Annotated in this window: 51 protein-coding genes (1 of these 51 cut by a window edge); 19 read left to right on the forward strand and 32 right to left on the reverse strand. The window is 53.8% G+C overall.

The window, feature by feature from the left end; genetic code table 11:
- Positions 1–163: 163 nt before the first annotated feature.
- Complete coding sequence (locus HV127_RS04545) at positions 164–2,062, forward strand: ABC transporter ATP-binding protein (protein ID WP_182235111.1); 1,899 nt, start codon at positions 164–166, stop codon at positions 2,060–2,062.
- Between the two features lie 90 nt (positions 2,063–2,152).
- Here HV127_RS04545 and HV127_RS04550 read toward each other — a convergent pair whose 3' ends face one another.
- From HV127_RS04550 to prs, 4 genes are all read right to left on the reverse strand, one after another.
- Entirely contained in the window at positions 2,153–2,272 is a 120-nt protein-coding gene (locus tag HV127_RS04550) for a Hok/Gef family protein (protein ID WP_228727518.1), read from the reverse strand.
- Positions 2,217–2,390, reverse strand: a complete 174-nt coding sequence (locus HV127_RS31660; RefSeq protein ID WP_228727519.1) for a DUF5431 family protein — start codon at positions 2,388–2,390, stop codon at positions 2,217–2,219. The genes HV127_RS04550 and HV127_RS31660 overlap by 56 nt, the downstream gene beginning before the upstream one ends.
- A 159-nt stretch (positions 2,391–2,549) precedes the next feature.
- Entirely contained in the window at positions 2,550–4,040 is a 1,491-nt protein-coding gene (locus HV127_RS04555; protein ID WP_182235112.1) for a nicotinate phosphoribosyltransferase, read from the reverse strand.
- 13 nt (positions 4,041–4,053) lie between these two features.
- On the reverse strand, positions 4,054–4,914 hold the full coding sequence (gene prs, locus HV127_RS04560) for a ribose-phosphate diphosphokinase (RefSeq protein WP_182235113.1): 861 nt from the start codon (positions 4,912–4,914) through the stop codon (positions 4,054–4,056).
- A gap of 191 nt (positions 4,915–5,105) precedes the next feature.
- Between prs and HV127_RS04565 the strand changes: the two genes are divergently transcribed.
- From HV127_RS04565 to HV127_RS04580, 4 genes are all read left to right on the forward strand, one after another.
- Positions 5,106–5,825: an NUDIX domain-containing protein gene (locus HV127_RS04565; protein ID WP_182235114.1), complete on the forward strand. Its 720-nt coding sequence runs from the start codon at positions 5,106–5,108 to the stop codon at positions 5,823–5,825.
- 104 nt (positions 5,826–5,929) lie between these two features.
- Positions 5,930–6,928, forward strand: coding sequence for a hydrolase (locus HV127_RS04570; RefSeq protein WP_182240559.1), 999 nt, complete (start codon positions 5,930–5,932; stop codon positions 6,926–6,928).
- Positions 6,925–7,143 carry a YheU family protein gene (locus HV127_RS04575; RefSeq protein ID WP_110274983.1) on the forward strand — a complete coding sequence of 73 codons (219 nt, stop codon included), beginning with the start codon at positions 6,925–6,927 and terminating at the stop codon, positions 7,141–7,143. Before HV127_RS04570 ends, HV127_RS04575 begins: the two co-directional genes overlap by 4 nt.
- Before the next feature lie 36 nt (positions 7,144–7,179).
- Positions 7,180–8,049, forward strand: a complete 870-nt coding sequence (locus HV127_RS04580) for a phosphoribulokinase (protein WP_110274982.1) — start codon at positions 7,180–7,182, stop codon at positions 8,047–8,049.
- A 55-nt stretch (positions 8,050–8,104) separates the two neighbouring features.
- Here HV127_RS04580 and HV127_RS04585 read toward each other — a convergent pair whose 3' ends face one another.
- A complete protein-coding gene (locus tag HV127_RS04585; protein WP_004106401.1) occupies positions 8,105–8,509 on the reverse strand; it encodes an OsmC family protein in 405 nt (134 codons plus the stop codon).
- Positions 8,510–8,813: 304 nt separating this feature from the next.
- Between HV127_RS04585 and crp the strand changes: the two genes are divergently transcribed.
- A complete protein-coding gene (gene crp / locus HV127_RS04590; RefSeq protein WP_000242758.1) occupies positions 8,814–9,446 on the forward strand; it encodes a cAMP-activated global transcriptional regulator CRP in 633 nt (210 codons plus the stop codon).
- Between the two features lie 51 nt (positions 9,447–9,497).
- A complete protein-coding gene (locus HV127_RS04595; protein WP_182235115.1) occupies positions 9,498–11,576 on the forward strand; it encodes a YccS/YhfK family putative transporter in 2,079 nt (692 codons plus the stop codon).
- On the opposite strand, the gene HV127_RS04600 is transcribed toward HV127_RS04595, so the two are convergent.
- The 3 genes from HV127_RS04600 to ppiA all read right to left on the reverse strand — a co-directional run bounded on the left by HV127_RS04600 (position 11,566) and on the right by ppiA (position 14,125).
- Positions 11,566–12,786 (reverse strand): aspartate aminotransferase family protein, encoded by a 1,221-nt coding sequence (locus tag HV127_RS04600; RefSeq protein WP_182235116.1) that lies wholly within the window; start codon positions 12,784–12,786, stop codon positions 11,566–11,568. The two genes, HV127_RS04595 and HV127_RS04600, sit on opposite strands and share 11 nt — an antisense overlap.
- Before the next feature lie 90 nt (positions 12,787–12,876).
- Positions 12,877–13,440, reverse strand: a complete 564-nt coding sequence (pabA, locus tag HV127_RS04605; RefSeq protein WP_182235117.1) for an aminodeoxychorismate synthase component 2 — start codon at positions 13,438–13,440, stop codon at positions 12,877–12,879.
- Positions 13,441–13,555: 115 nt separating this feature from the next.
- A complete protein-coding gene (ppiA, locus tag HV127_RS04610) occupies positions 13,556–14,125 on the reverse strand; it encodes a peptidylprolyl isomerase A (protein ID WP_110274978.1) in 570 nt (189 codons plus the stop codon).
- A gap of 277 nt (positions 14,126–14,402) precedes the next feature.
- On the opposite strand from ppiA, the gene tsgA reads away from it, so the two are divergent.
- Positions 14,403–15,578 (forward strand): MFS transporter TsgA, encoded by a 1,176-nt coding sequence (tsgA, locus tag HV127_RS04615; protein WP_182235118.1) that lies wholly within the window; start codon positions 14,403–14,405, stop codon positions 15,576–15,578.
- Positions 15,579–15,583: 5 nt separating this feature from the next.
- Here tsgA and HV127_RS04620 read toward each other — a convergent pair whose 3' ends face one another.
- Entirely contained in the window at positions 15,584–16,906 is a 1,323-nt protein-coding gene (locus HV127_RS04620; RefSeq protein WP_182235119.1) for a cytosine deaminase, read from the reverse strand.
- Between the two features lie 241 nt (positions 16,907–17,147).
- On the opposite strand from HV127_RS04620, the gene nirB reads away from it, so the two are divergent.
- From nirB to cysG, 4 genes are all read left to right on the forward strand, one after another.
- Entirely contained in the window at positions 17,148–19,691 is a 2,544-nt protein-coding gene (nirB, locus tag HV127_RS04625) for an NADPH-nitrite reductase large subunit (RefSeq protein WP_182235120.1), read from the forward strand.
- Positions 19,688–20,014: a nitrite reductase small subunit NirD gene (gene nirD / locus HV127_RS04630; RefSeq protein WP_112214756.1), complete on the forward strand. Its 327-nt coding sequence runs from the start codon at positions 19,688–19,690 to the stop codon at positions 20,012–20,014. Before nirB ends, nirD begins: the two co-directional genes overlap by 4 nt.
- A 77-nt stretch (positions 20,015–20,091) precedes the next feature.
- Complete coding sequence (nirC, locus tag HV127_RS04635; protein WP_142513312.1) at positions 20,092–20,901, forward strand: nitrite transporter NirC; 810 nt, start codon at positions 20,092–20,094, stop codon at positions 20,899–20,901.
- An 11-nt stretch (positions 20,902–20,912) separates the two neighbouring features.
- Positions 20,913–22,286, forward strand: coding sequence for a siroheme synthase CysG (gene cysG, locus HV127_RS04640; protein WP_181484660.1), 1,374 nt, complete (start codon positions 20,913–20,915; stop codon positions 22,284–22,286).
- Positions 22,287–22,326: 40 nt separating this feature from the next.
- Here the strand turns inward: cysG and HV127_RS04645 are convergent, their stop codons facing one another.
- The 20 genes from HV127_RS04645 to HV127_RS04740 all read right to left on the reverse strand — a co-directional run bounded on the left by HV127_RS04645 (position 22,327) and on the right by HV127_RS04740 (position 39,877).
- The gene (locus tag HV127_RS04645) at positions 22,327–23,415 is read right to left on the reverse strand and encodes an aminotransferase class I/II-fold pyridoxal phosphate-dependent enzyme (protein WP_182235121.1); all 1,089 of its coding nucleotides are present in this window, start codon (positions 23,413–23,415) and stop codon (positions 22,327–22,329) included.
- A gap of 15 nt (positions 23,416–23,430) precedes the next feature.
- Positions 23,431–24,735 carry a YhfT family protein gene (locus tag HV127_RS04650; RefSeq protein ID WP_182235122.1) on the reverse strand — a complete coding sequence of 435 codons (1,305 nt, stop codon included), beginning with the start codon at positions 24,733–24,735 and terminating at the stop codon, positions 23,431–23,433.
- Positions 24,736–24,747: 12 nt separating this feature from the next.
- On the reverse strand, positions 24,748–25,101 hold the full coding sequence (locus HV127_RS04655; protein WP_110274970.1) for a DUF2620 domain-containing protein: 354 nt from the start codon (positions 25,099–25,101) through the stop codon (positions 24,748–24,750).
- Between the two features lie 10 nt (positions 25,102–25,111).
- Positions 25,112–25,990 (reverse strand): phosphotriesterase-related protein, encoded by an 879-nt coding sequence (locus tag HV127_RS04660; protein WP_182235123.1) that lies wholly within the window; start codon positions 25,988–25,990, stop codon positions 25,112–25,114.
- Positions 25,987–27,213, reverse strand: coding sequence for a phosphopentomutase (locus tag HV127_RS04665; RefSeq protein ID WP_182235124.1), 1,227 nt, complete (start codon positions 27,211–27,213; stop codon positions 25,987–25,989). The genes HV127_RS04660 and HV127_RS04665 overlap by 4 nt, the downstream gene beginning before the upstream one ends.
- The gene (locus tag HV127_RS04670) at positions 27,213–28,376 is read right to left on the reverse strand and encodes a YhfX family PLP-dependent enzyme (RefSeq protein ID WP_182235125.1); all 1,164 of its coding nucleotides are present in this window, start codon (positions 28,374–28,376) and stop codon (positions 27,213–27,215) included. The genes HV127_RS04665 and HV127_RS04670 overlap by 1 nt, the downstream gene beginning before the upstream one ends.
- 83 nt (positions 28,377–28,459) lie before the next feature.
- On the reverse strand, positions 28,460–28,822 hold the full coding sequence (locus tag HV127_RS04675; protein WP_182235126.1) for a PRD domain-containing protein: 363 nt from the start codon (positions 28,820–28,822) through the stop codon (positions 28,460–28,462).
- Positions 28,823–28,838: 16 nt separating this feature from the next.
- Positions 28,839–29,744, reverse strand: coding sequence for a GntR family transcriptional regulator YhfZ (yhfZ, locus tag HV127_RS04680; RefSeq protein ID WP_182235127.1), 906 nt, complete (start codon positions 29,742–29,744; stop codon positions 28,839–28,841).
- A gap of 150 nt (positions 29,745–29,894) precedes the next feature.
- Positions 29,895–30,899, reverse strand: a complete 1,005-nt coding sequence (gene trpS / locus HV127_RS04685; protein WP_112214766.1) for a tryptophan--tRNA ligase — start codon at positions 30,897–30,899, stop codon at positions 29,895–29,897.
- 3 nt (positions 30,900–30,902) lie between these two features.
- Complete coding sequence (gph, locus tag HV127_RS04690) at positions 30,903–31,652, reverse strand: phosphoglycolate phosphatase (RefSeq protein WP_182235128.1); 750 nt, start codon at positions 31,650–31,652, stop codon at positions 30,903–30,905.
- A complete protein-coding gene (gene rpe / locus HV127_RS04695; protein WP_110274962.1) occupies positions 31,645–32,322 on the reverse strand; it encodes a ribulose-phosphate 3-epimerase in 678 nt (225 codons plus the stop codon). The genes gph and rpe overlap by 8 nt, the downstream gene beginning before the upstream one ends.
- Positions 32,323–32,339: 17 nt before the next feature.
- Entirely contained in the window at positions 32,340–33,167 is an 828-nt protein-coding gene (gene dam, locus HV127_RS04700) for an adenine-specific DNA-methyltransferase (protein WP_112214768.1), read from the reverse strand.
- A gap of 78 nt (positions 33,168–33,245) precedes the next feature.
- Positions 33,246–34,556, reverse strand: a complete 1,311-nt coding sequence (gene damX, locus HV127_RS04705) for a cell division protein DamX (RefSeq protein WP_182235129.1) — start codon at positions 34,554–34,556, stop codon at positions 33,246–33,248.
- A gap of 84 nt (positions 34,557–34,640) precedes the next feature.
- Entirely contained in the window at positions 34,641–35,735 is a 1,095-nt protein-coding gene (aroB, locus tag HV127_RS04710; protein WP_182235130.1) for a 3-dehydroquinate synthase, read from the reverse strand.
- 54 nt (positions 35,736–35,789) lie between these two features.
- On the reverse strand, positions 35,790–36,311 hold the full coding sequence (aroK, locus tag HV127_RS04715; RefSeq protein ID WP_004106441.1) for a shikimate kinase AroK: 522 nt from the start codon (positions 36,309–36,311) through the stop codon (positions 35,790–35,792).
- A 270-nt stretch (positions 36,312–36,581) separates the two neighbouring features.
- Positions 36,582–37,823, reverse strand: coding sequence for a DNA uptake porin HofQ (hofQ, locus tag HV127_RS04720; RefSeq protein ID WP_182235131.1), 1,242 nt, complete (start codon positions 37,821–37,823; stop codon positions 36,582–36,584).
- Entirely contained in the window at positions 37,732–38,139 is a 408-nt protein-coding gene (locus tag HV127_RS04725) for a HofP DNA utilization family protein (protein WP_182235132.1), read from the reverse strand. Before HV127_RS04725 ends, hofQ begins: the two co-directional genes overlap by 92 nt.
- On the reverse strand, positions 38,129–38,566 hold the full coding sequence (locus HV127_RS04730) for a hypothetical protein (RefSeq protein ID WP_182235133.1): 438 nt from the start codon (positions 38,564–38,566) through the stop codon (positions 38,129–38,131). The genes HV127_RS04725 and HV127_RS04730 overlap by 11 nt, the downstream gene beginning before the upstream one ends.
- Complete coding sequence (locus tag HV127_RS04735) at positions 38,550–39,089, reverse strand: PilN domain-containing protein (RefSeq protein WP_182235134.1); 540 nt, start codon at positions 39,087–39,089, stop codon at positions 38,550–38,552. The genes HV127_RS04730 and HV127_RS04735 overlap by 17 nt, the downstream gene beginning before the upstream one ends.
- Positions 39,090–39,091: 2 nt before the next feature.
- Positions 39,092–39,877 carry a pilus assembly protein gene (locus HV127_RS04740; protein WP_182235135.1) on the reverse strand — a complete coding sequence of 262 codons (786 nt, stop codon included), beginning with the start codon at positions 39,875–39,877 and terminating at the stop codon, positions 39,092–39,094.
- Positions 39,878–39,994: 117 nt separating this feature from the next.
- On the opposite strand from HV127_RS04740, the gene mrcA reads away from it, so the two are divergent.
- Positions 39,995–42,553, forward strand: a complete 2,559-nt coding sequence (mrcA, locus tag HV127_RS04745) for a peptidoglycan glycosyltransferase/peptidoglycan DD-transpeptidase MrcA (protein ID WP_182235136.1) — start codon at positions 39,995–39,997, stop codon at positions 42,551–42,553.
- A 56-nt stretch (positions 42,554–42,609) separates the two neighbouring features.
- Here mrcA and nudE read toward each other — a convergent pair whose 3' ends face one another.
- Positions 42,610–43,170, reverse strand: coding sequence for an ADP compounds hydrolase NudE (nudE, locus tag HV127_RS04750; RefSeq protein ID WP_181484642.1), 561 nt, complete (start codon positions 43,168–43,170; stop codon positions 42,610–42,612).
- A gap of 330 nt (positions 43,171–43,500) precedes the next feature.
- Here nudE and HV127_RS04755 point away from each other — a divergent pair, with 330 nt between their 5' ends.
- From HV127_RS04755 to pckA, 5 genes are all read left to right on the forward strand, one after another.
- Entirely contained in the window at positions 43,501–45,630 is a 2,130-nt protein-coding gene (locus tag HV127_RS04755; protein ID WP_182235137.1) for an intracellular growth attenuator family protein, read from the forward strand.
- A gap of 61 nt (positions 45,631–45,691) precedes the next feature.
- Positions 45,692–46,375 (forward strand): GMP/IMP nucleotidase, encoded by a 684-nt coding sequence (gene yrfG / locus HV127_RS04760; RefSeq protein WP_181484640.1) that lies wholly within the window; start codon positions 45,692–45,694, stop codon positions 46,373–46,375.
- Positions 46,372–46,773, forward strand: coding sequence for a ribosome-associated heat shock protein Hsp15 (hslR, locus tag HV127_RS04765; protein ID WP_112214779.1), 402 nt, complete (start codon positions 46,372–46,374; stop codon positions 46,771–46,773). The genes yrfG and hslR overlap by 4 nt, the downstream gene beginning before the upstream one ends.
- An 18-nt stretch (positions 46,774–46,791) precedes the next feature.
- Positions 46,792–47,676 carry an Hsp33 family molecular chaperone HslO gene (gene hslO / locus HV127_RS04770; protein ID WP_181486320.1) on the forward strand — a complete coding sequence of 295 codons (885 nt, stop codon included), beginning with the start codon at positions 46,792–46,794 and terminating at the stop codon, positions 47,674–47,676.
- 359 nt (positions 47,677–48,035) lie between these two features.
- A complete protein-coding gene (gene pckA, locus HV127_RS04775; RefSeq protein WP_181484639.1) occupies positions 48,036–49,658 on the forward strand; it encodes a phosphoenolpyruvate carboxykinase (ATP) in 1,623 nt (540 codons plus the stop codon).
- 250 nt (positions 49,659–49,908) lie between these two features.
- Here pckA and malQ read toward each other — a convergent pair whose 3' ends face one another.
- Together malQ and malP are read right to left on the reverse strand one after the other, a co-directional pair.
- Positions 49,909–52,002 carry a 4-alpha-glucanotransferase gene (gene malQ, locus HV127_RS04780; RefSeq protein ID WP_182235138.1) on the reverse strand — a complete coding sequence of 698 codons (2,094 nt, stop codon included), beginning with the start codon at positions 52,000–52,002 and terminating at the stop codon, positions 49,909–49,911.
- Between the two features lie 10 nt (positions 52,003–52,012).
- Positions 52,013–54,403, reverse strand: coding sequence for a maltodextrin phosphorylase (gene malP, locus HV127_RS04785; RefSeq protein ID WP_182235139.1), 2,391 nt, complete (start codon positions 54,401–54,403; stop codon positions 52,013–52,015).
- Between the two features lie 621 nt (positions 54,404–55,024).
- Between malP and malT the strand changes: the two genes are divergently transcribed.
- Positions 55,025–57,671 carry the 5' portion of an HTH-type transcriptional regulator MalT gene (gene malT / locus HV127_RS04790; RefSeq protein ID WP_182235140.1) on the forward strand. The gene runs 59 nt beyond the window's last position, so 2,647 of the gene's 2,706 nt are visible here — the first part of the coding sequence; its start codon is at positions 55,025–55,027; its stop codon lies beyond the right edge, outside the window.

Consider the following 57,671-nt stretch of genomic DNA (forward strand, 5'->3'; position numbering starts at 1 on the left):
GAACGTCTTCTGGCGGCCTGTGCAGCGGCTGCGTCCCGACGCAACCAGAATGACTTTGTGTATCGTCTTCATTTTGGGCTACCATTGCGGCCCGGTTGAGCGATTCGCTCCACACTACATTATCATAATGACAAATTAACATAATCAGAACATACGGCGCCTTATGATTGTTTTCTCCTCGTTACAAATTCGTCGCGGCGTACGCGTCCTGCTGGATAACGCAACCGCCACCATCAACCCTGGGCAAAAAGTCGGTCTGGTGGGCAAAAACGGCTGCGGTAAATCCACCCTGCTTTCGCTTTTGAAAAACGAGATTAGCGCCGATGGTGGCACTATGACTTTTCCTGGCAACTGGCAGCTGGCGTGGGTTAACCAGGAAACCCCGGCGTTACCGCAACCAGCCATTGATTATGTCATTGATGGCGACCGCGAATTCCGCCAGCTTGAGGCCGATTTAAACCTGGCCAATGAACGCAATGACGGTCACGCCATCGCGACGGTGCACGGTAAACTCGACGCTGTCGACGCCTGGACCATACGTTCGCGCGCGGCCAGTCTGTTGCATGGTCTGGGTTTCAGTAATGAGCAGTTGGAGCAGCCGGTAAGCGACTTTTCCGGCGGCTGGCGTATGCGCCTTAATCTGGCACAGGCGCTAATTTGTCGCTCTGACCTGCTGCTACTTGATGAACCGACCAACCACCTTGACCTCGATGCGGTCATCTGGCTGGAAAAGTGGCTCAAAGGCTATGCCGGCACCCTGATTTTGATCTCTCACGATCGCGATTTCCTTGACCCCATCATCGACAAGATTATTCATATCGAGCAGCAGTCAATGTTCGAGTATACGGGCAACTACAGCTCATTTGAGATACAGCGCGCCACCCGCTTGGCACAGCAACAGGCAACATACGAAAGCCAGCAATTGCGCGTCGCTCATTTACAAAGCTATATCGATCGCTTCCGTGCGCAGGCTACCAAAGCTAAGCAGGCGCAGAGTCGTATCAAGATGCTTGAGCGTATGGAGCTTATCGCACCGGCCCACGTCGATAACCCGTTCCATTTTAGCTTCCGCGCACCGGAAAGCCTGCCGAACCCGCTACTGAAGATGGAAAAGGTCAGCGCCGGTTATGGCGAGCGAGTGATTCTCGACTCGATCAAGCTGAACCTGGTTCCGGGTTCACGCATCGGTCTGCTGGGGCGCAACGGTGCCGGTAAATCGACGCTGATAAAACTGCTGGCCGGTGAGTTACAGCCGCTACGCGGTGAGATTGGCCTGGCGAAGGGAATCAAACTTGGCTACTTCGCTCAGCATCAGCTTGAGTTCCTGCGCGCTGACGAATCCCCGCTGCAGCATCTGGCCCGTCTGGCTCCGCAGGTGCTGGAACAGAAGCTGCGCGACTATCTCGGCGGCTTTGGTTTTCAAAGCGACAAGGTCAATGAAGAGACACAGCGCTTCTCCGGCGGTGAAAAGGCGCGCCTGGTGCTGGCGTTAATCGTCTGGCAGCGGCCAAACCTGCTGCTGCTTGATGAACCGACTAACCACCTCGATCTCGATATGCGCCAGGCCTTAACCGAAGCGCTGATTGATTTTGAAGGCGCACTGGTGGTGGTCTCGCACGACCGCCATCTGATTCGTTCCACCACTGACGACCTCTATCTGGTGCACGACAGTAAAGTCGAGCCTTTTGACGGCGATCTGGAAGATTATCAGCAATGGCTAAGCGACTCGCAAAAGCAGGAAAGCCAGGCGTCAGAAGAATCAAAAGAGAGCGCCAACAGCGCTCAAGCGCGTAAAGATCAAAAACGCCGGGAAGCCGAGCTGCGCACGCAAACCCAACCGCTGCGTAAAGAGATTGCTCGCCTGGAAAAAGAGATGGAGAAACTGAACGCCAGTCTAACGCAGGCGGAAGAGAAGCTGGGCGACAGCGGCTTATACGACCAAAACCGCAAAGCAGAACTTACCGAATGTTTACAGCAACAAGCCAATGCAAAGTCCGGGCTTGAAGAGTGTGAAATGGCCTGGCTGGACGCACAAGAACAACTGGAACAGATGCTGCAGTAGAGTAGAGGCTGCTCGCGATTTCAAGCAGCCTCTAAAGGCGCCGGAGTGATGTGAGACACCCAGTCAAGGCGGGTTTCCCCGCCTTGCCAGCTACTTACCAGATTCGTAAGCCAGAGTCGCAGCGAATTCCGTTTCCAGCGTGTGATATCGCAGTTCACACAAGGTTTGTCGAGTGAGCCAGGTAAACGCTAAAAGCGTTATACAAACGATTAATACACACCATATCAGCGAATTTCGCGGCATTTTCATGGCTTCCTTCTCCTTGCCTTTCGACAGGTAAGAGGCTAGTCTGATGTTGTCTGGCATCAGGATGGCCTCGTAGGTTAATTTAGAGTTAACTTGCGGGGCTTTCTTCTTTCTGCCAGATGCCATTTGTAGCAAGAGGCCGAAAGCCTCAAGCGCCGCAACAACTTTACCACCACCACCCCGACGATAGCCTACGCCATCTGAAAATCAGAATCAGGATTGCCGGAACAGGTATTAGCCCTTAACGCTGCGCTGCCAACCGGGCGCGTATCTGTTCAAGATGTTCGCGGCGGAACACTTTGCCATCGAGGAAGCGAGTTTTTAGCTCTCCCTGCAGCTCCTGCTCCAGAGTTTGTTCATCATGCAGCTGCAGCTCTCCCAGAGCATCGCGCTCAACCCGTAAAAGACCGCGGGCCGAACGTTTCAGGCCATTGTCCGTTTTTGGCTCTTTGAAAATCATTCGCCCTTCGCCACTGACTTCCCCCCAGGTTGCTTTCATCGCAAAACCAAAGGTATCGCGCGTATTATACTGGTAGGTAAAGGAGCCCACGCCGAACACCACATTAGAACTGGCGAAACCCTTCGCTTCCAGACGACGCATGATCTCATCGGCTCTGGCGAGAGTAATGGAATCACCGTAAATCAGGCCCACATGGGGATCCAATACCTTGTAGCCTTTATCATTTATTGTGCCGCCAAAAATCTCCCACAGCACCTCGACAGAGCCTTTCTCTTCTACACTTCGTTCAGTACGTACATCATCGGTAGCAGCAGTACCGCACAGAATCTCAACCGGATCACCACTGTCCGGGCGGAACACAACCCGTCCCTGGCGCTGCATAATGATCTCCTTCAGTTCGCGGGTAAATTCACTCAGTACCCGCCAGTAATCCCAGGTATCGGAGACGATAGAAACAAATCCCTGCGGATAAATATCGGCAATCAGACGACGGAAGGTTTCTATCTCATGCTCACGCTCCCCCATACACATCACACTATGCTCAGTCGCCGGAATGCTGGCGCCGATAAAATAGTCTTCACTTTCGGTATAGTAATCGCGGGCATAGAGCAGTGCCGGAATGCTATCTGTCCCCTTGAAGCTTAACAAATGCCCACACCCCGCCTGGGCGGCATCCTGCAATCCGGCCATACCGCGAAATGAAAAATCGTGACACTGAAAATCGAGATGGGTCAGATCGCTACAGGTCTTTTCCGCCCAGCGTTCGCAGATTTTGCGATAGTGATGGGCAATAGTGGCATTGGTGGATGCCTTCCAAAGCTCTGCCGAAAGCACCGTTTCCAGGTAATTCACCAGCCAGAAAAATTCTTCTTTCGTATTAATGATGGTCAATACCGGCACCTTCATCGGCACTTTTGTACCTTCATCCAACGATTTAATGTGCAGCGGCAGATAGCCCAGACGATGTAGGTCGCGAATATGATCCACCGGGACCGCATCGCGACCAAGATAACCATCCATGACCTGCTTATATTCGTTCACCACTTCATCTTCCGGACGAGCAAAAAATGCCTCGTTGAACTGCTCGACAAGGAACCACTGCAAAAATCCCTGCAGACCGAAAAACACTAGCTTGCCATCTGCCAACGGCGACTGAAAAAAACGATCGCTACGCGGAGTGAAGTTAGAATAGACCCGCGTCGTACCCTGGGGATATTGCGCACGGTGAGAAACTTTGTAGCCATCAATAGCCAGAATAGGGTTAATTTTCATGATGATTTCTCCCTTAAGCGCCGTAGATCGCGTCAATGTCGATAAGTTCAAGCTGCGGATGTGCCAGCGTCGGAGCAGCCAAAGAAGTGGTGGTATAGATGGCATCAACGCCGTTGTTCAGCAGATGTTCAACGCCTTTTGAAAAAATGCCGTGTGTCACATACAAGCTGACGCTGCGGGCACCAGCATCGCGCAACACCTGCGCCGAACCGATAAAGGTGCCGCCGGCGTCGCATAAATCGTCAACAATCAGCAGATCCCTGCCCCTGACATCACCCGCAACCAGCGCAAAGCCTGTCAGGTTGCCGCTTGCCACATCACGTTTTTTGCTCAGAATGGCGTACTCCGAGACGCCTGTTGCTCTGGCTACGGCATCAATTTTTTTCAGCGCCCCCGCATCTGGCGCCACCAGCATTAGCGCCTTTTGCTGAAACCGATGGCATAGAGTCGTACTCAGCAACAGGCACCTCTCCTGTGGAATCGCCACAAAGTTATCTATTGCCGCCGCAGCAGCGTCGCTGTGAGGATCAAGCACTTTCACCTTATCGAACTTCAGCGTGTTGAGTTGAGTAGCAAAGACTCTCAACGCAAAACTGTCACCAGCAACCATATGTCGGTCCTGACGCGCCCACGGTAGCCAGGGTAGTTCGAGGTGGCTGACCAGCACATCGGTCTGGTGACGGACCGCGTCCACCAGTTGCGCAAGCAACATAAAGTCGTTCATATCCCGCATCGCAGCAGCGCGAATGCACATCAGGCGGGCAGAGGATGGCAACGGATTAGTCACCTTCAGCCAGACAGCGCCATCAGGAAAAACACCGTTGGCGATAGTGTAAGTCTGGTTATCCAGGGTTAACGTCAATTTCATACTCATCACTCTCCCCTCACAATTATGTCCCTTCGACACAATTAATAATGTCCTTAAGACACATACTAAGCAAGCATAAAAATGTATTATTTCACTGAGAAGGTAATCTACTGATAAATAATAATAAAAAACGCAGCCTTGCTGCTTAGTGTCGGGCTGGTACACTGATGGGCGTTCCAAATCATCGCGAGTAGCCTATGAACACCGAAGCCGACTATTTGAATCAATATGATGCCAGCCGCTTTCCCTCCCCTCTGGTGACGGTGGATAGCGTGTTATTCACGCTTCATCAACAAGCGCTGTGCGTCCTGCTGGTAGAGCGGGCAAACCACCCGCAGAAAGGGTATTGGGGATTGCCCGGCGGCTTTATTGATATGGCGCGCGATGACTCCACCCGCACCACCGCGATGCGTAAGCTCACTGAGAAAACCGGGGTTTCCCCTTCATGGTTGGAACAGCTGGACACTTTTTCCGGGCCCGATCGCGACCCACGCGGCTGGAGCCTGACCGTCACCTGGTTTGCACTAATTGCCTGGGCAGACTGCGAACCGCATATCGCCAGCGTCAACGATGCCCGTTGGGTGCCAATTGCCAGGCTTGCCGACTATTCCCTGGCGTTTGATCACCAGAAAATCATCGCCGCCGCCCTGCATCGCTTAAGGCAAAAAACCATGTATTCTTTACTGCCCGTTTACTGCTTGCCGGAGACCTTCACCCATGGCCAGCTACAGGAAGCGACGGAGATAATCCTCGGTCAGTCCATACAGCGTAAAAGCCTGATTCGCCGTTTTGAAGCGTCAGGGATGTTTGAAGAGACAGGTGAGAGCATGGCGACAGGAACAAGAAAGGCCCGCCTGTGGCGGCGTAAGCCTGGAGTGGATATTCATCTTTTCTCACGCAATCTGCTTACCGATTAGCCACAAGACCACATATTGGCTAACCTGCGCACTTCATGCGCGGTATAGTATGTATAAAGATTATTAATTGCTCTGGTGCTATGGTTGATATCACTCCCACAGAAATGACGCCCCCCGAAGACGACTCGCAGCAGTTTCACCCGATGCGCGGCGTTGGCAATCGTCATTTGCAAACCATGTTGCCGCGGCTAATCCGTCGCAAGCTACGTTTCACTCCACACTGGCAGCGTCTTGAATTACCGGATGGCGACTTTGTCGATCTGGCGTGGAGCGAAGAACCATCTCAGGCTCGTCATAAACCGCGATTGGTGGTGTTTCATGGTCTTGAGGGCAGCCTGCACAGCCCTTATGCTCACGGACTCGTCCACGCGGCCATGCAGCGCGGCTGGCTGGGCGTGGTGATGCATTTTCGCGGCTGTAGCGGCGAACCCAACCGAAATAACCGCATCTATCATTCAGGCGAAACGGAAGACGGCTCCTGGTTTTTACGTTGGCTTCAGCGCGAATACGGCGACGTGCCAACTGCAGCGGTGGGTTACTCGCTCGGGGGCAATATGCTGGGCTGCCTGTTGGCGAAAGAAGGTGACGATATTCCTGTCGATGCTGCCGTTATCGTCTCCGCGCCGTTTATGCTGGAAGCCTGTAGTTCTCATATGGATAAGGGGTTTTCCCGCGTTTATCAGCGTTATCTACTCAATCTGCTGAAGGCGAATGCCGCGCGTAAGCTGAAAGCTTATCCGGGCTCTTTGCCGGTTGATTTACGCCAGCTAAAAGGTATGCGCCGCATCCGCGAATTTGACGATAGCATCACCGCCAGGATCCACGGTTTTGCCGATGCGCTAGACTACTATCGCCAGTGTAGTGCGATGCCGCGCTTAAGCGACATCACTAAACCAACGCTGATTATTCATGCGAAGGACGATCCTTTTATGGATCACCACTCCATCCCGCCGCAAGAACAGCTACCGGCAAATGTCGAGTATCAACTTACAGAGCATGGCGGCCATGTTGGTTTTGTCGGTGGTACACTGCGCAAGCCGGAAATGTGGTTAGAACAGCGAATCCCGGATTGGCTAACTCGCTGGTTAGGAGGGCAAATATGATTATTCCCTGGCAGGATCTCGATCCCGAAACGCTGGATAACCTGATTGAAAGTTTTGTATTACGCGAAGGCACCGATTATGGTGAGCATGAACGTTCGCTGGCGGATAAAGTCGCCGATGTCAAACAACAGCTGAAAAGCGGAGAAGCCGCGCTGGTGTGGTCAGAGCTGCACGAGACGGTCAATATTATGCCCCGCAAGCAGTTTCACGGCTAAGGCGGCATCACACTATCGTTTACCCTGGGAGTTGTTATGTCTGCCAAACATCCGGTGATTGCCGTCACGGGCTCTAGCGGCGCGGGAACCACGACCACCAGCCTCGCCTTTCGCAAAATATTCGCCCAACTAAACCTCCACGCCGCCGAAGTGGAAGGCGATAGCTTTCACCGCTACACCCGCCCGGAAATGGACATGGCGATCCGCAAAGCGCGAGATCAGGGCAAACACATCAGCTACTTCGGTCCCGAGGCTAACGATTTCGGCCTGCTGGAGCAGACTTTCAGAGAATACGGGCTGAACGGTACAGGTCAGTCACGCAAGTATTTACACACCTATGATGAAGCCGTGCCGTGGAATCAGGTTCCTGGCACCTTCACTCCCTGGCAGTCGCTGCCTGAACCCACTGACGTGCTGTTTTATGAAGGCCTGCACGGCGGAGTTGTCACGCCCCAGCACAACGTCGCTGACCATGTTGATCTGTTGGTTGGGGTTGTGCCGATCGTTAACCTGGAGTGGATCCAGAAGCTTATCCGCGATACCAGCGAACGCGGCCACTCTCGTGAAGCGGTGATGGATTCCGTCGTTCGCTCGATGGAAGATTACATCAACTTCATCACCCCGCAGTTTTCACGCACTCACCTCAACTTCCAGCGCGTACCTACGGTGGATACGTCCAATCCATTTGCAGCCAAAGCAATCCCATCGCTGGATGAAAGCTTTGTCGTTATCCATTTCCGCAACTTACAGAATATCGATTTCCCCTGGCTACTGGCGATGCTTCAGGGCTCGTTTATCTCGCATATGAACACGCTAGTGGTACCGGGAGGGAAAATGGGGCTGGCTATGGAGCTTATCATGGCGCCATTGGTCGAGCGGCTAATGGAAGGCAGGAAAATCAACTAACAAAAAACCCCGGTAGCGCAGCGCATGCCGGGGCGACGAGTTCGCGCCGTTCGGCTTATCCCTCGATCACTTCATAAGAGTGAGTTATGTTTACTGCTTTCTCCAGCATCAGCGCCACCGAGCAATATTTTTCCGCCGATAGGTCAACTGCGCGAGAAACGGCAGCATCTTTCAGCTCTTTACCGGTCACGATAAAATGCAGATTGATATGGGTAAACAGACGTGGTGCTTCCTCGCGACGCTCAGAAGTCAGCTTAACTTCGCAGTTAGTGACGTTATGGCGTCCCTTCTGCAGGATAGAAACCACGTCAATTGCGCTACATCCGCCCGCCGCCATCAACACCATTTCCATCGGGCTGGGCGCTTTATCCCCGGAATTACCGTCCATCAGAATCTGGTGACCAGAAGCCGATTCACCAATGAAGGTTAACCCTTCAACCCATTTCACTCGCGCTTGCATAAATTTAACTCCAGGGCTGTAATTTTCCTGACAGATTACGCGCACATAACAATTCTCGCAACGGAAGGCGACCTAGGTCATGCTGAAGCGAGACACCAGGAGACACGCGGCGAAAGCTATGCTAAAACAATCGGGATGCTACAGTAATACATTGATGCACTGCATGTATGCTGAGGAGTTCACATTACAGGCTGCAGGAAATTTTCAGCCAGATTCCCAGGTATAGGGATTTAATACGATTGCATGCCCGGATGCCGTGTAGTGTCGGCATCTGGAGATAGCTTATAACAGAGGATAACCGCGCATGGTGCTTGGCAAACCGCAAACAGACCCTACCCTTGAATGGTTCTTGTCTCATTGCCACATTCATAAGTACCCCTCAAAGAGCACGCTGATCCACCAGGGTGAGAAAGCAGAAACGTTGTACTACATCGTTAAAGGCTCCGTGGCTGTACTCATCAAGGATGAAGAAGGTAAAGAGATGATCCTCTCTTACCTCAACCAGGGCGATTTCATCGGTGAATTAGGCCTGTTTGAAGAAGGTCAGGAACGTAGTGCATGGGTACGTGCGAAAACCGCATGTGAAGTGGCCGAAATCTCCTACAAAAAATTCCGTCAGTTGATCCAGGTTAACCCGGACATCCTGATGCGTCTCTCTTCGCAAATGGCACGTCGCCTGCAGGTTACGTCAGAGAAAGTCGGTAACCTCGCCTTCCTCGACGTGACGGGTCGTATCGCCCAGACGCTGCTGAACCTGGCAAAACAGCCTGATGCGATGACCCACCCGGACGGTATGCAAATTAAAATTACCCGTCAGGAAATCGGTCAGATCGTTGGATGCTCCCGCGAAACCGTTGGTCGTATCCTGAAAATGCTGGAAGATCAAAACCTGATCTCCGCGCATGGTAAAACTATCGTCGTCTACGGTACCCGTTAAGTCGGCAAAACGGCGTATTGCATAGCAATACGCCGTTTTTGTTTCCCCCTCATGTGGCGCAGGCTGATTTACCACCCGGAAGTCAACTACGCACTGCGGCAAACGCTGGTGTTGTGTCTGCCGGTCGCAATCGGACTTCTTCTCGGACATTTACAGCAGGGCTTACTGTTTTCCCTGGTACCAGCCTGTTGCAACATTGCCGGTCTGGACACACCACATAAGCGCTTCTTTAAACGCCTGATTATTGGCGGTTGCCTGTTTGCTGGCTGTAGCCTGATTGTCCAGCTCCTGCTGCAACGCGAGATCCCTCTACCGCTGATTCTCACTGGTCTGGCGCTAATCCTTGGGGTGACTGCCGAAATCAGTTCACTGCACGCGCGACTACTGCCTGCTTCACTTATTGCCGCCATTTTTACCCTCAGCCTTGCGGGCAACATGCCGGTGTGGGAGCCACTGCTAATCTACGCGCTCGGCACCTTATGGTATGGCGTCTTTAACTGGTTCTGGTTTTGGCTATGGCGCGAACAACCGCTGCGCGAGTCGCTGAGCCTGCTCTACCGCGAACTGGCTAACTATTGCGAGGCCAAATACAGCCTGCTGACCCAGCATACGGACCCGGCCACCTCGCTGCCGCCGCTACTTAACCGCCAGCAGAAAGTGGTTGATCTGATTACCCAGTGTTACCAGCAGATGCATATGCTGGCGGCCAATCAACGCAACGACCACAAACGTCTGTTGCGCGCTTTTCAGGTGGGGTTGGATTTACAGGAACATATCTCCGTTAGCCTGCATCAGCCGGAAGAAGTGCAGAAACTGGTGGAACGCAGTCACGCAGAAGCAGTGATTCGCTGGAATGCGCAAACCGTTGCCGCCCGCCTGCGTGAGTTGGCGGACGATCTTCTCTACCATCGTTACCCACAGCGCTTTCAGATGGATAAACAGATCGGCGCGCTGGAAAAAATTGCCTGGCAACATCCGGATAACCCGGTCGGCCAGTTCTGCGCCTGGCACTTCAGCCGTATCGCCCGGGTTTTGCGTACCCAGCGTCCTCTGTACACGCGCAACTTGATGGCGGATAAAACTCGACGTTTACCCCTGCTGCCAGCGCTGAAAAGCTACCTGTCGTTTAAATCTCCGGCGTTACGCAACGCCGCGCGCATCAGCGTAATGCTGAGCGCCGCCAGCCTGATGGGCAGCGCACTGCATCTGCCGAAACCCTACTGGATCCTGATGACTGTGCTGTTCGTGACGCAAAACGGCTACGGCGCGACGCGGGTGCGCATTGTTCACCGGGCGGCTGGAACGATTGCCGGGCTGGTGATCGCCGGACTGACGCTACACTTCCACGTGCCTGAAGGCTATACGCTGACCGCCATGCTCTTCATCACGCTGCTAAGCTACCTGATTATTCGTAAGAACTACGGCTGGGCAATGGTTGGTTTTACCGTCACGGCGGTTTATACCCTGCAATTACTCACGCTAAACGGTGAGCAGTTTATCATCGCCAGATTAATCGACACGCTTATTGGCTGTCTGATCGCTTTTGGTGGGATGGTTTGGCTATGGCCGCAGTGGCAAAGCGGTCTGCTACGCAAAAATGCCCACGACGCGCTGGAAGCCGATCAGGAAGCGATCCGGCTCATTCTTAGCGACGATCATCAGGCTCCGGCGCTGGCCTATCAGCGAATGCGCGTTAATCAGGCGCACAATGCGCTGTTTAACTCACTCAATCAGGCGATGCAGGAACCGGGCTTTAATTCGCACTATCTGGAAGATATGAAGCTGTGGGTAACCCATAGCCAGTTCATTGTTGAGCACATCAATGCGATGACCACCCTGGCGCGCGAGCACAATATGCTGACGCCGGATCTAGCTCAGCGTTATCTGGAGTCCTGTGAGATTGCGCTACAGCGCTGTCAGCAACGGCTGGATTCAGATGGACCGGGGAGCGCTGGAGATGTGAATATTATGGAGGCCCAGGATGCGGAAGTCCCTCGCGGCCCGCTCAGTACCATGGAACAGCATCTGCAGCGCATTCTGGGTCACCTGAACACCATGCACACCATTTCGTCGGTGGCATGGCGTCAGCGTCCGCATCATGGCATCTGGCTACGTACCACTAAGCGCTAAGCACACGCTCAACTGCCTGGGCAAAGCGCGCCATTCCTTCGGCAATATCGCTATCGTCAATCACCAGCGACGGCACAAAGCGCATGACGTCAGGCCCGGCGTTGAGCACCATCACGCCAGCGTCTGCGGCAGCATAAAGGAAGTCGCGGGCCCGGCCCTGATGCTGCGGCTTAAGCTCAGCACCGATTAGCAACCCCATTCCGCGGATATCGCTAAACAAATCGAACTGCGCGTCAATCTGCTGGAGATGTTTAACAAACAGCTCGCGCTTCGCACTCACACCATCCAATACTTCTGGCGTGTTAATCAGATCGAACGCCGCACCGCCCACTGCGCAGGCCAGCGGATTCCCGCCGTAGGTTGAACCATGAGATCCGGCATGGAAAGCACTGGCGATTTCATGAGTGGTTAGCATCGCGCTAATCGGGAAGCCACCGCCAAGCGCCTTAGCGCTGGTCAGAATATCCGGCGTCACGCCGTAGTGCATATAAGCGAACAGCGAGCCCGTACGCCCCATACCGCACTGCACTTCATCAAACACTAACAGTGCCTGGTGCTGATCGCACAGTTCACGCAACCCTTGCAGGAATTCAGGCGTCGCCGCAGTCACACCCCCCTCGCCCTGAATCGGTTCTACCACTACCGCGCAGGTATGATCGTCCATGACGGCTTTTACCGCGTGTAAATCGTTAAACGGCACGTGAACGATATCAGCCGGTTTCGGGCCAAAGCCATCGGAGTATTTCGGCTGACCGCCTACGGAGACGGTGAACAGCGAACGACCATGGAACGCATTGTGGAAGGCGATGATTTTGGTTTTATACGGGCTATGGCGAGTCACGGTGTAATGACGCGCCAGCTTGAACGCGGTTTCGTTAGCTTCCGTCCCGGAATTCATAAACACCACGCGATCGGCAAAAGTCGCATCGACCAGCTTACGTCCCAGGCGCAGGGCCGGTTCGTTGGTAAACACGTTACTGGTATGCCACAGAGTTTCGCCCTGCTCATGCAGTGCCGCCACCAGCGCCGGATGGCAATGACCGAGCGCGGTCACGGCAATACCGCCTGCGAAATCAACGTACTCTTTGCCCTGCTGATCCCATACGCGGCTGCCCTTGCCCTTCACCGGAATAAATTCTGCCGGTGCATAAATCGGCAAAATGACCTCATCGAATGTGGCGCGGGTGATTGCCGGTTGTTCAGTTGCCATGTCATGCCCATCCTTCTTCGTTATGCAGCAATGATTATGATAATCTAATCACAAAATATGCATAAAAAATCAATCAATGGCAACTACAAATCAACGATTGAGGAAGTTTGCCAGCAGTTGATGCCCCTGCTCGCTAAGAATGCTCTCCGGGTGAAACTGCACGCCTTCGAGATCAAACTCGCGATGGCGAATCCCCATGATCTCGCCCTCTTCGCTGCGGGCGGTGATCTCAAAGCATTCCCGTAGCGTTGGGGGATCGATCAATAAGGAGTGGTAGCGAGTAACGATGAGTGGATTATTCAACCCAGCAAACACCCCTTGCCCATTGTGAATGACAGGAGACGTTTTACCATGCATCACTTTGGCAGCCCGCACGATGGTCGCGCCGAAAACCTGCGCGATAGCCTGATGACCAAGGCAGACGCCCAGGAGCGGAGTCTTGCCGGAAAAGTGGCGAATCACCGCCAGCGAAATCCCTGATTCATCAGGGGTACAGGGGCCCGGCGAAATAACGATTTTCTCCGGCGCCAGCGCGATAATCTCCTCCAACGTCAACTCATCATTACGCCTGACAAGGACTTCGGCTCCCAGCTCGCAGAAGTACTGATATAAATTCCAGGTGAAAGAATCGTAGTTGTCGATAAGCAGGATCATGGCGGCTCCGGAAGTTACAAACCGGGGTATTCTACGCAGATTCTCGGGTTTCGCTTATCACTTTATCTGGCGGGAGAAAGCAGCGCGGGCTTGGTACCCGCGCAGGAGACATATTTTACGGCAGCACTTTCGCCGACAGAATAACAATCGGTTTAGACGGAACATTTTGATAAGGCCCAACGTTATGGGTCTGTACCTGAGAAATCTTATCCGCAACGTCCATTCCTTTCACGACCTTGCCGAAGACCGCATAGCCAAAATCACGCTGGCCGTGGTCGAGGAAAGCGTTATCTGCAATGTTGATAAAGAACTGGCTGGTCGCGCTGTCCTGATCGGCAGTACGCGCCATGGAGATGGTTCCACGGGTATTACGCAGGCCGTTGTCCGCTTCGTTTTTAATCGGCGGGTTAGGTTGCTTTTGCTGCATCTGCTCGTTAAAGCCGCCGCCCTGCACCATAAAGCCCGGGATCACACGGTGAAAGGTGGTGTTGTTATAGAAACCACTGTTGACGTACTTCAGGAAGTTATCTACCGAAATGGGTGCCTTCTGGCTATTCAGCTCAAGCTCAATATTGCCCGCAGAGGTGGTCAGCAACACATGAGGGTCGCCCTTCGCCGCCATGGCCGGGGAAAATGCTGAAAAGGCGAAAACGGCAGCCACCGCCACGAGAGTTGATTTGAGCATGGAAATTCCTTAACGGAGCAGAATAAAAAGCGAGTGCCTTGATTCTAAAGAGCCTTTGCATCCTGGGCCAGCCTTTTACCTAATTTTACTTAGCTGAAACACTTGTTACGACGCAATCATTAATCCATCAAATAATTAAATGTGATTTCAATCACATTTATTCGTGCAAAAAGATCTACATTTCAGAATAAACATTTAATTACATCACGCAAACGAATAAAATCTGTCCGCCCGGCGCAGAGTCAACGCGCTATACATTTCTATTCACAGGCCAGTCATGACTAACAGCAACCGTATCAAGCTCACATGGATCAGCTTCTTCTCCTACGCCCTGACCGGCGCGTTGGTGATCGTCACCGGGATGGTGATGGGAAACATCGCAGATTATTTCCATCTGCCCGTTTCCAGTATGAGCAACACCTTTACCTTCCTCAACGCCGGTATCCTGATTTCTATCTTCCTGAATGCCTGGCTGATGGAAATCGTTCCGCTGAAAACCCAACTGCGCTTTGGCTTTATCTTGATGGTACTCGCCGTCGCAGGTTTGATGTTTAGCCATAGCCTGGCGCTGTTCTCTGCCTCAATGTTCGTACTTGGGCTGGTCAGCGGGATCACCATGTCGATTGGTACCTTCCTGATCACCCATATGTATGAAGGTCGTCAGCGCGGCGCGCGCCTGCTGTTCACCGACTCCTTCTTCAGCATGGCGGGCATGATTTTCCCGATGCTTGCCGCATACCTGCTGGCACGAAGCATCGAGTGGTACTGGGTCTATGCCTGCATCGGTCTGGTTTATGTGGCTATTTTCGTACTGACTTTCGGCTGTGAATTCCCGGTATTAGGTAAAAAAGCGCCGCTGGACAGCCAGCCGGTAGCAAAAGAGAAATGGGGTATCGGTGTGCTGTTTCTTTCCATTGCCGCACTCTGTTACATCCTCGGCCAGTTGGGCTTTATCTCCTGGGTGCCGGAATACGCCAAAAGTCTGGGCATGAGCCTGGGTGATGGGGGCAAACTGGTGAGTGATTTCTGGATGTCGTACATGATTGGCATGTGGTCATTCAGCTTTATCCTGCGCTTCTTTGACCTGCAACGTATTCTGACCGTGCTGGCAGGCGCAGCGACGGTCCTGATGTATCTGTTTATTAACGGTTCGCCGGAGCATATGCCGTGGTTTATCCTGACCCTCGGCTTCTTCTCAAGCGCAATCTACACCTCTATTATTACGCTGGGCTCGCAGCAGACCAGAGTATCGTCGCCAAAGCTGGTGAACTTCATTCTCACCTGCGGTACCGTCGGCACCATGTTGACCTTTGTGGTTACCGGCCCGATCGTCGCCGCCAGCGGTCCGCTGGCAGCGCTGCATACCGCTAACGGTCTCTATGCCGTGGTATTTGTGATGTGCGTGATCCTCGGCTTTGTTTCCCGCCACCGCCAGAACAACGCAGCGGCGTAATCTCACTAAGCCTCAGACCCCTTTGTTCCGGCAAAGGGGTTGTTTTTGGTAAAGAATAGCTCTTCCCCGCCCTTGTCCGTCTGCACCCAGGTCTGCGCTAATTGCGTCGTGGCAATGACTCTCCCCTGACGAATTGACCAACGTACTGGCACCTGGCAGCGCACGGCTTCAAAACCATTCTCCGCAGGAAGAATCACCAGATTCGCCGGATTTCCGGGCACAATGCCGTAATCGCTCAGGCCAAACGTCCGTGCGCTATTTTCCGTCACCAGTTTCAGCCCGTCGTTAATCTGTTGATAACCCATCATCTGGCAAATGTGCAGCCCCATATGCAGCACCTGCAACATGTTGCCGGTACCCAGCGGATACCACGGGTCAAAGACATCATCATGACCAAAGCAGACGTTAATTCCCGCCGCCATCAACTCCTTCACGCGGGTAATACCACGGCGCTTCGGATAGTCATCAAAACGTCCCTGGAGGTGGATATTAACCAGCGGATTAGCCACGAAGTTAATGCCGGAAAGTTTCAGCAGGCGAAATAGCCGCGAGGTGTAAGCGCCATTATAGGAGTGCATAGCGGTGGTATGGCTGGCGGTCACCTGCGGCCCCATCCCCTCTTTTAACGCCAGGGCCGCCACGGTTTCAACGAATCTAGACTGTTCATCGTCGATTTCATCGCAGTGGATATCCAGAGGCCGTTGGTATTTTTTCGCCAGGCGGAAAGCAATATGCAGAGATTCCACTCCATATTCACGCGTAAATTCAAAATGAGGAATCGCGCCCACCACATCGGCCCCCAGACGCAGCGCCTCTTCCAGCAGAGCCTCTCCATTGGGATAAGAGAGAATCCCCTCTTGTGGGAAGGCAACGATCTGCAAATCTACCCATGGCGCGACCTCCTGTTTTACCTCCAGCATGGCTTTGAGTGCGGTGAGCGTAGGGTCGGAAACGTCGACGTGGGTACGCACAAACTGGATGCCGTTAGCAATTTGCCATTTCAGCGTCTTCCATGCGCGAGCTTTAACATCTTCATGGCTCAGTAAAGCCTTACGCTCTGCCCAGCGCTCAATACCTTCAAACAGAGTCCCGGACTGATTCCAGTTAGGCTCTCCGGCTGTTTGGGTGGTATCGAGGTGGATATGCGGTTCAATAAAAGGGGGAATAGCCAATCCGCCGCGCGCATTCAGCACCTCATAACTCTCATTGCGCGCCTCGTCCATAGGGGTTATATCCCCAAAGCGCCCCTTGTCTATCGCTATCTGCCAAAGACCTTCGCGATCGGGCAGGCGAACGTTCTCAATCAACCAAAGCGACGCTGCTGTCATACCGATGACCCTCGTTAAACATTGCTAAAAATTCACTCAGCCTTATGCCGGTTTCTTCTGCTGATTTTGTACACAAAAAAAGCAAAAAGGAAAAGTTAGTGTTTTCCAAGACTTATAAAAATGCTGACAAATCAAAAATATACCACTTAAGTAGTAGGTAAAGGTGTAATTGATTTGCATCAATAAGTGTCTTGGCTGAATCGTTAAGGTAGGCGGTAATATAAAAGAAATCGAGGCAAATATGAGCAAAGTCAGACTCGCTATTATTGGTAATGGTATGGTCGGCCATCGCTTTATTGAGGATCTTCTTGATAAATCCGACGCTGCCAATTTTGATATTACCGTCTTCTGTGAAGAACCCCGTATCGCCTACGACCGCGTACACCTCTCCTCCTACTTCTCTCACCATACCGCTGAAGAGCTCTCTTTGGTACGAGAAGGTTTTTACGAGAAGCACGGCGTTAAGGTGCTGATTGGCGAACGCGCTATCACCATCAATCGCCAGGAGAAGGTTATCCACTCCAGCGCGGGTCGTACCGTATTTTATGACAAGCTGATCATGGCGACCGGCTCCTATCCGTGGATCCCACCGATTAAAGGTTCCGAAACCCAGGACTGTTTTGTCTATCGCACTATTGAAGATCTCAACGCCATTGAGTCCTGTGCCCGTCGCAGCAAACGCGGCGCGGTAGTCGGCGGCGGCCTGTTAGGTCTGGAAGCTGCGGGCGCGCTGAAAAACCTCGGCGTTGAAACCCACGTGATTGAATTCGCTCCTATGCTGATGGCTGAACAGCTCGATCAGATGGGCGGCGAGCAGTTACGTCGCAAAATTGAAAGCATGGGCGTGCGCGTGCACACCAGCAAAAACACCAAAGAGATCGTCCAGGAAGGCACCGAAGCGCGTAAAACCATGCGTTTTGCTGACGGTAGCGAACTGGAAGTCGATTTTATCGTTTTCTCAACCGGTATTCGCCCGCGCGACAAGCTAGCCACCCAATGCGGTCTGGAAGTCGCCCAGCGCGGCGGTATCGTAATTAACGACCGTTGCCAGACGTCCGATCCGGATATCTACGCCATCGGCGAATGTGCCAGCTGGAACAATCGCGTTTATGGTCTGGTTGCTCCTGGCTATAAAATGGCACAGGTGACCGCTGATCATATCCTCGAAACGGAAAACGCCTTTGAAGGTGCGGACCTGAGCGCCAAGCTGAAGCTGCTGGGCGTTGACGTTGGCGGTATCGGCGATGCCCATGGTCGTACGCCGGGCGCACGTAGCTACGTTTATCTTGATGAAAGCAAAGAAGTCTACAAACGTCTGATCGTCAGCCCGGATAACAAAACGCTGCTCGGTGCGGTACTGGTGGGCGACACCAGCGATTACGGCAACCTGCTGCAGTTGGTTCTCAACGCGATTGAACTGCCGGAAAACCCGGACTCACTGATCCTGCCAGCCCACGCGGGCAGCGGTAAGCCGTCCATCGGCGTGGATAAACTGCCGGACAGCGCGCAGATCTGCTCCTGCTTCGACGTCACTAAAGGCATGCTGATCTCCGCCATCAATAAAGGCTGCCACACCGTGGCGGCGCTGAAAGCGGAAACCAAAGCGGGTACCGGCTGCGGCGGTTGTATTCCGCTGGTAACCCAGGTGCTCAACGCCGAGCTGGCGAAACAAGGCATCGAAGTGAACAACAACCTGTGTGAGCACTTCGCGTACTCTCGCCAGGAACTGTTCCACCTCATCCGCGTGGAAGGCATCAAAACCTTTGAAGAACTGTTGGCGAAACACGGCAAAGGCTACGGCTGCGAAGTGTGTAAGCCAACCGTTGGCTCCCTGCTGGCCTCCTGCTGGAACGAATATATTCTCAAACCGCAGCATACCCCGCTGCAGGATACCAACGACAACTTCCTGGCGAACATCCAGAAAGACGGTACCTACTCTGTTATCCCTCGCTCTGCCGGTGGCGAAATCACGCCAGAAGGCCTGGTGGCCGTCGGTCGTATCGCCCGTGAATTTAATCTGTACACCAAGATCACCGGTTCTCAACGTATTGGCCTGTTCGGTGTGCAAAAAGACGATCTACCGGAAATCTGGCGTCAACTGATCGACGCAGGCTTCGAAACGGGTCACGCGTATGCCAAAGCGCTGCGTATGGCGAAAACCTGCGTAGGCAGCACCTGGTGCCGCTACGGCGTGGGCGATAGCGTCGGCTTCGGCGTCGAGCTGGAAAACCTCTATAAAGGCATCCGCACCCCGCACAAAATGAAGTTTGGCGTTTCCGGATGTACCCGTGAATGTGCGGAAGCCCAGGGTAAAGACGTCGGCATCATCGCGACAGAAAAAGGCTGGAACCTGTACGTCTGCGGTAATGGCGGGATGAAGCCGCGCCATGCAGATCTGCTGGCGGCGGATCTGGACCGTGAAACGCTGATGAAATACCTCGACCGCTTCATGATGTTCTACATCCGTACGGCCGATAAACTGACCCGTACCGCGCCGTGGTTAGATAACATGGAAGGCGGCATTGAATACCTGAAATCGGTCATCATCGACGACAAGCTGGGTCTGAACGAGCATCTGGAAGAAGAGATGGCCCGCCTGCGCGAAGCGGTGATATGCGAGTGGACGGAAACCGTCAACACACCAGCCGCCCAGGTTCGCTTCAAGCACTTCATCAACAGCGACAAGCGCGATCCGAACGTCCAGGTGGTTCCTGAACGTGAACAGCATCGCCCGGCTACGCCGTACGAACGCATCCCGGTAACTCTGGTGGAGGAAAACGCATGAGCCAGTGGAAAAATATCTGCAAACTCGATGACATCGTGCCGGAAACCGGCGTCTGCGCGCTGTTAGGTGATAAACAAGTGGCAATTTTCCGCCCTTATCACGGCGACCAGGTTTTTGCGATCAGCAACATCGACCCGTTCTTTGAGTCCAGCGTCCTGTCCCGTGGACTGATTGCCGAGCATCAGGGCGAGCTGTGGGTTGCCAGTCCGCTGAAAAAGCAGCGTTTCCGCCTGCGCGATGGCCTGTGTCTGGAAGATGAAAGCCATTCGGTGGCGCACTATGAAGCCCGAGTGAAAGACGGCGTCGTGCAGCTACGCGGTTAATAGATTAACGGGAGGCGCAACGCCTCCCTTTTTTTGAATTTCTTTTTTATTTTTATATCTCAAGGGTAATCAATCATATGTTTACGGACACAATAAACAAGTGCGCGGCTAACGCTGCGCGCATTGCACGCCTCTCGGCCAATAATCCATTCAGTTTCTGGGTCAGCTCCATGATGGCAGGCGCTTATGTCGGCTTGGGCATCATCCTTATTTTCACCCTCGGCAATCTGCTCGACCCATCCGTTCGTCCTCTGGTGATGGGCGCCACTTTTGGTATCGCCTTAACCCTGGTGATTATCGCCGGTTCTGAATTGTTTACCGGCCACACCATGTTCCTGACGCTGGGCGTGAAAGCGGGCACCATCAGCCAGGGGCAGATGTGGGCCATTTTGCCGCAAACCTGGATGGGCAACCTGCTCGGTTCTATTTTCGTGGCGCTGCTGTATAGCTGGGGTAGCGGCAGTCTGCTGCCGGTCGATACCAGCCTCGTTCACACCGTCGCGCTGGCTAAAACCAGCCAATCTGCGATGGCGCTGTTTTTCAAAGGCGCGCTGTGTAACTGGCTGGTATGTCTGGCAATCTGGATGGCGATCCGTACTGAAGGCTCAGCAAAATTTATCGCTATCTGGTGGTGCCTGCTGGCGTTTATCGCTTCCGGCTATGAGCACTCCGTTGCCAACATGACGCTGTTTGCCCTCTCCTGGTTCGGTCATCACAGCGATGCCTACACCCTTGCGGGAATTGGTCACAATCTGTTATGGGTAACACTCGGCAATACTTTGTCCGGTGTCGTATTTATGGGATTGGGTTATTGGTATGCTACGCCGAAATCGGAGCGCCCAGCTCCGGAAAAAATTAAACAATCAGAGGCTGCTGCCAATAATTAAGAGGTAATGTCGTGGACCATTTGCCTATATTTTGCCAATTACGCGATCGCGACTGTTTGTTAGTCGGCGGCGGCGATGTTGCCGAACGTAAAGCTCGCCTGTTACTCGACGCGGGAGCCAGATTAACGGTCAACGCACTGGATTTTGTGCCCCAGTTCCAGGTGTGGGCCGATTCGAACATGCTCACCCTGGTAAAAGGCGAGTTTAACCCTGCTCTGCTGGATAACTGTTGGCTGGCGATTGCTGCTACCGACAACGAAAAGGTGAATCAGCAGGTCAGTGAGTCATCAGAAGCAAGGCGAATATTTTGCAACGTGGTCGACGCCCCTCAGCAGGCCAGCTTTATCATGCCGTCGATTATCGACCGCTCACCATTGATGGTTGCCGTCTCTTCAGGCGGTACCTCACCGGTGTTGGCGCGCCTGCTGCGTGAAAAGCTGGAGTCAGTTCTGCCGCTCCATTTAGGTCAGTTGGCTCAGTACGCCGGGCAATTGCGTTCACGTGTGAAGAAACAGTTTGCGACCGTGAGCGAGCGTCGCCGTTTCTGGGAGAAGCTGTTTGTTAGCGACAGGCTGGCACAATCTCTGGCGAATGAAGATCGTCAGGCAGTTGCAGATACCACGGAACAGCTACTGACCGAGCCGCTGGATCATCGCGGTGAAGTGGTGCTGGTTGGCGCGGGCCCTGGCGATGCGGGGCTGCTGACCCTCAAAGGGTTGCAGCAAATCCAGCAGGCCGATGTGGTGGTTTATGATCGACTGGTTTCCGACGATATTATGAACCTGGTGCGCCGCGATGCCGATCGGGTCTTCGTCGGCAAACGCTCAGGCTACCATTGCGTGCCGCAGGAAGAGATTAATCAGATTCTATTGCGCGAAGCCCAGGGCGGAAAACGCGTCGTGCGCCTGAAAGGCGGCGACCCGTTTATCTTTGGCCGCGGCGGTGAAGAACTGGAAACCTTGTGCAGCGCCGGTATTCCTTTCTCAGTCGTCCCGGGTATCACCGCAGCCTCCGGCTGTTCCGCCTATTCTGGTATCCCCCTGACCCATCGCGATTTTGCCCAGGGCGTGCGTCTGGTCACCGGCCACCTTAAGACCGGCGGCGAATTGGACTGGGAAAATCTGGCGGTAGAAAAGCAAACTCTGGTGTTCTATATGGGCCTGAATCAGGCACCGGCCATCAGGGAAAAACTGATTGCTCACGGTATGGCGGCGGATATGCCTGCGGCTATCGTTGAGAACGGCACGGCGGTAACCCAAAAGGTCGTTACCGGCACGTTAGAACAGTTGGATTTGCTGGCTCAGCAGATGGCCAGCCCGGCACTGATCATTGTGGGTCGCGTGGTCGGTCTGCGCGATAAGTTAAACTGGTTCTCCAACCATTAATGGCTTCGCATCCCGGCGACTCATTTCACCGGGATGCGAGTTACTTCACGCCCTCACAGCTTTCCTGCAATATTCTCAACACCGTTTCCTCACCGCTACGATTAGGGTTAATACGAATCGCATAGCGTTCAATACCCGGATTTGCCTCACGGAAGGTTCCGGATAGGCGATAGAACAACGGCGGTATTTCATATTTTGACTCGGCGCCAACCGGATACGGCAGCGCCCCAAGCCGCTGCGCATTAGCCAGTACCTGCTCCGCAATCGGCTGATGAAACTCAACCAGCAGGACCCGGGACTGCGCGTTGGCGATAATCGCCTGTTTAACTTGCGGAATCGCACCCTGATTCAACTGCAGCAGAAGCCGCTCCGTCACCCCCGCCTGCACTGCGTGCATCACTGGAGCGAACACCAGCCCTCGCAGTACTTCCAGCGCCTGCGCCCCCTGAATCTGGCTGCCGCCGGAATACATGCTGGCGCGGATGCGGGCAACGGCATCAGCACGACCCACCACTGCACCAACGCCTTCCGGACCAAACAGCTTAAAGCAGGAAAATGTCGCCAGCGTCGCACCGCATTCGCAACCGATATTCGCCACCTTCATCACTGCGTAGTTATCGTCGGTCAGCGTCGGAACATGCTGCTCATTAAGCACAGAGAGCACCTCTGCCAACTGATAGCTATCTTCAGGGCGCTGGCGCGTATGCTGCACCAGCGCCGCATCGGGTCGATGCTGAGCCACCGTCTCTGAGAGCGCCGCCAGATCGTTAAAGTCCACGCGAATTGGCTTTAGTCCCATCTGCTCAATAATCACCGAGGTCGTCGGATAGACCGGCGCATCGTGGGTTAACAGCGTACCGCCGGGCTTCACTAATGCCGCTATCGCCGCACGAATCGCCCCGGTCCCTGCCCCCTGCACCAGCACTGCGGCCTCGGCATGGAATGCATCAGCCAGCACTGCTTCGACGCGCTGCGTGACGCGGGGCTGATTCAGCCCCGGCGCCAGACCAAAGTCACCACCGCGCAGGAAATCGACCCCAGGAAAATGGCGACAGATAGCATCCACTAGCGCGAACTGCTTATGTTGGGCTTCAACCAGCGACAAACTTTCCAGCGGAAAGGTTCTCATGACCCACGCTCCTTGTTATGCCGGAATAAATAATCCGAGCCAGAACAGAATATTCAGCACGATACCGGTAATCATGACTGCCACAACCGGCGCGGCCATTTTTTGAACCGGACGTCCCAACGACTCATTGAGGAAGTAGATCGCAGCGGTAATTGAGAAACCGGTATACCCAGCCATTTTGATGGAGGCAAAAATAGAGCCAACCAGCAGCGCCATCTCCATCAGCATGTTCATCGCATTACGGATGTTATCTGACGCATTGCGCACTGATGGATAGCGTCCCAACCACTTACCGATTGAGCGCAGCAGCAGCACTTCCGCCGAAATCACCAGAGCGCCAAGCAGCGCGGCAATCCACGGATTCGGCGCCAGATAACCCACCGCATAAACGAAGGTAAAACCGGCAACCGCATAAACCCCGGTAGCCAGGGCGGTAGTGGCGATCATCGGCACGAAGCCCAGACCACGCATAAATTCCGCCAGTGCCGCCTGATGAATCAGCGTTTGCGATTGCTCCGGCGTCACGCCTGCCGAATACGCTTTTTCCAGAGTAAAGATGGACACCTCGCTACCGGCAAAAATTTTCATGCTGGCTACCGCCGCAATCAGCGCGCCCACAATAGCGATATACGGCAGATTTTTAATGATCCGCGACGTGCGCTCTTCAAACACCGACATCCCGCTGGCGTCGTGATCCTCGCTACCGCGATTGCGCAGATCCTGGGTAATCGCAATCCCCAACAGCATCACCATACCAACGAAAATCTCAATCGACTCAGGGTTGAGATGTGGGAAGTAGCGGACGACCAGTACGCGTGTAATCAGTACAACAACCGCCGCCAGCAGGCTGCTTTTCCAACCGAACTGGTAGAAAATGGCCACCAATGGGAACAGTGCAAAAGCGGATACTACCGGCGAACTCAATTCGCCCAACGATCCCAATACATCGACCGGTAGCGCCGTCAGCAGATGGTTAACCGGCAGCAGGCAGGTAAGGATCAGAATCCCCCAAACCGCCCCCAGGCCGAAAGCCAAAAGACTATTCGCTGCCAGTACACCGAGGATATCGGTAGGCAAAAACAGCAGCCAGGCATTCAGCAGCCCAGTTTTCAACGTGAACGAAATCCCGACTGAGGCGACAAAACCAATACTTAAACCAAATGCGATACTGCCCGCTTCCCGACGATGCATGTTGCCTTCTATCAACTGCGGGAGGATCGGGCGAATACCATCATGAAAAACCGCAGCTGACCGGTGCGCCAGTAACGACGTCATCCCTGTCAGACAAGCCACCACAATGAGTTGAATATAAAGCGCCATAACAGTGCCTTTTTATTTTAAATGGTTGATCAGTAATGGGATCGCATGCTCAATATGTTCAACAGAAAGGCCAAACGCGACTCTTCCTTCCGCCACCATTTTGGCAATCTGATCCTCTTTCGCCTTAATACCCGGCTTAGCAATCGTGCAACTTTTGTTAAACCCGATAATGGCGATCGCAATGGAAAGCGCCGCGCCAGCACCTGTGTTACACGCGCCAATGTAGTAATCCAGCTGGCCGTTTTTCACCTTCATAGCCGCTTCCATGTCGTTGTAGATGAACACCTCGAAACACCCCGGCGCCGTATTTTCAATCGTTTTTTTAATCAGCTCGCGCTGTAAGCCAGCAACACCAATCTTTTTCATCTCTATGTCCTTACAGGAAAAATTGAGTAGGGTTAGTACGTAACATCAGATCCACATCGGCCTGGCTGAAACCGGCCTGGTAAAGCTGAGGGACAAAGGTAGTCAACAGATAGTCGTAACCGTTGCCGCCATTGGCCTTTAAGTGAGAACGGCGGGTGATATCCATCGACAGCATGACGTGATCCAGGCAGCCCCTTTCACGCAGGGCGAGCAGCATAGCGATGCGTTTTGCGTCGGGGTAATAATTGTTTTTGCCAATTGTGTCGAACTGAACGTAAGCGCCGAGATCGATCATGCGCAAAATATCATCGAGGTTATCTTTCAGATCGCAGTGGCCAATGACCACGCGGGAAAGATCGACGCCGTGCTGTTTTAGCAGTGCAAGCTGCTCCAGCCCCATGGTGCTAAATGAAGTGTGCGTTGAGATAGGCCGTCCGGTCGCGTTATGCGCCAGCGCCGCGGCGCTAAACACTTTGGCTTCCAGATCGGTAATGACCCCTTCACTGGATCCGATTTCGGCAATAATTCCGGCTTTGAGCGGCGTACCGTCAATACCGATTTCGATCTCATCGATCATCTCCTGCGCCAGTTCCTGTGCAGAACGGGTAGCAACGTGCTCAGGAAAGAAAGCGTGCTGATAATAGCCGGTGCAGGCAATCACGTTGATGCCGGTATCGCGCATCAGATCCAACATAAAGGACGGATTGCGCCCCATGTAGCGGTTGGTCATCTCAACAATATTGCGCACGCCGAGGTGCATTAAATCGCGCATCTCGTTACGAATCAGTTCGTATTGATCCAGGCGGCAATCGATGTTGCCTTTAAAGCCGGACAAATCGATGTGCAAATGCTCATGTGCATAGGTATAACCAGAGCTATCAATCATCATTGTGTATTCCTTGCGGGCAGTAAAAGCGAAAGGAAAGAGTGTCCATTCTCCGGGGCATGTGCACCGAAAAAGTCGCAAACGGTGGCCCCGACATCCGACAAGGTGCACCGGGTCCCGAGCTGCGCAGAGGATTGTCCTGGTGACCACACCAGCAGAGGCACCTTCTCACGCGTATGTTTGCTATGGCCTATCGTCGGATCGTTACCGTGGTCGGCCATCACCACCAGGCAATCATCCGGGCGCATATCCGCCATCAGCAGGGCTAGCTGCTCATCGACCAGTTCCAGCCTGTCGACATAGCGCTCCACATCTTCAGCATGACCCGCCAGATCAGTTTCCTGGATATTGGTGCAGATAAATGCCGTCTCCCGGCGGTTAAACTCCGCCCGGGTGATCTCCATAATCTGCTGGCTATCGACCAGATTTTCCCAACTGATGCCATGGGGATTGCTAACGATATCAGCGACCTTGCCAACGAGTACCGTCGGTACGTCAACCGCAAACAGCTGGGCAGGAACCTGCACCTGTTCATCGACGCCGTAGCCCATATGTACAACCTGAAATCCCTGCTTATAGGCTCCCGAGCGCGGCGCGTTGATGCCGATATAGCCGCCCTCTTTTTCTTCCACGGCATCAAAGATGTTCTGTGTACTGGTGAGCTGGCCGCCAAAGGCGATAACGCGTCCCACTGAGGCCTGTTCACGTACCGTCCGGCCGATGGCCTTCACCTCAGCAAAGCTTTTTTCACTCAGATTGCCGGTAATGTTGTAAACCTGCCCCAGATCGGCTTCGAGGTTATCGCCAACCGCCACCGCACCATCCACCAATAGCCAAAATGGACCTTTGCCGTGGCGCTCTGTTTGATGTCCGGCGGCAAGCAGCGCGGCTTCAACTTTATCGATGACATCATTAAACGGCATCCGCAGCGGAGTCCGGGGTTTAGTCCCTAAAATCTCCTGATGCCCCATAAAGGTATCGCCACCCTCATGCTCAAGTTCTGCGGTTCCCCATACGGCATCTTCAGAAGGCTGCATCACACCTGGAGCAAAACCGAGGGCGTTTATCAGGCCCAGTTTTTCTAGCGTCGGCAGGCGCAGCGCGGGAAAACGCTGCAAGATATGTCCGCAGGTATTTGCACCGATATCCTGCGGCCTCACGTCGGGAACATCGGCCATCGCACCGACGCCAAAGCTGTCTATCACCAACACCACAAATCGCGCCATTAGTCCTCCAGTACGTTGCCAAGGCTGTCGTAGCGGGCAACGATTTCAGGGTTACCGCTTTGAATACCCGCAACCAGCACCACGTCGCTACGGGTAACGAAAATCTGCGTGCGGAAACAGAAGATTGCCGCGCTGCCGATCGGGAACTCACCTTCCAGCGGCAGGTAGTAATCAATGCTGCTGTCATCTACCGCGTTAAGCTGCGCCAGTTGGGCGTTTTCGCTGGCCGGAGCGAATACCAGCGCATGCTTAGCATGGCCACGCCGATAATAGCCGCCGCCGTAGCAATAGCTTTGCCCGGCAAAATGGTGGGAAATTTCACTCAGCCACAGCATGGCAACACGCTCCGGTTGATCTCCCTGCTGGTTGGCGGGGATGGTACCGGTCAGCGCATGCCCCGGCTCAGCATGGGTGACGCCAAACTCCGCCAGTAGCGGCAGAGAGCTGCAGCTGGTTGCCGAAGGCGCATTCAGTTGCTGAACCGTCACGCCGAGACTTTCGAGCCTGTCTCTGGCGGCGAGCAGAGAGCGCAAATTCGGCGTGGGCAGAATTTTTTCCTGTTCGTCATCCCACAGCAGGCAAGGGAAGTGGGTGAGCCCGGTCAGTTCAATGCCCGGCAGGCTGCGAAGATGCGCCACCACGTGGTCCAGCTCAGCCAACGCAAATCCACTCTCCTGACCCGGATAGAGGAAGTCGCTCTCGCCATAGACCTTAAGCATGACCGCCTGCATCCGACCGCTTGCTACCGCCGCCGCCGAAACTTCCCGCGCTTTCTCCAGAGAGAACAGGGTAATGACTTCGGTACCCTGCTCTACCGCACCCGCTACCTGCGCGGAAGGAATTTGCACCAGATGGCCCTGATGGGAAACGGGCAAGCCGGCGCGGCGCATCACCCGACTCTCTTTGTAATCCACAACAACAATGCCCTGATACCCCAGCGCCAACAGCTTTTCTGCCAGCCACGGATTTCGACCAATCTGCTTGGTCATCAAGTACAGGCTGATTCCATATTGCTGCGCGGTCTTCAGCAGCAGCTTGCCATTTTCCAGCACCTGATCGACATCAATAACCCAGCTATCCGGGGCGATACGCCCTTGCTGCCAGAAGCGGAGCGCCGTCGCAATCAGCGCCGGGTTCTGCCGTTGTAATGCTTTAATAAACATTTACTTGCCTCTGCTTTTATTCCTTTTTTAAATATTCATTTTTTTGAATATTTAAGTCGCATAGCGCCAATTCCCAATATTCTTCACACGGCCTGCTGCGCCGCTCCCCACAACCCATACCAGTTAGCCAGCAAATAACCTTTTTCATTAGCATGTAGAGTGACGTCAAATTCCTGCATCATCACCTGATGCAATTGATGAATCTCATCCCAATAAGCCGAACCGGTTATCTCTGCCATGAACTCCTCATCCAGCGGCTCAATAACCTCACCGCGGCGGCTGCGCATCAGCGCATTTGCCATATGAGTTATCGCGATTTCCCCCTGCTCGCTAAAGACGGGAAGATGCCACTGCTCGTCCAGCTGGCGGACGACCTTCATCATTCCGCGACAAATATCCTGGTCGATAATCCCTGCCTCACACAGTAAGTTGAGCCTGTTTTCCATAGTCACTGCCTTAATGTTAATAACTTGGCTCTTGCTCTCCGCTCACCACCCGTTGTTGATGAGCTAATAGCGCCTGTTTATCAACGACTGCACGTAGCAAATGTTGAATCGGGTAATCATCTGCCCTGGCCAACACTACCGCCTCAGTCGCCTGCAAAAAGCGCGGATCGTCACTTAACGGCAGGGCTTCCAGCCCTAACATGGCCAGCTCCGCGCCTGCGGTGACGTTCCAGATAACAGCGTCAATTTCGCCTTTGACGATGCGACTTAGACTCTCGTGATAAGAGAGGTCGACGCGCTCTACGTCGCTATTGGCAAAATAAATTTCGGTCATAATTTTCTGGTCAGCCGAGCGGTTATCAAGCCCCACTCGCCGCACCGAATCGATTTCACCTTTCCGGCAAATCAGCTGGTGCTCACCGACATAGGTGTGCGGTCCAAGAGCCATTACCATCCGCAGCCCGCTCTGCGCTAAATAACTTTCTGCCGCCAGGCGCGAAACCACCGCCATGTCGTAAACACCGTTAAGTAAGCACTCCACGCGAATGTCCGCGCCGCGCATATGCGCATAGTAAAAAGGAATACCTTCAAACTGCGCTTTCAGCCCGCTCGCCAGCCCCTCATACAATCGCGTATAGGGCAGAGGCATTGCGCAAACGACGTTGGTGATATCGATATGCGCCAATAGGGCCTTGTTATCCATCTCAACCAGGTAACTGCCGTTGCGCCCGCGGCGTTCAATACGAATGGCCCCGGAAGACTCCAGCGTTTTTAGCGCCGCCTGAGTCAGCCCAACGGAAGAGCCGCATTCACCCGCTAACTCATCAATCGTTTTAAGACGATTACCGCACTGCTCGCCCAGCAAATAACGAGCCAGGGTCGTTAGTGCCATGCCCTCTTTTTTAATGAATGTCCGACGCATCTATAATCTTCACTAAATTGAATATTTATATCTTCACTAAACTGAAGATAATTAACAAGGAGCAAATAATCAAATCACGACAGCTATCACAAATTAAAAAGCCGGATGCATTGCACCCGGCTTTAGATATGACGACAACCATCAGATAGATTAAGGCTTAGCGACGAAACCAATCGCTTCGTAGACCGCCTTCAGGGTAACAGAAGCGCGAGCGCTGGCTTTCTCCGCGCCCTCTTTCATCACCTGATTCAGGAAAGCCTCATCGCCGCGGAAACGGTTATAGCGCTCCTGCAGTTCGGTCAGCATGCCGGATACCGCATCGGCGACTTCGCCTTTCAGGTGGCCGTACATTTTGCCTTCAAAGTGCTGCTCCAGCTCAGGGATGCTCTGACCCGTTACGCCAGAGAGGATATCCAACAGGTTGGAAACACCCGCTTTGTCCTGGATGTCGTAGCGCACAACGGGTGGCTCATCGGAATCAGTCACCGCACGTTTGATCTTCTTCACTACCGATTTCGGGTCTTCCAGCAGGCCGATCACGTTGTTACGGTTATCGTCTGACTTGGACATCTTTTTGGTCGGTTCCAGCAGCGACATCACGCGCGCGCCAGATTTCGGAATAAACGGCTCAGGGACTTTAAACACATCGCCATAAATAGCGTTGAAGCGCTGGGCAATATCGCGGCTCAGCTCCAGATGCTGTTTCTGGTCTTCACCGACCGGAACCTGATTGGTCTGATACAGCAGGATGTCGGCAGCCATCAGCACCGGGTAGTCGAACAGGCCAGCGTTAATGTTTTCGGCGTAGCGTGATGACTTGTCTTTGAACTGAGTCATACGGCTCAGTTCGCCGAAATAGGTGTAGCAGTTCAGCGCCCATCCCAGCTGCGCATGCTCCGGCACGTGGGACTGAACAAAAATGGTGCTTTTCTTTGGGTCGATACCACAGGCCAGGTATAGCGCGAGCGTATCCAGCGTCGCCTTACGCAGCTGTTGTGGATCCTGGCGGACGGTAATCGCGTGCTGGTCAACGATGCAGTAAATACAGTGGTAATCGTCCTGCATGTTTACCCATTGACGCAGCGCACCCATGTAGTTGCCAATGGTCAATTCACCTGAGGGCTGTGCGCCACTAAAAACGATGGGCTTAGTCATTTTCTATTCCTGAGTTTCACTGTACGGTAGCCCGAAAGCGGGCAAGAGTTCATTAAATTGGTCAAAGATATAATCCGGCTCACTCAGCGAAATTGACTCGCCATAGTTGTAGCCATATGTCAGACCGATTGAGTAGCAGCCTGCGGCTTTCGCAGCCTGGATATCATTGCGTGAGTCACCAACGAACAGCAGCTCAGCAGGCGCCAGCCCCAGTTTTTCCGCGACCAGAAGCAGCGGATCCGGGTGTGGTTTCTTGTTTTTTACATCATCACCGCCAATCACGACGGTAAAATATTTGCCGATGTCCAGCGCGTCCAGAATAGGCGCGACAAACGGCGTTGGCTTGTTGGTTACCAGCGCTAACGGCAGGCCCTTTGCGTGCAGCGCACCGAGCGTATCGGCAACCGCCGGGAACAAAAAGCTCCCCTCTTCGGCCACTTCTGCATAGTAGCGATCGAACAACTTACGCAAAACCGTCAACTGCTCAGCCTGGGGGATACCGTCATGATCAACAGAAGGTTTACCCTGCGAGGTGCGCAGCGTTGCGCGTTCCTGGCGAGCCCAGGTCAGAGCGCGCTCCATCAGAACATCAGCTCCGTTACCAATCCAGGTGATGACACGTGCTTCCCCGGCCATCGGCAGCTCCAGGGCGTAAAGTGCGTTATCGACGGCAGCAGTCAGACCCGGCGCGCTGTCCACCAGCGTGCCGTCAAGGTCAAACGCCACGCCGCGAATGGTTTGCAACTTATCCATGGCTAACCTTCGCTAATTCGCTGCGCATTTGATCAACCACTTTTTTATAGTCCGGCTGATCGAAAATCGCCGACCCGGCAACAAACATATCCGCACCGGCTGCGGCAATCTCGGCAATATTGTTCACTTTCACGCCGCCATCAACTTCCAGACGAATGTCGTAGCCAGATTCATCAATACGACGACGAACTTCACGCAGTTTATCAAGGGTGTGCGGAATAAAAGACTGGCCACCAAAGCCTGGGTTGACCGACATCAGCAGAATGACGTCCAGTTTATCCATCACATAATCGAGATAGCTCAGAGACGTGGCTGGGTTAAACACCAGACCGGCTTTACAGCCATTTTCTTTGATGAGTTGTAAAGTACGATCGACGTGCTCAGAAGCTTCCGGGTGGAAAGTAATGATGCTAGCGCCCGCAGCAGCAAAATCAGGGATGATGCGGTCAACAGGCTTGACCATCAAATGCACATCAATCGGCGCGGTGATTCCGTAATTTCGCAACGATTTCAGTACCATTGGACCGATGGTCAGATTCGGCACATAGTGGTTGTCCATTACGTCAAAGTGCACAACATCTGCACCTGCGGCCAACACGTTAGCGGTATCTTCACCCAAACGGGCAAAATCAGCCGACAGAATTGAAGGGGCAATCAAATACTGCTTCATCCGCATCTCCTTGAAATTTATTTTGTCTTGGGCGGACGGTACAGAGCCAGAAGCTCGTCCACCTTCTTACGTGTACCACCGTTACTGCTGATGCTGCGTCGAACCTTCACAATGTGCATCTCAGCGGCATTTTTATACCACTCCTGAGTGAGCGGCGTGCGATGGTTTGAGATAAGCACAGGAATACGCTTTTTCACCAGCGATTCCGCCTTTTTTGCCAGCAACTCCTGCTGTTCCTGGCTAAAGCTATTCGTATGATAGGCCGTAAAATTCGCCGTTGACGACAGCGGCGCATAGGGCGGATCGCAATAAACAACAGAGCTGTTATCAGCTCGCTTCATACAGTCTTCATAAGATTCACAATGAAACTCTGCATGCTGCGCTTTCTCAGCGAAGTGGTGCAACTCGGCCTCTGGAAAGTAGGGCTTTTTATAACGGCCAAACGGTACATTAAACTCACCGCGCAGGTTGTAACGACACAGACCATTGTAGCCATGACGGTTCAGATAAAGGAACAGCACCGCGCGACGCAGCGGTTCCTGGCTTTGGTTGAACTCATCACGGAACTGGTAGTAACGTTCAGCGGCGTTATTTTCTGGCGTGAACATCTCACGCGCCGCCGTAACGTACTCATCGGTTTGCAGTTTGACTATGTTATACAGACTAATCAAATCACTATTGATATCAGCAAGGATATAACGAGAAAAGTCGGTATTAAGAAATACCGACCCGGCGCCCACAAAGGGCTCAATCAAGCAATCGCCCTGCGGCAAATGCTTTTTAATATCATCAAGCAGGGGGTATTTCCCCCCTGCCCATTTCAGAAAAGCGCGATTCTTTTTCATGCTGCCTAACTAATTACACATTCTCCGGCTGTGGAGAAAGCTCCGACAGCATCCAGCGCTTCAGACTACACAGCAGCATTATTTCAGGTCAGACTGAACCTGATGCAGCGGTTTTGCCCACGGGTTTTTCGCCTGTACATCTGCCGGCAGAGTCGCAACAGCGCGTTTAGCTTCATCTTTCGAAGCATAAATACCGCTCACCAGAACATACCAGGGTTGACCGTTACGCGTAGTCTCATAGACAACATATTTTTCCAACTTCTCTTTCTTCGCCCAACTGTTGAGGTTGTTGTAGTTAGAGGAGCTGCTGAGCTGCAACGTGTAGTGCCCAGATGGCGCGGACTTCATAGAGCCAACATCACCAGCGCTTTTACTCGCAGCAGCAGTCGCTGCCGGAGCGGCGGTTGCCGTAGCAGTCGCGGCAGGCGTGGTAGTGGTAGCCGTTGGCTGCGCCGGTTTAGTCTGTGCAGTTGCAACAGGTTTCGTCGGCTGAGCTGGTGTCGCTTTCGCCGGAGCCGTAGTCGCAACGCTTTCTACACGCTTCGGCTGGACCGGGGTCGGCTTAGGCTCGGCAGTCGTTTTCGCGGTGGCCTGCGGTTTTGGTTCGATAACCGTATGCTTACGCTCAGCTGGACGCGGTGTCGGTGTCGCCGCCGTCTGACGTTCCGTTGTCGCCTGGCGCGGGGCAGCACCATTACGAAGTGGAGCAACGGTAGCAGGTTCAGTTGGCAGAGTGGAATTCGCCACGGCACTATCAATCTGGCCCTGCTGCTGAGTCAGCGCATTGTTCAGATCACCCTGAACTTCAACACGCTGCTGTCCCTGCGGCTCAGCAGTAGCCTGGCCCTGAGTCGGGTTAGAGGCAATTGGTGGCAAGGAGACATCCTGCGGCTGTGAATTATTCGTCGCTGATGAATCCTGAGCTGTCGGCTGGGCATTATTATCCTGATCGCCGGATAAGCTAACGCTCTTCTCACCTGAAGCCGTTTGCTCACCAGATGAAGAGGAAGGTGATTTCAGCGCAGATCCGACGCCAACAATCAGCAGGAGAAGGACGAGGATCCCTACCCCCATCATGATGTACTGACGGGAAGCAGGTTTAGCCGGCGCCTTCTTACGTTTACGCGGACGACGTTCAACCTGACGCTCTTCGGCATCGTCTTCGTCAGACTCTACGTCCTCTTCATATTGTTCTTCATATTGTTCTTCATCGCGCTCACGGCGTGCTTTGCTGCCGCGCGTCGGGCGACCATCGTCAGCATCATCAAGATCGACATCATCAAAATTGATTTGCGGATCGGCATCACGCTCAGAAGACTGACGGGAACGACCAGCACGACGATCGTTGCGATCGGCTTTCATATCGTCTTCTGGTTTTAATTCATCCATTTAACACCCCACTAAAAGGCTTATGCTCACGACTATTGCATGTCACCTGAAATGATAACGCCGCGCGAACGCGGCCAGACCTTCTTATTGTTGCGCCTGCTGGGTATCAGCAATTGCGCCAAGAACAACATCATGCGGCACTCCGCCACGTATCTCGCTTTTCCCTATTGCGAGCGGTAGCACCAGCCGCATCTCGCCAGCCAGTACCTTTTTATCACGCATCATGTGAGGCAAATAGGCGTCTGCCGCCATCTCCAGCGGCCCATGCACCGGTAAACCAGCACGCTGTAACAAACGAATAACTCGCTGCGTATCCTGTGCGCTGAACTGCCCTAAACGCTCCGACACATGCGCCGCCATCACCATACCGGCAGCCACAGCTTCACCATGCAGCCAGTTACCGTAGCCCATTTCAGCTTCGATCGCATGACCAAAAGTATGTCCAAGATTGAGTAAAGCACGTAACCCGGTTTCGCGCTCGTCGGCCGCGACGACTTCAGCTTTCAGCTCACAACAACGACGGATACAGTACGCCATCGCTTTTTCATCCAGCCCCATCAGCGCATCGATGTTGTTTTCCAGCCAATCGAAGAATTCGCCATCGAGGATAATGCCGTACTTTATGACTTCAGCCAGACCGGAGGACAGTTCGCGCGTCGGTAGTGTCTTGAGACAGTTGAGATCGACAACGACAGAAACTGGCTGCCAGAAGGCGCCAATCATATTTTTACCGAGAGGATGGTTTACAGCCGTTTTGCCGCCAACGGAGGAATCAACCTGCGACAACAGCGTAGTAGGGACCTGGATAAATCGCACGCCACGCTGATAGCTGGCCGCGGCAAATCCAGTTAAATCACCGATCACCCCACCGCCGAGCGCCACTAACGTCGTGTCGCGGCCGTGTGGTTTTTGCAACAGAGCGGTAAAAACAGTATCCATCACCGCCAGGCTTTTATACTGCTCGCCGTCGGGAAGAATCACGCTGTCGACTTTTACTCCCGCCTGCTCCAGTACGGAACGAACGGTATCCAGATAAAGCGGCGCCAGCGTTTCATTGGTGACCAGCATAACCTGGTCGCCTGATTGCAGTGGCTGGAAGGAAGCTGGATCGTTAAACAAACCAGCCGCGATGGTAATCGGGTAACTACGTTCCCCGAGGGTTACAGTAAGCCTCTCCATAACGCGACGTCCACCTCAGTTGCTTTTACTCTGACGCACTTTATTAAGCCAGAATCAGTTGCTTTCCAGCATATGAATAATCTGGTTTGCTACCACTTTTGCGCTTTGATCGTCGGTGCGGATAGTGACATCAGCAATCTCTTCATACAGCGGATTGCGTTCATCTGCCAACGCTTCAAGAACTTCGCGAGGCGGCGCATCAACTTGTAATAAAGGACGCTTTTTATCGCGCTGTGTACGGGCAAGCTGCTTTTCGATAGTTGTTTCCAGGTAGACCACCACGCCGCGGGCGGAGAGACGGTTACGCGTTTCACGGGATTTTACAGAGCCGCCGCCAGTCGCCAGCACAATTCCCTGTTTTTCCGTCAACTCATTGATGATTTTTTCTTCACGATCGCGGAAGCCGTCTTCGCCTTCTACATCAAAGACCCAACCTACATCAGCGCCAGTGCGTTTCTCAATTTCTTGATCAGAATCGTAAAATTCCATGTTGAGCTGCTGGGCTAACTGGCGCCCAATAGTGCTTTTGCCGGCACCCATAGGCCCAACCAGAAAGATATTGCGTTTCTCTGCCATTTTTTCGGTACTACTAAGACTATTCGTTAATGATAAACCCGCTTCGCAAAGATCCAACGCAGCAGGACATGAACTGAAACCTCATATGCAATAGAGCGAGAGTCAGACTGAAAATTATCTCAATACTCCGGCTGGTTTGGCAACAGAATAAATCACCGGACAATATAAGGGAGGATTGATGTCGTACCCGACTCTCAAATCGGTACCCCTTGTATGCTAAATCCGTCCTCACGTCAAACACCTGAAACGTGTTTAGCAAGAAAAACCCGCTTAATTCACTGCCAGTATACGTGGAGTAATGAAGACAACCAGTTCACGTCGTTCGTTATCTTTGCCGTCACGGCGAAATAATTGCCCAAGCCATGGGATGTCGCTAAGTAGGGGAATACCATCGCGAGAAGATTTATTTTTTTGCGAAAAAATTCCTCCCAAGGCCAGGGTCTCACCGCTTTTCACTTCGACCTGCGTTTCAATTTCCTGTTTATCGATAGCCAGCGCTTCGCCATTTTCCTGTTTAAGAATTTGTCCTGGCGTGTTTTCGCTAATTCTGAGTTTTAAGCGCACCCGATTTTGCTGTAGCACCGTCGGCGTAACCTCCATCCCCAATACCGCTTCTTTAAACTCAACGGAAGTTGCACCGCTTTCACCACTAGAGACCTGATACGGAATCTCACTTCCCTGTTTGATGCTGGCGGGCTGCATATGTGAAGCCAGCAGCCGCGGGCTGGCGATAATTTGTACCTGCTGCTTTTTCTCAAGAGCGGAAAGCTCCAGTTCTAATAGCCGCCCGTTAATACGCCCGATATTAAATCCCACCCGCGTACTGGCATCGCCGACGGCCAGGTTGCTACTTAAGGTGGTGAATTTACCCGATCCTGGCGGACTGCTGGCTTCGGCCAGGCTCCACTTCACCCCCAGCTCACGCAGACTGGTTTCGCTCATTGAGACAATATGCGCCGCCAGCTCTACCTGACCGACAGGCAAGTCCATCTCCAGCGCCCATGCTTTCAAGACAGGGATATGCTGGACATCATCACGAATTAGCAGACGATTGGTTCGTGTATCGACGGTAAGATGTCCGCGAGCGCTCAGCAATTTCTCTCCGGCTTTAGCGAGATCCCCCGCATCAGCATAACGCAAGGCCACACTGTGATCCTGTAGAGGGAGATTCTGCAAACGTTTATCTCTTTCCGCCTCAAGCTGCACCTGTCGCGCATTTTGCCAGGCAAGGGTGTGAACATACAGCACCGTACCTTGTTGGGTTAACGTCAGCCCGGCACTATCAATTACAGAACGCAGCGCTTGTTGCCAGGGGACATTTTTTAGATGTAGCGATACCGTACCGCTGACGTCCGGGGCCACTACCAGGTTTTTCTGTTTAAGTTCCGCCAGAGTTTGTAATACTTGAGCTACCGGTGCGTCATCGACGACCAGCGACACGGGTTGATCTTTTTTTGCCGCCGTTGCCATCAATGGCAACAGCAGAAACAGCAGGCTTATCCATCGCATCATTTTTTATCCCTTCACGCTGCCAGGCCCACTGGGCGGGTTCACATCCTGGTCCCGTAGTTATTTCAATTCTCTGCGCCGTCAGGAGCGTGATTCGCCAGTTTGTCGGCAACGTTTCATCCGCTCTTACTCGACGCCACTTCCCGGCGCTGTCCTTCAAAATTCCAATATGCAATTGCGGATCGCTGATAGCTCCGCCGTAGCGCCATTGGCTCAGTTGTGCCGTTCGACAGCCATCAACCGCAGGCTGGAATGGATCGCGTCCACCAGCCATCAGCGGGAGCGGCAGCAAAAGTAAACTCCACCACTTACTCTGCATCTTCCGCCTCCAGTTGCAGGGTCAACTGCAGCGCCTGCTTTTCCGGGTGCAGTGAAAATGCCGTAGCCTGCATCCCGCAGCGTGCCAGCCAGGAAAACAGCGCGGGTACCGATTGCCAGTTAACCTCCAGCCGCATCTCACCGCCCCGCCCAACTGGCCGCCAGGATACAAGTACCGCTCCGACGACTGGCAGATCAAGCGGCGTAAAGGTTTCGGTTTTCGCTTCGTCCGTTCTGGTACTGTTTAGCGAAGCCTTTAGCGGCAACAGTTTTCGCCATTGTTCTTGTATTCGCAGCGAGCCGCCCGAGTGTATTTTTGGCGGCGAGGTTTGTGGCCACATAAAAGCCCCTACGATGAGAGCTAAAACGATGGACAGCACGAAAAGAATTTTGCCGTCCGTTAGCCAGCGCTCAATGTTCACCCGCATCTGTGCGCTCTCCCGCCATAGAAAAGCTAAACAACCAGCGCCCTTCGCTATCTCGGTGGGTTTCACCCGCTTTGGCCGGATGAAAGCCGCTAAGACCTTCCAGCGCTTTTTCCAGGGTTGTTAATGCTTTCAGGTTTAACGTCAGCCCACCAAGCGTGAGCGCATTTTGTCGATATTCCAGACGGGTGAGCCAGGCCTGCTCCGGTAAGCGGGCAGCGACCTCAAGCAATCTTGGCTGCCATGCTGCGGTTATCTCTCGGTGCTGCTGGCGCTGACGGAGCCGTTCGTACTGCTGTAACCGTTGACGCATAACACGCTCACGCTGCTGGAACGCGTTATAAAGCTGGCTTTCGGCACTCGCTCTCTCCGCCTCAAGCGAGTGACTGACCCGGCTGTTCATTCGTGATGCGAACCACGCCATAAGCAGAACAAGCAGGAACCCGACGAGTAGCAACCCTCCCGAACGCAGACGCTGCCGTCGACGGGTTTCACGCCAGGGAAGAAAGTTAACAATCTGGCTCATCGTTAACGCGCACCCAACGCAAGGCCCAGCGCAACCGTAAAGCTATCGCCACAGGGCGGAAGCGGAGGCTGCAGACGATGTATTACGCTCCAGGCATCAAAGCTTTGCCCGTCAAACGATTCGGAAGTACAGAGGCGAAACTCACCGGCGTTAACCTGTGAAACCAGTCGGGGAAAAGAAGGGGTTTCGCTGCATAAATTCCATCCCCAGTTATCTGCGGTTGCCCACAGCCAGGTCGATTCATCTCGCCACGCCAGCCCATGAGTTTCAGCCGGTAGCCAGGGAAAAAAGGCGCTGAGTACGCTAGCATCCGGAACAATTCCGGCGACTCTTAACTTGAGTCGCTCCGCAAGGCGACGCAGCGCGTCAACGTCTAAGCGCTGCGCCGCCGTTACCTGCCAGCCATCACCCGTTCCGGTAGCCGAATAATCAACACATAATGAGGAAGCTGGCATTTCCAACTGCTGCGCCATCGCGCTGCTTATCCACGTTGCCTGTTCGCTTTCTCTTAACGAGACCTGAGGACGCGGCAAACGCTTTTGCAACGTGCGCGCCGCCGGGAGCGCAATACAAACCTGATGCTGCATTGGCAGCTCGCGCCGCCAGCTTTGCAGCTGTCGGGCCAGCGCCTCAACGTCGACAACCAGCCCCTGACGCACGGTGCCGGGCGTCAGGGGAATATTCCACCAGCGCCGCAGCGCCCAGCGGGAGCGTTCAAACAACAGCGCTACGATGGCAATACGGTCCTGCTGGATATGCATTCCTATGCGCCAGTTTCTAAAAGCCATGCCTACGATCTCCTTATCCGCCAATATGGTTCGCTATATCAATGCACCAGGCTTGCCTTTATACTACTGCGCGTTTGTTTATAAACTGCCCAAATAAAACTAAATGAGAAATCTCCGGTGAAGTTCGTAAAGTATCTTTTCATCCTTGCAGTCTGTTGCGTACTGCTGGGAGCAGGCTCGATTTTTGGTCTCTATAAATATATAGAGCCGCAGCTTCCTGACGTCGCGACCCTGAAGGATGTGCGTCTGCAAATCCCGATGCAGGTTTACAGTGCGGATGGCGAGCTGATTGCGCAATATGGCGAGAAACGCCGTATCCCTGTCACCTTGCAGCAAATACCACCTGAGCTGATAAAAGCGTTTATCGCCACTGAAGACAGCCGATTTTATGAGCATCATGGCGTTGATCCGGTCGGTATTTTCCGCGCCGCTAGCGTCGCCATGTTCTCCGGTCACGCCTCACAGGGCGCCAGCACCATCACTCAGCAGCTGGCGCGTAACTTCTTCCTGAGTCCAGAAAAGACGCTGATACGTAAGGTCAAAGAGGTCTTTCTCGCAATCCGCATCGAACAGTTGCTCAATAAAGACGAAATTCTTGAGCTGTACCTGAATAAAATCTATCTCGGCTATCGCGCCTATGGCGTCGGCGCAGCCGCGCAGGTTTATTTTGGTAAATCCGTCGATCAGCTCACGCTGAGCGAGATGGCGGTGATTGCGGGCTTGCCGAAAGCCCCTTCAACTTTTAACCCTCTCTACTCCATGGACCGCGCCACCGCCCGCCGTAACGTCGTTCTGTCGCGTATGCTGAGTGAAGGCTACATCACGCAGTCGCAGTACGATCAGGCGCGCAGCCAGGCTATCGACGCACGCTATCATGCGCCGGAAATCGCCTTCTCAGCTCCATACCTCAGCGAAATGGTGCGTCAGGAAATGGTCAATCGCTACGGCGAACTGGCTTATGAAGATGGTTATCGTGTCTACACCACCATCACCCGGAAAAACCAACAGTCTGCCCAGCAGGCGGTACGTAACAACGTGCTGGATTACGATATGCGCCACGGCTATCGCGGCCCGGCCAGCGTATTGTGGAAAGTGGGTGAAACGCCGTGGGATAACCAGAAAATCATTGCTGCGCTGAAAAAGATACCGGGTTCTGGCCCTCTCTCCCCGGCGGTAATCACTTCGGCAAATCCGCAGGAGGCCGTTGCTCTGTTGAGCAACGGAACGTCGGTATCGCTGAATATGTCAGGGGTTCGCTGGGCGCGTCGGTTTGTTTCTGATACTCAGCAAGGCGCTACACCGCGCAAAGTGACCGATGTCCTGCAAACAGGGCAACAAATTTGGGTCCGCCAGGTCGGCAGCGACTGGTGGCTGTCTCAGGTACCGGATGTGAACTCGGCGCTGGTCTCCATCAACCCGCAAAACGGCGCGATTATTGCGCTGGTCGGTGGTTTTGATTTCAACCAAAGTAAGTTCAACCGTGCGACTCAGGCCTTACGCCAGGTCGGTTCTAACATTAAGCCGTTCCTCTATACCGCAGCGATGGATAAAGGCTTAACGCTGGCGAGCATGCTTAACGATGTGCCTATTTCCCGTTGGGATGCAGGTTCTGGCTCTGACTGGCGGCCGAAAAACTCACCTCCGCAATATGCTGGTCCTATCCGTTTACGCCAGGGGCTGGGTCAATCGAAGAACGTCGTCATGGTTCGCGCCATGCGTGCCATGGGCGTGGACTACGCCGCAGAGTACCTCCAACGCTTCGGCTTCCCGGCACAGAACATCGTGCGAACCGAATCACTGGCGCTGGGTTCAGCGTCCTTCACACCGTTACAGGTCGCTCGCGGTTATTCGGTGATGGCGAACGGAGGTTTCCTGGTTAGCCCGTATTTCATCAGCAAAATTGAGAACGATCAGGGCGGCGTCATTTTCGAAGAACGACCGAAAATTGCCTGCCCGCAGTGCAATTCGCCAGTGATTTACGGTGATACGCCAAAATCAGACGTACTGGAAAATAAAGACGTCGAGGACGTTGTCACCTCTCAGGAACCACAAAACGCCAGCGTTCCGCCGCAGCCACAGCTTGAGCAGGCCAACCAGTCACTGGTCGCGCAGAGTGGCGCTCCCGAGTATACGCCGCACGTGATCAATACGCCGCTGGCCTTCCTGATTAAGAGCGCCCTTAACACCAACATTTTCGGCGAACCCGGCTGGATGGGTACCGGCTGGCGTGCGGGTCGCGACCTGCAACGTCACGATATCGGCGGTAAGACAGGGACTACCAACAGCTCGAAAGATGCGTGGTTCTCCGGCTATGGCCCTGGCGTGGTGACGTCGGTATGGATTGGCTTTGATGACCACCGCCGCGATCTGGGTCGTACAACCGCCTCAGGCGCAATCAAAGATCAGATTTCTGGCTACGAGGGTGGAGCCAAAAGCGCCCAGCCGGCCTGGGATGATTTTATGAAAAGGGTTCTGGAAGGCGTACCGGAGGAGCCGTTAACGCCGCCGCCGGGTATCATCACGGTGAATATCGACCGCAGTACCGGCCAGTTGGCCAGCGGAGGTAACAGCCGCGCTGAGTACTTTATCGAAGGCACCCAGCCCACCCAGCAGGCGGTTCATGAAGTCGGCACCACCATCACCGATGGCGGCGGCGAAACCCACGAACTGTTCTGACAAAAAAAGCGCCTGCGGGCGCTTTTTCTTTGCTTAATACTTTATTTCGCGACTGGCTACAGTCGGCCCTGCTCCTGCAACCATTCGCGCAACAGGAACAGCGCACTGACGTTACGAGCTTCATGAAAGTCCTCTTCATCAAGCAGCGCCATTAGCTGCGATAGCGGCCAGCGAACCTGCGGTAGCGGCTCTGGCTCATCGCCCGGGAGTGATTCCGGATAAAGGTCTTCAGCCACCAGAATATTCATCTTGCTGGAGAAATAAGATGGGGCCATGCTCAACTTTTTCAAAAACGTCAGCTTTTGCGCGCCAAAACCAACCTCTTCTTTCAGCTCACGGTTGGCAGCCTCGAGCACGCTTTCACCCGGGTCAATCAGGCCTTTCGAAAAGCCTAATTCATAGGACTCGGTCCCAACAGCGTACTCGCGAATCAATATAATATGGTCATCGACAATCGGCACAATCATCACGGCTTCACGGGTAGAGGGCCGCATCCGTTCATACACCCGGCGAACGCCGTTGCTGAACTCAAGGTCCACGCTTTCAACGTTAAAAAGTCGCGAACGCGCTACCGTTTCAACACTGAGAATGGTGGGTTTTTGTAATGATTTGCTCATTGTCATCGGTCTATGCTGTGATTACAGAGGTCATTGTGCGACACGCAGCACGGTTTCGGCAATTCAATTCGCCACTAATTTACATAGTTGCAACTTTATAGTTTTAGATGTAATTGATACAAAGACTAAAAAGTCAATAGGTTGAATAGTATTTGAGAATTTACCGATTCCTGGATTTTAACGTTTTTGATAAGGTTGTATGCTGCTGTGCTACACAATAATTTTTCCCGTTTTTACGTGGCAAAAGCCGATTACATACGGCTGGTTTACTTAAGTGTGAATGGCAACCAACGATACCAGTAAGAAAAGAATAACTATGATGGGATGGGCATGGGCACCTTTCTGATTTTTTTGACAGCTCTGCTAATCTGCGCGTTGCTTATCGGCTGGTGGTATCGATTGCATGCCAGACGCCGCCGCCTTCCTCTGTTGCATGCCTTCAGTGACGCCGCGACGCGCAAGCTTTCTGATGAAGAGCGCAGCGCCGTAGAAAAATACCTCGAAGGCCTCAGCCGCAATCAGCAATTGCCAGCCTCAGGTGCCAGTATTGCACCGGTAAATATCGCGTTGAACGAACAAAGTGACACCGTTTTTACCGTTACTCGCGCAATTACTCGCTATGGCATCAACACTGACGACCTGAATAAATGGCGCTACTTCCTTGATTCAGTGGAAATTCATCTTCCTCCGTTCTGGGAACAACATATCAATGATGAAAACAGCGTTGAATTAATTCCAACCGATAGCCTGCCCCTGGTCATTGCCCTTAATGGCCAAACGCTGAGCGATTATCCGCAAGAATCTCTCGGGTTTGCTCTCGAACGCACCTCCGCAACCCAGGCATCGATTCGTGGGGAAGAGAGCGAGCAGATTGAACTGCTAAGCATTCGTCCGGAAACATCGGAAGAACATGCGCTCAGCCGCCCCGACGGCCTTCGTGAAGCCGTTCTGATCGTTGCTGCTTTCCTGTTGTTTTATTGCAGCCTGATAAGCCCCGACGTGTTTTCCCCGTGGCTATTGGGCGGTGGTTTACTGCTGCTACTCGCCGGCGTCTGGGGTATCTACGCCCCACCACGAAAAACATCACTACGAGAAATTCACTGCCTGCGCGGTATGCCCAAGCGCTGGGGATTATTTGGCGAAAATAACCAAGAGCATATCAACAATATCTCCCTCGGTATTATCGACCTGATCTATCCGCGCCACTGGCAACCGTGGATTACGCAAGATCTCGGCCAGCAAACGGATGTAGACATCTACCTCAGCCGTCATGTCGTTCGCCAGGGGCGTTTCCTGTCGCTGCATGATGAAGTTAAAAACTTCCCGCTTCAGTACTGGCTACGCAGCGCGATTATTGCCGCAGGAGCGCTGCTGGTGGTAGTGATGCTGTGGGTAAGCGTGCCGCTGAATATGCCCTTTAAGTTCACCCTGTCGTGGCTGAAAGGTGCGCAAACTATCGAAGCCACAACGGTTGCCCAACTGGATAAGTCGCAGGTTCGCATCGGCGATACGCTGCGCCTGAAAGGAACCGGCATGTGTAATATCCACACGCCAGGAAGCTGGACGGCAAAAGAGAACTCTCCGTTTATGCCCTTCGACTGTTCGCAAATCATCTGGAATGATGCGCCTCCCCTGCCGCTGCCGGAATCCGACATCGTCAGTAAGGCCAGCGCACTGATGCAAACCGTTCAACGCCAGCTCCATCCCGAGTCGAATGATGAATCTCGCGTTAGCCCGGCGCTGCGTTCCGCTATTCAGAAATCCGGGATGGTACTGCTCGACGACTTTGGCGATATCGTCATAAAAACAAGTGACCTGTGTTCAGCGAAAGACGACTGCGTTCGCCTGAAAAATGCGCTGGTTAACCTCGGCAACACGCGCAACTGGGAAACGCTGACCAAACGCGCCAATACGGGCAAGCTGGATGGCGTCAACGTGCTGCTACGCCCGGTAAGCGCAGAATCGCTGGAGAATCTGGTCACCACCTCCACCGCGCCGTTTGTCAGCCGTGAAACGTCACGTGCGGCCCAGGCGCTAAACAGTCCGGCCCCTGGTGGTTTTTTAATTGCCAGCGATGAAGGCAGCGACCTGGTGAATCAACCGTGGCCAACGACCGGACTATACGATTACCCCGCTCACCAACAGTGGAACGAACTGCAGCGACTGGCGGGAATGCTGATGCACACGCCGTTCCATGCAGAAGGGATCGTCACCAATCTCTATACCGATGCCAACGGCACGCAACATATCAACCTGCACCGTATTCCCGACCGCACCGGTCTGTGGCGTTACCTGGGAACAACTTTACTACTGCTGGCGATGCTGGGCTGTATGGGGTATCACGGTATCCTGGCAATTCGTCGCTACCAGCGTCACCGTCAGCGTCAGGAAGAGATCCAGAAGTATTACGAGAGCTGCCTGAATCCGGTTCTACTTTCCTCTCCAGACCCGCAAGATTAATTCTCAGCGCGACGCGGTGTGATACCCTGTCGCGCAATTCCCCCCTCGTTGGAGACTTACCATGCACTTTGATATCGCCTGGCAGGAGGTTGATACCGTTCTGCTGGATATGGACGGCACGCTTCTCGACCTCGCCTTCGACAACTATTTCTGGCAAAAGCTAGTCCCGGAAACCTGGGGGGCGACGCAAGGCCTCAACCTGCAGGAAGCCAGAGAGGCGATGCACCAGGAATATCACGCTGTGCAACATACGCTAAACTGGTACTGCCTGGACTACTGGAGCGAGCGCCTGGGTTTGGATATTTGTGCGATGACCAGCGAGCAGGGGCCACGAGCCGCACTGCGTGACGATACCGTTCCGTTCCTTGATGCGCTTAAAGCCAGCGGCAAACGCCGTATTTTGCTGACTAACGCCCATCCACATAATCTGGCGGTAAAGCTGAAGCACACCGGGCTGGATGCGCACCTTGATTTATTACTTTCCACCCACACATTTGGTTATCCGAAAGAAGATCAGCGGTTGTGGCGTGCCGTTGCTGAGGAAACCGGCTTCAACGCGCGCAAAACGCTCTTTGTTGACGACAACGAGGCGATTCTGGATGCGGCCGAAGAGTTTGGCATTCGTTATTGCCTGGGCATAACCAACCCCGATTCCGGGCTGGCTGAAAAAAGCTACGCTCGCCATCCAGGGCTAAATGACTACCGACATCTGATTCCCTCACTGACCCCGCAGGAGAGGCCATGAAAGAAAAACCCGTCGAAGCCGTCAGGCTGGACAAATGGCTTTGGGCAGCCCGCATTTATAAAACCCGCGCTCTGGCGCGCGAGATGATTGAAGGCGGCAAGGTGCACTACAACGGACAGCGCAGTAAACCGGGAAAAGTTGTCGAGCTGAACGCCTCCCTGACGCTACGCCAGGGCAATGACGAACGTATCATCGTGGTAAAAGGCATTACCGAACAGCGCAGACCTGCCAGCGAAGCCGTCGCACTCTATGAAGAGACGGCTGCGAGCATCGAGAAACGCGAGAAAATGGCGCTGGCGCGAAAAATGAACGCGCTAACCATGCCGCATCCCGACCGACGTCCGGATAAGAAAGAACGCCGCGACCTGATGAGATTTAAACACGGCGATAGTGAATAACTGTGGCCAGCAAGAGAGATTATTATGACTCAACACGATCAATTACATCGCTATCTGTTTGAAAACTATGCCGTACGCGGTGAGCTGGTAACAGTTTCAGAAACTTTAGAACAGATTCTGACAAACCATAGCTACCCGCAGCCGGTTAAAACCGTGCTGGCAGAACTGCTGGTTGCGACCAGTCTGCTGACCGCCACGCTGAAGTTTGCCGGTGATATTACCGTTCAGCTGCAGGGCGATGGTCCACTATCGCTGGCAGTGATTAACGGCAACAACCAACAGCAGATGCGCGGCGTGGCTCGCATGCAGGGCGAGATCCCGGAAGGGGCCGACCTGAAGACGATGGTGGGTAACGGATATCTGGTCATTACTATCTCTCCAGATGAAGGCGAGCGCTATCAGGGCGTAGTCGGTCTGGAAGGCGATACGCTGGCGGCTTGCCTGGAAGATTACTTCCAGCGTTCCGAGCAGTTGCCAACCCGGCTTATCATTCGCAGCGGCGAGCATGAAGGTAAGCCGATGGCGGGCGGTATGCTGCTGCAGGTTCTTCCGGCACAAGACGCACAGGCCGCAGACTTCGAACATCTCAGTACGCTGACCGAAACCATCAAAGCTGAAGAGTTGTTTACCCTGCCTGCGAACGATGTGCTGTGGCGTCTGTACCACGAAGAAGAAGTGACCGTTTACGAGCCGCAGAGCGTAGAGTTCAAATGCACCTGCTCTTACGAACGCTGCGCGGGTGCGCTGAGAACGCTGCCAGATGAAGAGATCGACAGTATTCTGGCCGATGAAGGAGAAATCGACATGCACTGCGATTATTGCGGTAGCCATTATGTCTTCAATGCGATGGATATTGCCGAGATCCGCAATAACGCCTCACCGGCCGACCCGCAGATCCACTAATCGTTCATCTCGCCAGGAGTTTGGTTGAGGTTTTTCCTCCGCCGCTCCTGGCGTCAAGTTTTTTTATCTGCGAGATGAATCGATTCCTCCTGAAAGTATTACGTAATTTTATTTCAGGTAAGCGATTACATTCACATTTCAATAGTTTTTTTAATTACTTTTTAACCATTAAGAAACATCTACCCCCACCAAAGCCCTATTTCCTGAGATAATCCCCCACGCTTCGTGACAGGAGTCACAACGTTTTTCGTAAGTATGCCGTTTGTCGAGATACGTAAATCTATGAGCCTGGTCGCGGTCTATACCCCGTAATAACCCCTACAATTTAAAGCAGTACATATTGGCTAAGGAGCAGTGACATGCGCGTTAATAATGGTTTAACCCCGCAGGATCTCAAGGCTTATGGTATCAATGACGTCCAGGATATCGTTCATAACCCCAGCTACGATACTTTGTATCAAGAAGAGCTAGCCCCCAATCTGGAAGGTTATGAACGAGGCGTATTAACCAATCTTGGTGCTATCGCCGTCGATACCGGTATTTTCACCGGCCGTTCTCCAAAAGATAAGTATATCGTTCGTGACGATACCACCCGCGATACCGTGTGGTGGTCTGACAAAGGCAAAGGCAAAAACGACAACAAACCGCTCTCTGAGGAAACGTGGCAGCACTTGAAGGGACTGGTTACCCGCCAGCTCTCCAACAAGCGTCTGTTTATCGTTGACGCTTTCTGCGGCGCAAATGCTGACACTCGCCTGAGCGTCCGCTTTATTACCGAGGTCGCCTGGCAGGCGCATTTCGTGAAGAATATGTTTATTCGCCCAAGCGATGAGGAACTGGCGACCTTCAAGCCAGATTTCATCGTGATGAACGGTGCAAAATGCACTAACCCGCAGTGGAAAGAGCAGGGACTCAACTCCGAAAACTTCGTCGCCTTCAATCTGACCGAACGCATTCAGCTGATTGGCGGGACCTGGTACGGTGGCGAAATGAAAAAAGGGATGTTCTCCATCATGAACTACCTGCTGCCGTTACAGGGCATCGCTTCCATGCACTGCTCCGCCAACGTTGGGGAAAAAGAGGATGTCGCCATCTTCTTCGGCCTTTCCGGCACCGGCAAAACAACCCTTTCCACCGACCCAAAACGTCGTCTGATTGGCGATGACGAACACGGCTGGGATGACGATGGGGTATTTAACTTCGAAGGCGGCTGCTACGCGAAGACGATTAAGCTTTCCGAAGCCGCAGAACCGGATATCTACCATGCAATTCGCCGCGATGCGCTGCTGGAGAACGTCGTAGTGCTGGCCGACGGCACGATCGATTTTAACGACGGTTCGAAGACCGAAAACACCCGCGTCTCTTATCCGATTAACCATATCGAGAACATCGTTAAGCCGATCTCCAAAGCGGGTCATGCTACCAAGGTTATCTTCCTGACCGCCGACGCGTTTGGCGTGCTGCCGCCGGTTTCTCGTCTGACCGCCGACCAGACTCAGTACCATTTCCTGTCTGGCTTCACCGCCAAACTGGCCGGTACCGAGCGCGGCGTCACCGAGCCGACGCCAACCTTCTCCGCCTGCTTCGGCGCAGCTTTCCTGTCGCTACACCCGACGCAATACGCAGAAGTGCTGGTCAAGCGCATGCAGGCTTCTGGCGCGCAGGCCTATCTGGTCAACACCGGCTGGAACGGCACCGGCAAACGTATCTCGATTAAAGATACCCGCGCCATTATCGATGCCATCCTCGACGGTTCGCTGGACGACGCGGAAACCTTCACTCTGCCGATGTTCGAGCTGCAAATCCCAACCGAATTGCCGGGCGTGGATACCCATATCCTTGACCCACGCAATACCTACGGTTCGCCAGAGCAGTGGCAGGAGAAGGCCGAGCAGTTAGCGAAGTTGTTCGTTGAGAACTTTGAGAAGTATACCGATACGCCAGCAGGCGCAGCGCTGGTTGCCGCAGGGCCGAAACGCTAATCGTGACGTCAGAAATGGCTGATGACAAACCCTAAAAAGAGTACGGACGATCCCCTCTCCCCTTTGGGGAGAGGGTTAGGGTGAGGGGGAGAGGATCTGCTGATTAATCAGCTCGTTATCACCCTCACCCCGGCCCTCTCCCCGAAAGGGAGAGGGAGAAAAACGAACCCTCATTCACTTTTAAGCACGTTTGTCAGCGGTCCAAAGCCGGGAATCACTTCCCGGCTTTTTAATGCGCTTCAAACAGGTATCAGGCAGGCTTCTTCTTACTCGCCAACTTCCGCCGCTTATCCAGGTCCTTGATCAGCTTATTCACCTGCTCATCGGCAAACATTGCCTCCAGCGTGGTGGAAAGCTTGCGCCGCCAGTTTGGATACTCCGTACTGGTGCCCGGAATATTGACCGGCTCGGCCATCTCCAGCCAATCCTCCGGCTGCAGGCCCAACAGCGCGCTGTTGCTGTCGGCAATATAACGCTGCATCCCGCGATTGAGGGTCGACGTCATCGCCATCAGCGATGCTTTATGCCCGGTGCGTTTTGGCAGGCAGCCATAGCGGTGCAGCGCATCCAGTAGCCCCTGCTTCGCCAGTTCGCGATCCTGATACAGCCCGCGCAGCACCACCTCATCCGGATACAGGCCCAGCGATTTACCCAGCGTCAGGTCGCCGCTTTCCCAGTAGCCGCGCAGCGTTGGCAGGTCATGCGTCGTAGCCACAGCCATTGATTGCTCCGGATACGCCTTCGGCGCACGGAAAGTCTTCTCGTGGTCATTTTCGAAATAGAGCACTTTATAGGAGTAAACACCGCTTTTGCGCAGCTTACCGACGATCTCAACCGGCACGGTACCCAGATCTTCACCGATCACCATACAGCGATGACGCTTACTTTCCAGCGCCAGAATCGACAACAGATCATCCACTGGATACTGCACGTAAGCGCCGTGATCGGCGGTTTCACCGTAAGGGATCCACCACAGACGCAGCACCGACATCACATGATCGATGCGCAGCGCACCGCAGTTTTGCATATTAGCGCGCAGCAGTTCGATAAACGGCTCATAGGCGCGCGCCACGATGATATGCGGATCCATCGGCGGCAGGCCCCAGTTCTGCCCCAGCGGGCCAAGAATATCCGGCGGCGCGCCGACGGAGGCTTTCAGGCAGTACAGCTCACGGTCGCACCAGGTTTCCGCCCCGCCTTCCGCAACGCCCACCGCCAGGTCGCGATACAGTCCAATCGGCATGGCGTCGTTTTGGCTGGTGTGCCAACAGGCGGCAAATTGGGTATAGGCGAGCCACTGCAGCCACAGGTAAAAATTCACCTCATCGGCATGCTCGGTACAGAACGTCTTAACTTCCGGGCTATTGGTGTCCTGATAAGCCTTAGGCCAGGCCGGCCAGCCCCAGCGCATCGGATCCTGCTTAACCTGCCAGGCGTGCAGCGCGTCAAACGCCGCCTGCCAGTACAGACTTTCACCCTCGCGCGTCACAAACTGGCGAAACTCAGCTGTTGCTTCATCATTGCGCGCGGAGAAACCTTTCCACGCCATGCGCAGCGCGGTGATTTTCAACGCGGTCACGGCGCTATAGTCGACGTCATCGGTCTCACGCGCAGCCAGTAACGCCCGCTGCGTAGCCGGTGATTGCCACCATTTCTGCGCCTCTTTGCTCTGACGGAAATCCTCTACTGCATTAACATCAATATAGATAACATTGAGCCAGCGGCGTGAAGAGGGGCTGTACGGGCTGGCGCTCTCCGGGTTAGCCGGATAGAGCGCGTGAATCGGGTTGAGGCCGATAAACGAACCGCCGCGACGGGCGATTTCCGGCAGCATAACGCGTAAATCGCCGAAATCACCAATTCCCCAGTTTTTCTCCGAGCGCAGCGTATAAAGCTGCACGCAGGTACCCCACAGCTTCTTGCCATCCTTCAGCGCCTGCGGCTCGTAGCAGCGCACGGGCGCGACGATAGCCCGGCAGTGCCAGCGATCGCCGTCCTGAGTCAGCGTCAGCGTGTGATACCCTTCCGGCAGCCTTGCTGGCAGCGGCAGCGTTTCACCGCCGCGCACCTGGCCTTGATACTGTTTGCCATCTTCAGTGGTGAGGATCCAGTGGAACTCACCCTGACCAGCCACTGGCAAAGACATCTTTTTGCCGTGGGTAAACACCTGCACCACAGGAAGCGGGTTAACCGCCACCTTCGTGGCGATTGTTGTACGATGCATCGCATCAAGCAGGCGCTGCTTGGTGGTTGCCGCGATCGACTGCGGCTTACCATGGGCGTTGATATAGCTTGGGCTGATTCCCGCCGCCAGGGCAGCGTTATCAAGGCGTTTAGTCTCCATAGGCCTGTCCTTAGCGTTTTGCCTGCCAGATACGTTGCTGATAATCGCGAATGGAGCGGTCAGAGCTGAACATGCCGCAGCGCGCAGTATTCAGAATCGTCGCCCGAGTCCAGGCCTCCTGGTCGCGATACAGCTCATCAACCTGCTTCTGCGCCGCCACGTAGGCTTCGAAATCTGCCAGCACCAGGTACGGGTCACCCCCTTTCAGCAGGCTATGCAGCATCTGGTCGAAAGCATGCTTATCGCCATCGCTATATTTGCCGCTTTCCAGCTCCTTGAGCACCGCATCCAGCAGCTTGTCTTTCTTACGCCATTTCAGCGGATCGTAACCTTTGGCCTTCAGGGCTTTCACTTCTTCCACGGTATGACCGAAGATAAAGATGTTTTCTTCCCCTACCTGCTCAGCGATTTCAACGTTCGCGCCGTCCAGAGTTCCGACGGTCAGCGCACCGTTCAGCGCCAGTTTCATATTGCCGGTACCGGAGGCTTCTTTGCCCGCCGTAGAAATCTGCTCGGAGATATCCGCCGCCGGAATCAGCATTTCCGCCGCCGATACGCAGTAATCCGGCAGGAACACGACTTTCAGCTTATCGCCAACCAGCGGATCGTTATTGATCGCTTCAGCAACTTTGTTGATCGCCCAGATAATATTCTTCGCCAGATAATAGCCTGGCGCCGCCTTCGCGCCGAACAGGAACACGCGCGGTACGCGGTCTGCCTGCGGATTTTCACGAATTTCTTTGTACTGCGCGAGGATATTCAGCAGGTTGAGGTGCTGACGTTTGTACTCGTGCAAACGTTTGATCTGAATATCGAAAATCGCCTGCGGGTTAATCTCAATCCCGGTACGCAGCTTCACAAACTCCGCCAGGCGAACCTTGTTGGCCAGCTTAATGTCGCGGTACGTCTGACGGAACTTCGCATCGTCAGCGTATTTTTCGAGGTTAATCAGCTGGTCGAGGTCGTTGGCCCACTCTTTCTTCAGCGTCTTATCCAGCAGCGCGGCCAGAGCCGGGTTGCACTGTTTGATCCAGCGGCGCGGAGTAATACCGTTGGTGACGTTGTGGAATTTATTCGGCCACAACTGGTGATATTCCGGGAACAGGTCTTTCACCACCAGGTCGGAGTGCAGCGCAGCAACGCCGTTAACCGCAAAGCCGCTCACCACGCACATGTTCGCCATACGAACCTGTTTGTCATGCACTACCGCCAGCTTCGCCCAAACCTGTTTGTCGCCCGGCCAGGTTTTATCCACCAGCTTTTTAAAGCGGTCGTTAATTTCTTTGATGATCTGCATATGACGCGGCAACAGCGCTTTCACCAGCTTCTCATCCCAGCACTCCAGCGCTTCCGGCATCAGGGTGTGGTTGGTATAGGCGAAGGTTTTACTGGTAATCGCCCAGGCGTCGTCCCAGCTCAGCTGATGCTCGTCGATCAGCACGCGCAACAGTTCCGGGATCGCAATCGTCGGGTGAGTATCGTTCAACTGGATGACTTCGTAATCCGCCAGCTCCGCCAGCTTACGACCCGCCAGATGATGGCGACGCAGGATATCGGCAACCGAACAGGCGCACTGGAAGTACTGCTGCATCAGACGCAGTTTTTTACCCGCCTGATGGTTATCGTTCGGATAGAGGACTTTCGTCAGTTTTTCCGCGTCGATACCCTGCTGCTCAGCACGCAGGAAATCGCCGTCATTGAATTTGGTCAGGTTGAACGGATGCGCGTGTTTGGCTTGCCACAAACGCAGCGGTTGCGCGACGTTGTTGCGGTAGCCCAGCACCGGCAGATCCCAGGCTTCTCCAGTAATCACGAATGCCGGTACCCATTCGCCGCCTTTGGTGACTTTACCGCCGAGTCCAACCTGCACATCCAGCGCTTCATTGTGGCGGAACCACGGGTAGCTGCTACGCCCCCAATCGTCCGGCGCTTCCATCTGCTGACCGTCAGCAAAAGATTGACGGAACAGGCCGTATTGATAGTTCAGGCCGTAACCGGTCGCCGACTGGCCGACGGTCGCCATAGAATCGAGGAAACATGCCGCCAGACGGCCTAACCCACCGTTACCTAAACCTGGATCGATCTCCTCTTCCAGCAGGTCGGTCAGGTTAACGTCATGCGTCTGAAGCTCATCACTCACCCCTTGATACCAGCCAAGGTTGAGCAAATTGTTGCCGGTCAGACGACCAATCAGAAACTCCATGGAGATGTAGTTTACATGGCGCTGCCCTTCGGCCGGTTTCACGACCGGTTGAGCCGACAACAGCTCGGCTAGCGCGCCGCTCACGGCACGCCACCATTGGCGCTGAGTCATCTCACAAGCGGACTGTAATCCAAAATGCTGCCACTGACGCGTCAGTGCAGCCTGAAACTGAGCTTTGTTAAAAGTAGTCTGTGACATAAGAAATCCGGGTCCTTTACTAAAACAGTTAGCGTTAGTGTGCCGACCTCCCGGAGTCACGTCCTCATCCCGCCAGGGATTAGCCGGGGAGGAGTAGCAGGGATGAGCGAAAAGTGTGATCTTGGGCACTATTACGTTAGCTTACTGGCGAAATTATGCTGGAAAATTCGCCACATCGGAACAACAATTCTCCCGCTACCTGCCGCATGAAAATGTGTTACAAGCCAAGATGAGAAAAGTAAGCAAAATGCCGCTTTGTAAATATTGAGAAATAAAAGTAAATATCGTGGGAATAAGCGGACTTTAATACAGAAATAACTCAAAAGGGTGACTTATAAGAATTCACTGAGAATAATTTAATAAAAACAAACAACTACTAGTATTGTAAAAAAAGATTAGCTTATTGTGCCTAAAAATCCCGCAAACCCAGTAACCGCGCACGCTGTCACCCTTTTATATAAATTTCACTCTATGTCAAAATTTGTGACATAGAGCAAATTCAAGAGCATAAAACTCGGACATAACTTGCAATAAAATTCATTATGGCCGACCTTATTAGATATTAATTACGAAGCGCAAAAAAATTCGCAATTCCTCCCTTGCACAGCGAAATGTAGAACTATGTTGATTCCGTCTAAATTAAGTCGTCCGGTCCGCCTTGAACACACCGTGGTTCGTGAGCGATTACTGGCGAAACTTTCCGGCGCGAACAATTATCGTCTCGCGTTGGTAACCAGCCCGGCTGGATACGGTAAGACCACGCTCGTTTCTCAGTGGGCGGCGGGGAAAAATGACCTTGGCTGGTTTTCGCTGGATGAAGGCGATAACCAACAGGAGCGTTTTGCCAGCTATCTGATCGCCGCCATTCAGCAGGCCACTGGCGGCCACTGTGCGGCCAGCGAAACCATGGTGCAAAAACGCCAGTACGCCAGCCTGCCCTCCCTCTTCGCGCAGCTCTTTATCGAGCTTGCCGACTGGCAGCGCCCATTATTCCTGGTGATCGATGATTACCATCTGATCAGCAATCCGGTTATTCATGATGCGATGCGCTTCTTCCTTCGTCATCAACCAGAAAATATGACCCTGGTGGTGCTGTCGCGTAACCTGCCGCAGCTCGGTATTGCCAACCTGCGCGTACGCGATCAGTTGCTTGAAATTGGTAGCCAGCAGTTGGCCTTCACTCATCAGGAAGCCAAACAATTTTTCGACTGTCGTCTCAGCTCGCCAATCGAGGCCGACGACAGTAAAAGGCTGTGCGACGATGTCGCCGGTTGGGCCACCGCGCTCCAGCTCATCGCCCTCTCCGCCCGTCAGAACAATACCTCCGCTCATCATTCCGCTCGCCGTCTTGCCGGTATCAACGCCAGCCATCTTTCCGACTATCTGGTCGATGAAGTGCTGGATAATGTCGATCCGCGAACGCGTAACTTCCTGCTGAAAAGCTCGCTGCTGCGTTCAATGAACGATGCGCTGATCGTCCGCGTGACCGGCGAAGAGAACGGTCAGATGCAACTGGAAGAGATTGAGCGTCAGGGGCTATTCCTGCAGCGGATGGACGATTCCGGCGAGTGGTTCCGCTACCACCCGCTGTTCGGCAACTTCCTGCGTCAGCGCTGCCAGTGGGAACTGGCGGTTGAACTGCCGGAAATTCATCGTGCTGCCGCCGAAAGCTGGATGGCGCAAGGCTTCCCGAGCGAAGCCATTCACCATGCCCTGGCGGCGGGTGATGCAAAAATGCTGCGCGATATTCTGCTTAATCACGCGTGGGGCATGTTTAACCACAGCGAGCTGGGTTTGCTGGAGCAGTCTCTGGCAGCGCTGCCGTGGTCAAACCTGCTGGAAAATCCGCGTTTGATTCTCTTACAGGCCTGGCTGATGCAGAGCCAGCACCGCTATAGCGAAGTGAATACCCTGCTGGCCCGCGCCGAGCAGGAGATGGATGCGGAAATGGATACCGCTATGCACGGCGACTTCAACGCTCTGCGCGCCCAGGTGGCGATTAACGCCGGCGACCAGGAAGAAGCCGAGCGTCTGGCAATGGTGGCCCTCGACGAACTGCCGCTAGCCAGCTACTACAGCCGCATCGTTGCCACCTCGGTACATGGTGAAGTGTTGCACTGCAAAGGCCAGTTGAGTAAATCGCTGGCAGTGATGCAGCAAACCGAACAGATGGCCCGCCGCCATGACGTCTGGCATTACGCGTTATGGAGCATGATCCAACAAAGCGAAATTCTCTTTGCTCAGGGGTTTCTGCAGGCTGCCTGGGAAATTCAGGAAAAAGCCTTCCAGCTCATCCGCGAACAGCACCTCGAACAGTTGCCGATGCATGAATTCCTGCTGCGCATTCGTTCCCAACTGCTGTGGGCGTGGGCGCGGCTGGATGAAGCGGAAACCTCCGCGCGTAACGGCATGGCGGTGCTTTCAACTTATCAACCGCAGCAGCAGCTACAGTGTCTGACGCTAATGGTGCAGTGCTCGCTGGCGCGCGGTGACCTTGATAACGCGCGTAGTCATTTGAATCGTCTGGAAAACCTGCTTGGCAACGGCCATTACCACAGTGACTGGGTATCCAATGCCGACAAAGTCCGGGTGATTTACTGGCAGATGATTGGCGACAAAGCCGCTGCGGCAAACTGGCTACGCCAGACGCCAAAACCGGAGTTCGCCAATAACCACTTCCTGCAGAGCCAGTGGCGGAACATCGCCCGCGCGCAGATCCTGCTCGGTGATTTCGATTCCGCCGAAATGGTACTTGAAGAGTTAAATGAGAATGCCCGTTCGTTGCGTCTGATGAGCGATTTGAACCGCAACCTGCTGCTGCTCAACCAGCTTTACTGGCAAGCAGGGCGTAAAAGCGAAGCGCAGAAAGCCCTACTGGAAGCGCTCACCCTCGCCAACCGCACCGGGTTCATTAACCACTTTGTGATTGAAGGCGAAGCGATGGCACAGCAGCTACGCCAGCTGATTCAGCTCAACACGCTGCCGGAGCTGGAGCAGCATCGCGCTCAGCGCATTTTACGTGATATTAACCAGCATCATCGCCACAAATTCGCCCACTTTGACGAAGGTTTCGTTGAACGCTTGCTGAACCATCCGGAAGTCCCGGAACTGATCCGCACCAGCCCGCTGACCCAGCGTGAATGGCAGGTGCTGGGGCTAATCTACTCCGGCTACAGCAACGAGCAGATAGCCGGTGAGCTGGACGTCGCGGCGACCACCATCAAAACCCACATTCGCAACTTGTATCAGAAGCTTGGTGTAGCGCACC

Origin of the sequence: Klebsiella sp. RHBSTW-00215, assembly GCF_014103785.1 — a bacterium.
Classification (GTDB): Bacteria; Pseudomonadota; Gammaproteobacteria; order Enterobacterales; family Enterobacteriaceae; genus Klebsiella.

Coding starts and splice junctions, on each gene's coding strand:
- HV127_RS04580 (WP_110274982.1), top strand. CDS start 7,180: ATGTCTGCCAAACATCCGGTGATTGCCGTCACGGGCTCTAGCGGCGCG.
- HV127_RS04575 (WP_110274983.1), top strand. CDS start 6,925: ATGATTATTCCCTGGCAGGATCTCGATCCCGAAACGCTGGATAACCTG.
- aroB (WP_182235130.1), bottom strand. CDS start 35,735: ATGGAGAGGCTTACTGTAACCCTCGGGGAACGTAGTTACCCGATTACC.
- rpe (WP_110274962.1), bottom strand. CDS start 32,322: ATGAAGCAGTATTTGATTGCCCCTTCAATTCTGTCGGCTGATTTTGCC.
- nudE (WP_181484642.1), bottom strand. CDS start 43,170: ATGAGCAAATCATTACAAAAACCCACCATTCTCAGTGTTGAAACGGTA.
- HV127_RS04545 (WP_182235111.1), top strand. CDS start 164: ATGATTGTTTTCTCCTCGTTACAAATTCGTCGCGGCGTACGCGTCCTG.
- pabA (WP_182235117.1), bottom strand. CDS start 13,440: ATGATCCTGCTTATCGACAACTACGATTCTTTCACCTGGAATTTATAT.
- gph (WP_182235128.1), bottom strand. CDS start 31,652: ATGGATAAGTTGCAAACCATTCGCGGCGTGGCGTTTGACCTTGACGGC.
- damX (WP_182235129.1), bottom strand. CDS start 34,556: ATGGATGAATTAAAACCAGAAGACGATATGAAAGCCGATCGCAACGAT.
- HV127_RS04740 (WP_182235135.1), bottom strand. CDS start 39,877: ATGGCTTTTAGAAACTGGCGCATAGGAATGCATATCCAGCAGGACCGT.
- nirD (WP_112214756.1), top strand. CDS start 19,688: ATGAGCCAGTGGAAAAATATCTGCAAACTCGATGACATCGTGCCGGAA.
- hofQ (WP_182235131.1), bottom strand. CDS start 37,823: ATGATGCGATGGATAAGCCTGCTGTTTCTGCTGTTGCCATTGATGGCA.
- HV127_RS04675 (WP_182235126.1), bottom strand. CDS start 28,822: ATGGAAAACAGGCTCAACTTACTGTGTGAGGCAGGGATTATCGACCAG.
- HV127_RS04585 (WP_004106401.1), bottom strand. CDS start 8,509: ATGCAAGCGCGAGTGAAATGGGTTGAAGGGTTAACCTTCATTGGTGAA.
- HV127_RS04650 (WP_182235122.1), bottom strand. CDS start 24,735: ATGGCGCTTTATATTCAACTCATTGTGGTGGCTTGTCTGACAGGGATG.
- hslR (WP_112214779.1), top strand. CDS start 46,372: ATGAAAGAAAAACCCGTCGAAGCCGTCAGGCTGGACAAATGGCTTTGG.
- yhfZ (WP_182235127.1), bottom strand. CDS start 29,744: ATGCGTCGGACATTCATTAAAAAAGAGGGCATGGCACTAACGACCCTG.
- pckA (WP_181484639.1), top strand. CDS start 48,036: ATGCGCGTTAATAATGGTTTAACCCCGCAGGATCTCAAGGCTTATGGT.
- HV127_RS04655 (WP_110274970.1), bottom strand. CDS start 25,101: ATGAAAAAGATTGGTGTTGCTGGCTTACAGCGCGAGCTGATTAAAAAA.
- tsgA (WP_182235118.1), top strand. CDS start 14,403: ATGACTAACAGCAACCGTATCAAGCTCACATGGATCAGCTTCTTCTCC.
- malQ (WP_182235138.1), bottom strand. CDS start 52,002: ATGGAGACTAAACGCCTTGATAACGCTGCCCTGGCGGCGGGAATCAGC.
- HV127_RS04730 (WP_182235133.1), bottom strand. CDS start 38,566: ATGCGGGTGAACATTGAGCGCTGGCTAACGGACGGCAAAATTCTTTTC.
- HV127_RS04645 (WP_182235121.1), bottom strand. CDS start 23,415: ATGAGAACCTTTCCGCTGGAAAGTTTGTCGCTGGTTGAAGCCCAACAT.
- HV127_RS04670 (WP_182235125.1), bottom strand. CDS start 28,376: ATGTTTATTAAAGCATTACAACGGCAGAACCCGGCGCTGATTGCGACG.
- HV127_RS04555 (WP_182235112.1), bottom strand. CDS start 4,040: ATGAAAATTAACCCTATTCTGGCTATTGATGGCTACAAAGTTTCTCAC.
- HV127_RS04620 (WP_182235119.1), bottom strand. CDS start 16,906: ATGACAGCAGCGTCGCTTTGGTTGATTGAGAACGTTCGCCTGCCCGAT.
- HV127_RS04595 (WP_182235115.1), top strand. CDS start 9,498: ATGTGGCGCAGGCTGATTTACCACCCGGAAGTCAACTACGCACTGCGG.
- aroK (WP_004106441.1), bottom strand. CDS start 36,311: ATGGCAGAGAAACGCAATATCTTTCTGGTTGGGCCTATGGGTGCCGGC.
- HV127_RS04565 (WP_182235114.1), top strand. CDS start 5,106: ATGAACACCGAAGCCGACTATTTGAATCAATATGATGCCAGCCGCTTT.
- HV127_RS04755 (WP_182235137.1), top strand. CDS start 43,501: ATGGGCACCTTTCTGATTTTTTTGACAGCTCTGCTAATCTGCGCGTTG.
- HV127_RS04600 (WP_182235116.1), bottom strand. CDS start 12,786: ATGGCAACTGAACAACCGGCAATCACCCGCGCCACATTCGATGAGGTC.
- HV127_RS04735 (WP_182235134.1), bottom strand. CDS start 39,089: ATGAGCCAGATTGTTAACTTTCTTCCCTGGCGTGAAACCCGTCGACGG.
- crp (WP_000242758.1), top strand. CDS start 8,814: ATGGTGCTTGGCAAACCGCAAACAGACCCTACCCTTGAATGGTTCTTG.
- trpS (WP_112214766.1), bottom strand. CDS start 30,899: ATGACTAAGCCCATCGTTTTTAGTGGCGCACAGCCCTCAGGTGAATTG.
- nirB (WP_182235120.1), top strand. CDS start 17,148: ATGAGCAAAGTCAGACTCGCTATTATTGGTAATGGTATGGTCGGCCAT.
- malP (WP_182235139.1), bottom strand. CDS start 54,403: ATGTCACAGACTACTTTTAACAAAGCTCAGTTTCAGGCTGCACTGACG.
- HV127_RS04660 (WP_182235123.1), bottom strand. CDS start 25,990: ATGATGATTGATAGCTCTGGTTATACCTATGCACATGAGCATTTGCAC.
- HV127_RS04665 (WP_182235124.1), bottom strand. CDS start 27,213: ATGGCGCGATTTGTGGTGTTGGTGATAGACAGCTTTGGCGTCGGTGCG.
- dam (WP_112214768.1), bottom strand. CDS start 33,167: ATGAAAAAGAATCGCGCTTTTCTGAAATGGGCAGGGGGGAAATACCCC.
- ppiA (WP_110274978.1), bottom strand. CDS start 14,125: ATGCTCAAATCAACTCTCGTGGCGGTGGCTGCCGTTTTCGCCTTTTCA.
- HV127_RS04725 (WP_182235132.1), bottom strand. CDS start 38,139: ATGCAGAGTAAGTGGTGGAGTTTACTTTTGCTGCCGCTCCCGCTGATG.
- prs (WP_182235113.1), bottom strand. CDS start 4,914: ATGAGTATGAAATTGACGTTAACCCTGGATAACCAGACTTACACTATC.
- nirC (WP_142513312.1), top strand. CDS start 20,092: ATGTTTACGGACACAATAAACAAGTGCGCGGCTAACGCTGCGCGCATT.
- HV127_RS04570 (WP_182240559.1), top strand. CDS start 5,930: ATGACGCCCCCCGAAGACGACTCGCAGCAGTTTCACCCGATGCGCGGC.
- yrfG (WP_181484640.1), top strand. CDS start 45,692: ATGCACTTTGATATCGCCTGGCAGGAGGTTGATACCGTTCTGCTGGAT.